47 protein-coding genes (1 of these 47 running past the window's edge) are annotated in these 57,149 nt (G+C 71.7%); 31 read left to right on the top strand and 16 right to left on the bottom strand.

Annotated features, from left to right (window positions below):
• From ACIBU0_RS31625 to glgB, 4 genes are all read left to right on the top strand, one after another.
• On the top strand, window positions 1-447 hold a 447-nt coding region (locus tag ACIBU0_RS31625; protein ID WP_398825258.1), incomplete at its 5' end, for a DUF3459 domain-containing protein.
• Window positions 444-2,168, top strand: coding sequence for a maltose alpha-D-glucosyltransferase (gene treS, locus ACIBU0_RS31630; protein WP_398825260.1), 1,725 nt, complete (start codon window positions 444-446; stop codon window positions 2,166-2,168). The genes ACIBU0_RS31625 and treS, both read left to right, overlap by 4 nt.
• Window positions 2,169-2,201: 33 nt before the next feature.
• Window positions 2,202-3,563, top strand: a complete 1,362-nt coding sequence (locus ACIBU0_RS31635) for a maltokinase (RefSeq protein WP_398825262.1) — start codon at window positions 2,202-2,204, stop codon at window positions 3,561-3,563.
• Between the two features lie 4 nt (window positions 3,564-3,567).
• Entirely contained in the window at window positions 3,568-5,781 is a 2,214-nt protein-coding gene (glgB, locus tag ACIBU0_RS31640; protein WP_398825264.1) for a 1,4-alpha-glucan branching enzyme, read from the top strand.
• A gap of 15 nt (window positions 5,782-5,796) precedes the next feature.
• On the opposite strand, the gene ACIBU0_RS31645 is transcribed toward glgB, so the two are convergent.
• Entirely contained in the window at window positions 5,797-6,066 is a 270-nt protein-coding gene (locus ACIBU0_RS31645) for a DUF6480 family protein (RefSeq protein ID WP_398825266.1), read from the bottom strand.
• A gap of 151 nt (window positions 6,067-6,217) precedes the next feature.
• On the opposite strand from ACIBU0_RS31645, the gene ACIBU0_RS31650 reads away from it, so the two are divergent.
• From ACIBU0_RS31650 to ACIBU0_RS31675, 6 genes are all read left to right on the top strand, one after another.
• Window positions 6,218-8,125 carry an AMP-dependent synthetase/ligase gene (locus ACIBU0_RS31650; RefSeq protein ID WP_398825268.1) on the top strand — a complete coding sequence of 636 codons (1,908 nt, stop codon included), beginning with the start codon at window positions 6,218-6,220 and terminating at the stop codon, window positions 8,123-8,125.
• 260 nt (window positions 8,126-8,385) lie between these two features.
• A complete protein-coding gene (locus ACIBU0_RS31655) occupies window positions 8,386-9,771 on the top strand; it encodes an NAD(P)/FAD-dependent oxidoreductase (protein WP_398825270.1) in 1,386 nt (461 codons plus the stop codon).
• 68 nt (window positions 9,772-9,839) lie between these two features.
• Complete coding sequence (locus ACIBU0_RS31660) at window positions 9,840-12,083, top strand: FUSC family protein (RefSeq protein WP_398825272.1); 2,244 nt, start codon at window positions 9,840-9,842, stop codon at window positions 12,081-12,083.
• Between the two features lie 62 nt (window positions 12,084-12,145).
• Window positions 12,146-12,367, top strand: a complete 222-nt coding sequence (locus tag ACIBU0_RS31665) for a hypothetical protein (protein WP_398825274.1) — start codon at window positions 12,146-12,148, stop codon at window positions 12,365-12,367.
• Window positions 12,368-12,413: 46 nt separating this feature from the next.
• Entirely contained in the window at window positions 12,414-13,892 is a 1,479-nt protein-coding gene (locus tag ACIBU0_RS31670; protein ID WP_398825276.1) for an aminotransferase class I/II-fold pyridoxal phosphate-dependent enzyme, read from the top strand.
• Window positions 13,893-14,212: 320 nt separating this feature from the next.
• Window positions 14,213-14,668, top strand: coding sequence for a cyclic nucleotide-binding domain-containing protein (locus tag ACIBU0_RS31675; protein WP_398825278.1), 456 nt, complete (start codon window positions 14,213-14,215; stop codon window positions 14,666-14,668).
• A gap of 51 nt (window positions 14,669-14,719) precedes the next feature.
• Here ACIBU0_RS31675 and ACIBU0_RS31680 read toward each other — a convergent pair whose 3' ends face one another.
• The gene (locus ACIBU0_RS31680) at window positions 14,720-16,030 is read right to left on the bottom strand and encodes an MFS transporter (protein ID WP_398825279.1); all 1,311 of its coding nucleotides are present in this window, start codon (window positions 16,028-16,030) and stop codon (window positions 14,720-14,722) included.
• 117 nt (window positions 16,031-16,147) lie between these two features.
• Window positions 16,148-16,762, bottom strand: coding sequence for a LysE/ArgO family amino acid transporter (locus tag ACIBU0_RS31685; protein ID WP_398825281.1), 615 nt, complete (start codon window positions 16,760-16,762; stop codon window positions 16,148-16,150).
• Between the two features lie 65 nt (window positions 16,763-16,827).
• Here ACIBU0_RS31685 and ACIBU0_RS31690 point away from each other — a divergent pair, with 65 nt between their 5' ends.
• Window positions 16,828-17,736 (top strand): LysR family transcriptional regulator ArgP, encoded by a 909-nt coding sequence (locus ACIBU0_RS31690; protein WP_398825283.1) that lies wholly within the window; start codon window positions 16,828-16,830, stop codon window positions 17,734-17,736.
• A 79-nt stretch (window positions 17,737-17,815) separates the two neighbouring features.
• Here ACIBU0_RS31690 and ACIBU0_RS31695 read toward each other — a convergent pair whose 3' ends face one another.
• Entirely contained in the window at window positions 17,816-18,517 is a 702-nt protein-coding gene (locus ACIBU0_RS31695) for a TetR/AcrR family transcriptional regulator (RefSeq protein WP_398825285.1), read from the bottom strand.
• Window positions 18,518-18,627: 110 nt separating this feature from the next.
• On the opposite strand from ACIBU0_RS31695, the gene ACIBU0_RS31700 reads away from it, so the two are divergent.
• Window positions 18,628-19,845, top strand: a complete 1,218-nt coding sequence (locus tag ACIBU0_RS31700) for a saccharopine dehydrogenase family protein (protein WP_398825287.1) — start codon at window positions 18,628-18,630, stop codon at window positions 19,843-19,845.
• Window positions 19,846-19,951: 106 nt separating this feature from the next.
• A complete protein-coding gene (locus ACIBU0_RS31705) occupies window positions 19,952-20,185 on the top strand; it encodes a WhiB family transcriptional regulator (RefSeq protein ID WP_398825289.1) in 234 nt (77 codons plus the stop codon).
• Window positions 20,186-20,223: 38 nt separating this feature from the next.
• On the opposite strand, the gene ACIBU0_RS31710 is transcribed toward ACIBU0_RS31705, so the two are convergent.
• The 3 genes from ACIBU0_RS31710 to ACIBU0_RS31720 are packed head-to-tail and all read right to left on the bottom strand — an operon-like array spanning window position 20,224 to window position 23,516.
• A complete protein-coding gene (locus ACIBU0_RS31710) occupies window positions 20,224-22,044 on the bottom strand; it encodes a sensor histidine kinase (protein ID WP_398825291.1) in 1,821 nt (606 codons plus the stop codon).
• Window positions 22,041-22,748 carry a response regulator transcription factor gene (locus tag ACIBU0_RS31715; protein WP_398825293.1) on the bottom strand — a complete coding sequence of 236 codons (708 nt, stop codon included), beginning with the start codon at window positions 22,746-22,748 and terminating at the stop codon, window positions 22,041-22,043. The genes ACIBU0_RS31710 and ACIBU0_RS31715 overlap by 4 nt, the downstream gene beginning before the upstream one ends.
• Before the next feature lie 27 nt (window positions 22,749-22,775).
• On the bottom strand, window positions 22,776-23,516 hold the full coding sequence (locus ACIBU0_RS31720) for a hypothetical protein (protein ID WP_398825295.1): 741 nt from the start codon (window positions 23,514-23,516) through the stop codon (window positions 22,776-22,778).
• 59 nt (window positions 23,517-23,575) lie between these two features.
• On the opposite strand from ACIBU0_RS31720, the gene ACIBU0_RS31725 reads away from it, so the two are divergent.
• Window positions 23,576-23,926 carry a DUF488 domain-containing protein gene (locus ACIBU0_RS31725; RefSeq protein ID WP_398825297.1) on the top strand — a complete coding sequence of 117 codons (351 nt, stop codon included), beginning with the start codon at window positions 23,576-23,578 and terminating at the stop codon, window positions 23,924-23,926.
• A gap of 22 nt (window positions 23,927-23,948) precedes the next feature.
• Here ACIBU0_RS31725 and ACIBU0_RS31730 read toward each other — a convergent pair whose 3' ends face one another.
• Together ACIBU0_RS31730 and ACIBU0_RS31735 are read right to left on the bottom strand one after the other, a co-directional pair.
• Window positions 23,949-25,622 (bottom strand): FAD-binding dehydrogenase, encoded by a 1,674-nt coding sequence (locus ACIBU0_RS31730; protein ID WP_398825299.1) that lies wholly within the window; start codon window positions 25,620-25,622, stop codon window positions 23,949-23,951.
• A 64-nt stretch (window positions 25,623-25,686) separates the two neighbouring features.
• Window positions 25,687-26,313 (bottom strand): TetR/AcrR family transcriptional regulator, encoded by a 627-nt coding sequence (locus ACIBU0_RS31735; protein WP_398825301.1) that lies wholly within the window; start codon window positions 26,311-26,313, stop codon window positions 25,687-25,689.
• 125 nt (window positions 26,314-26,438) lie between these two features.
• Here ACIBU0_RS31735 and ACIBU0_RS31740 point away from each other — a divergent pair, with 125 nt between their 5' ends.
• From ACIBU0_RS31740 to ACIBU0_RS31755, 4 genes are all read left to right on the top strand, one after another.
• Window positions 26,439-27,068 (top strand): alpha-ketoglutarate-dependent dioxygenase AlkB, encoded by a 630-nt coding sequence (locus ACIBU0_RS31740; RefSeq protein WP_398825303.1) that lies wholly within the window; start codon window positions 26,439-26,441, stop codon window positions 27,066-27,068.
• 110 nt (window positions 27,069-27,178) lie between these two features.
• Window positions 27,179-28,366: an acyltransferase gene (locus ACIBU0_RS31745; RefSeq protein ID WP_398825305.1), complete on the top strand. Its 1,188-nt coding sequence runs from the start codon at window positions 27,179-27,181 to the stop codon at window positions 28,364-28,366.
• A 49-nt stretch (window positions 28,367-28,415) separates the two neighbouring features.
• Window positions 28,416-29,162 (top strand): MBL fold metallo-hydrolase, encoded by a 747-nt coding sequence (locus ACIBU0_RS31750; RefSeq protein WP_398825307.1) that lies wholly within the window; start codon window positions 28,416-28,418, stop codon window positions 29,160-29,162.
• Between the two features lie 41 nt (window positions 29,163-29,203).
• Window positions 29,204-30,439, top strand: coding sequence for a DUF4032 domain-containing protein (locus ACIBU0_RS31755; protein ID WP_398825309.1), 1,236 nt, complete (start codon window positions 29,204-29,206; stop codon window positions 30,437-30,439).
• A 16-nt stretch (window positions 30,440-30,455) separates the two neighbouring features.
• Here the strand turns inward: ACIBU0_RS31755 and ACIBU0_RS31760 are convergent, their stop codons facing one another.
• Window positions 30,456-31,337, bottom strand: a complete 882-nt coding sequence (locus tag ACIBU0_RS31760; RefSeq protein ID WP_398825311.1) for a universal stress protein — start codon at window positions 31,335-31,337, stop codon at window positions 30,456-30,458.
• 442 nt (window positions 31,338-31,779) lie between these two features.
• Here ACIBU0_RS31760 and ACIBU0_RS31765 point away from each other — a divergent pair, with 442 nt between their 5' ends.
• From ACIBU0_RS31765 to ACIBU0_RS31780, 4 genes are all read left to right on the top strand, one after another.
• Complete coding sequence (locus ACIBU0_RS31765; RefSeq protein WP_398825313.1) at window positions 31,780-33,456, top strand: FAD-dependent oxidoreductase; 1,677 nt, start codon at window positions 31,780-31,782, stop codon at window positions 33,454-33,456.
• Complete coding sequence (locus tag ACIBU0_RS31770) at window positions 33,453-34,898, top strand: ATP-binding protein (protein WP_398825314.1); 1,446 nt, start codon at window positions 33,453-33,455, stop codon at window positions 34,896-34,898. The genes ACIBU0_RS31765 and ACIBU0_RS31770 overlap by 4 nt, the downstream gene beginning before the upstream one ends.
• A complete protein-coding gene (locus tag ACIBU0_RS31775; RefSeq protein WP_398825316.1) occupies window positions 34,895-35,245 on the top strand; it encodes a UBP-type zinc finger domain-containing protein in 351 nt (116 codons plus the stop codon). Before ACIBU0_RS31770 ends, ACIBU0_RS31775 begins: the two co-directional genes overlap by 4 nt.
• Window positions 35,246-35,319: 74 nt before the next feature.
• Window positions 35,320-38,262 (top strand): AAA family ATPase, encoded by a 2,943-nt coding sequence (locus tag ACIBU0_RS31780; protein ID WP_398825318.1) that lies wholly within the window; start codon window positions 35,320-35,322, stop codon window positions 38,260-38,262.
• A gap of 90 nt (window positions 38,263-38,352) precedes the next feature.
• Here the strand turns inward: ACIBU0_RS31780 and ACIBU0_RS31785 are convergent, their stop codons facing one another.
• The 4 genes from ACIBU0_RS31785 to ACIBU0_RS31800 are packed head-to-tail and all read right to left on the bottom strand — an operon-like array spanning window position 38,353 to window position 45,008.
• Complete coding sequence (locus ACIBU0_RS31785; protein ID WP_398825320.1) at window positions 38,353-39,549, bottom strand: SGNH/GDSL hydrolase family protein; 1,197 nt, start codon at window positions 39,547-39,549, stop codon at window positions 38,353-38,355.
• Window positions 39,546-41,909: a glycosyl hydrolase family 95 catalytic domain-containing protein gene (locus tag ACIBU0_RS31790; protein WP_398825922.1), complete on the bottom strand. Its 2,364-nt coding sequence runs from the start codon at window positions 41,907-41,909 to the stop codon at window positions 39,546-39,548. The genes ACIBU0_RS31785 and ACIBU0_RS31790 overlap by 4 nt, the downstream gene beginning before the upstream one ends.
• A 46-nt stretch (window positions 41,910-41,955) precedes the next feature.
• A complete protein-coding gene (locus tag ACIBU0_RS31795) occupies window positions 41,956-43,797 on the bottom strand; it encodes an alpha-galactosidase D (RefSeq protein ID WP_398825322.1) in 1,842 nt (613 codons plus the stop codon).
• Between the two features lie 32 nt (window positions 43,798-43,829).
• Window positions 43,830-45,008 (bottom strand): ROK family protein, encoded by a 1,179-nt coding sequence (locus tag ACIBU0_RS31800; RefSeq protein WP_398825324.1) that lies wholly within the window; start codon window positions 45,006-45,008, stop codon window positions 43,830-43,832.
• A 211-nt stretch (window positions 45,009-45,219) separates the two neighbouring features.
• Between ACIBU0_RS31800 and ACIBU0_RS31805 the strand changes: the two genes are divergently transcribed.
• From ACIBU0_RS31805 to ACIBU0_RS31840, 8 genes are all read left to right on the top strand, one after another.
• Window positions 45,220-46,467 (top strand): serine hydrolase domain-containing protein, encoded by a 1,248-nt coding sequence (locus ACIBU0_RS31805; RefSeq protein ID WP_398825327.1) that lies wholly within the window; start codon window positions 45,220-45,222, stop codon window positions 46,465-46,467.
• 210 nt (window positions 46,468-46,677) lie between these two features.
• Entirely contained in the window at window positions 46,678-47,355 is a 678-nt protein-coding gene (locus ACIBU0_RS31810; RefSeq protein WP_398825329.1) for an AIM24 family protein, read from the top strand.
• A 198-nt stretch (window positions 47,356-47,553) separates the two neighbouring features.
• The gene (locus ACIBU0_RS31815; RefSeq protein WP_398825331.1) at window positions 47,554-48,618 is read left to right on the top strand and encodes a tetratricopeptide repeat protein; all 1,065 of its coding nucleotides are present in this window, start codon (window positions 47,554-47,556) and stop codon (window positions 48,616-48,618) included.
• Entirely contained in the window at window positions 48,615-49,685 is a 1,071-nt protein-coding gene (locus tag ACIBU0_RS31820; RefSeq protein WP_398825333.1) for a polyprenyl synthetase family protein, read from the top strand. The genes ACIBU0_RS31815 and ACIBU0_RS31820 overlap by 4 nt, the downstream gene beginning before the upstream one ends.
• Window positions 49,686-49,724: 39 nt before the next feature.
• Window positions 49,725-50,684 (top strand): threonine/serine dehydratase, encoded by a 960-nt coding sequence (locus ACIBU0_RS31825; RefSeq protein ID WP_398825335.1) that lies wholly within the window; start codon window positions 49,725-49,727, stop codon window positions 50,682-50,684.
• Between the two features lie 156 nt (window positions 50,685-50,840).
• Window positions 50,841-52,451, top strand: a complete 1,611-nt coding sequence (locus ACIBU0_RS31830) for a serine/threonine protein kinase (RefSeq protein ID WP_398825337.1) — start codon at window positions 50,841-50,843, stop codon at window positions 52,449-52,451.
• 58 nt (window positions 52,452-52,509) lie between these two features.
• On the top strand, window positions 52,510-53,481 hold the full coding sequence (locus ACIBU0_RS31835) for an LLM class F420-dependent oxidoreductase (protein WP_398825925.1): 972 nt from the start codon (window positions 52,510-52,512) through the stop codon (window positions 53,479-53,481).
• A gap of 146 nt (window positions 53,482-53,627) precedes the next feature.
• The gene (locus ACIBU0_RS31840) at window positions 53,628-54,647 is read left to right on the top strand and encodes a hypothetical protein (RefSeq protein WP_398825339.1); all 1,020 of its coding nucleotides are present in this window, start codon (window positions 53,628-53,630) and stop codon (window positions 54,645-54,647) included.
• Here ACIBU0_RS31840 and ACIBU0_RS31845 read toward each other — a convergent pair.
• Window positions 54,635-55,117 carry a DUF6328 family protein gene (locus tag ACIBU0_RS31845; RefSeq protein WP_398825341.1) on the bottom strand — a complete coding sequence of 161 codons (483 nt, stop codon included), beginning with the start codon at window positions 55,115-55,117 and terminating at the stop codon, window positions 54,635-54,637. The two genes, ACIBU0_RS31840 and ACIBU0_RS31845, sit on opposite strands and share 13 nt — an antisense overlap.
• 85 nt (window positions 55,118-55,202) lie before the next feature.
• The gene (locus tag ACIBU0_RS31850; RefSeq protein ID WP_398825343.1) at window positions 55,203-56,186 is read right to left on the bottom strand and encodes an aldo/keto reductase; all 984 of its coding nucleotides are present in this window, start codon (window positions 56,184-56,186) and stop codon (window positions 55,203-55,205) included.
• 137 nt (window positions 56,187-56,323) lie between these two features.
• Between ACIBU0_RS31850 and ACIBU0_RS31855 the strand changes: the two genes are divergently transcribed.
• Window positions 56,324-57,149, top strand: the start of a protein-coding gene (locus ACIBU0_RS31855) for a cholesterol oxidase substrate-binding domain-containing protein (RefSeq protein ID WP_398825345.1). The gene runs 866 nt beyond the window's last position; only the first 826 of its 1,692 coding nucleotides appear in the window; the start codon lies at window positions 56,324-56,326; its stop codon lies off the right edge, out of view.

A 57,149-nucleotide genomic window follows, 5' to 3' on the forward strand; every position in this document is an offset into this window, starting at 1 on the left:
GAGGAATACCTCGACTCGGAGAAGTACCAACTGCGCCCCCGCGACTGGGAGACCGCCGAACGCGAAGGCCGCACCATCACCCCCCTGATCACCAGTCTCAACGCCATCCGGAGGAGCCATCCGGCCCTCCACCGGCTCCGGAACCTCCGTTTCCACCACACCGACAACGACGCGCTCATCGCGTACAGCAAACGCACGGGCCCGGACACGGTCGTGGTGGTCGCCAACCTTGATCCCCACCACACCCAGGAGGGCACGGTCTCGTTGGACATGCCGCACCTCGGCCTGGACTGGGATGCCTCCCTGTCCGTGCTCGACGAACTGACGGGTGAGACCTACCGCTGGGGCAGGACCAACTACGTACGTCTGGAGCCCGGCAGGGCGCCCGCGCACGTGCTCCACGTCCAGGCATCACCACCCCAGATCGGAGGGCCTCCCGCGTCATGACCGTCAACGAGCCCGTGCTGGACACCTTCGAGGACACGCCTGCCAAGGACCGTGACCCGGACTGGTTCAAGCGCGCCGTCTTCTACGAGGTCCTGGTCCGCTCCTTCCAGGACTCCAACGGCGACGGCGTCGGCGACCTCAAAGGCCTGACCGCCAAACTCGACTACCTGCAATGGCTCGGCGTCGACTGCCTGTGGCTGCCGCCCTTCTTCAAATCACCCCTGCGCGACGGCGGCTACGACGTCTCCGACTACACCTCCGTCCTGCCGGAATTCGGCGACCTCGCCGACTTCGTGGAATTCGTCGACTCCGCCCACCAGCGCGGCATGCGCGTCATCATCGACTTCGTCATGAACCACACCAGCGACCAGCACCCGTGGTTCCAGGAGTCCCGCAGGGACCCCGACGGCCCGTACGGCGACTACTACATGTGGGCTGACGACGACAAAGCCTACGGCGACGCCCGCATCATCTTCGTCGACACCGAACCCTCCAACTGGACGTACGATCCGGTCCGGGGCCAGTACTTCTTCCACCGCTTCTTCTCCCACCAGCCCGACCTGAACTACGAGAACCCGGCCGTGCAGGAGGAGATCCTGGCCGCCCTCCGCTTCTGGCTGGACCTGGGAATCGACGGCTTCCGGCTCGATGCCGTGCCCTATCTGTACGCGGAGGAGGGCACGAACTGCGAGAACCTGCCGGCGACCCATGAGTTCCTCAAGCGCGTGCGCCGAGAGATCGACGCGATGTATCCGGACACGGTGCTGCTGGCGGAGGCCAACCAGTGGCCGGAGGACGTCGTCGACTACTTCGGCGATTTCCAGTCCGGCGGCGACGAGTGCCACATGGCCTTCCACTTCCCCGTCATGCCGCGGATCTTCATGGCCGTACGCCGGGAATCGCGCTACCCGGTCTCGGAAATCCTCGCCAAGACCCCGGCCATTCCCTCCGGCTGCCAATGGGGCATCTTCCTGCGCAACCACGACGAGCTGACCCTCGAAATGGTCACCGACGAGGAACGCGACTACATGTGGGCGGAATACGCCAAGGACCCCCGCATGCGCGCCAACATCGGCATCCGCAGGCGCCTCGCCCCACTCCTCGACAACGACCGTCATTCGATCGAGCTCTTCACCGCCCTGCTGCTCTCCCTCCCGGGCAGCCCGATCCTCTACTACGGCGACGAGATCGGCATGGGCGACAACATCTGGCTCGGCGACCGCGACGCCGTCCGCACGCCGATGCAGTGGACCCCGGACCGCAACGCCGGCTTCTCCACCTGCGACCCCGGCCGGCTCTGTCTGCCGACCATCATGGACCCGGTCTACGGCTACCAGGTCACCAACGTCGAGGCGTCCATGGCCTCCCCGTCCTCTCTCCTGCACTGGACCCGCCGCATGATCGAGATCCGCAAGCAGAACCCGGCCTTCGGACTCGGCTCCTACACCGAGCTGCACTCGTCCAATCCGGCGGTTCTCGCCTTCCTGCGCGAATACGAGGACGACCTCGTCCTGTGCGTGAACAATTTCGCGCGCTTCGCGCAGCCCACCGAGCTCGACCTGCGCGAATTCAGCGGACGCCACCCGGTCGAACTGTTCGGCGGGGTCCGTTTCCCGGCCATCGGCGAACTGCCGTATCTGCTGACCCTCGGGGGCCACGGCTTCTACTGGTTCCGGCTCACCCGAGTCGCATCCCGCATCGGCCGACGCCTTTCGGCGTGAGCTTCGAGCGTGCCGAGGAAAGGACGCGTCACCATGCAGAAGACCGCATCTCCCCGACCGAGCCGTACGGTCGACGCCGGCCCGATGGCCTCGCTCTCCGGGCTGCTGCGCGAGTGGCTGCCACGGCAGCGCTGGTTCGCGGGCAAGGACAGGCCCGTCACCGACCTCGCGCTGCTGTCGATGACGGAGCTGTTCCCCGGCTGTCTGCATCTGCTGGTGCACGCCGGCCACTCGGCGGTGCCTTCGCCGGGCGGCGCTCCCCCGGCCGGTGACTGCTACCAGCTGCTGCTCGGCGTACGGCAGCATCTGTCGCCACGGCTCGGCCGGGCGCTCATCGGCCGTGCGGAGGAGGGGCCGCTGGCCGGCCTGACGGTTTTCGACGCCCTGCAGGACCCCCGCTCGGCCCAGCTGCTGCTGGAGCGGCTGCGGCATCCCGGCGCGGCGGGCCCGCTGCGCTTCGAGGCGGACCCTGCCGTGACGGTGCCGGCCGGGCTGGTGCCGCGGCTGCTGGACGCCGAGCAGTCCAACTCCTCGCTGGTGTACGGCGACGCGTTCATCCTGAAGCTGTTCCGGCGCATCCAGCCCGGCGTCAATCCCGACCTGGAGCTGTCCGGCGCGCTGGCCGGGCAGGGCTGCCGCCGGGTACCGGCCCCGGTGGCCTGGTTCCGCACGACGCACCCCTGGGAGGCGACCCTCGGTGTGCTGCAGCCGTTCCTGCGGGACGCCTCCGACGGCTGGACGCTGGCGCTGGGGGCGCTGGCCTCGGGTGACGACTTCACGGCGGAGGCCCATCAGCTGGGCCGGGCGACGGCGGAGGTACACCTGGCGCTGGCGTCTGCGTTCCCGTCCCGGGCGCACGGCGAGAACGGCCGCATGGCGGCGGCGATGACCGAGCGCCTGGAACTCGCCGCCCACTTCGTGCCCGCGCTGCAGCCCTATGTCCCGGGCCTGCGCACCGCCTTCGGCGCCCTCGCCGGCTGCGATCCCGGCCCGCCCGCCCAGCGCATCCACGGCGACCTGCACCTGGGTCAGGTACTGCGGGCCGGCCGTGAGTGGTTCGTCATCGACTTCGAGGGCGAACCGTCCCGCCCGCTCGCCGAGCGGCGCGGCGTCCACTCGCCGGTGCGGGACATCGCCGGCATGCTGCGCTCCTTCGACTACGCCGCCCGGCAGCGCCGTCCGTGGCGTCCGGAGTGGGCGCGCCGCTGCCGGGAGGCCTACTGCGCGGGCTATGCCGCCCTCGCCGGGTGGGACCCACGCAAGAAGCACGGACTGCTGCGTGCTTATGAGACCGACCGCGCCGTGTACGAGGTCCTGTACGAGGCCCGGCACCGACCCGACTGGTTGCCCGTACCGATGGCGGCGATCGAACGCCTCGCCGTGAGAGGAGCCTGACCGCATGGCCCTGCACGAGACCTCGCCCCCCGAGTCGGCCGGACCCGGGCGGTGCGCCGCCGCGCCCGTCCTCCACCCGGCCGACCGTGATCGCCTGCTGTCGGGCGCCCACCACGATCCGCACGCGCTGCTCGGCGCCCGTCCCGTCCCCGGCGGGATCGCCTTCCGGGCGCTGCGCCCGTTCGCGCGTGCCGTGAGCGTGGTGGTCGACGGCGAGCGCACCAGGCTGGTCTCCGAGGGGGGCGGCCTCTTCTCCGGCGTCCTGCCGCTGACCGCGATCCCCGCCTACACGCTCCTGGTGGCGTACGCCGAGGACGAGTCGGACGAGCGCGAGGTCCACGACCCGTACCGCTTCCTGCCCGCCCTCGGCGAGCTCGACCTGCACCTCATCCGCGAGGGCCGGCACGAGGAGCTGTGGAAGGCGCTCGGTGCCGAGCCGATGACCCACCAGGGTGTGAGCGGCACCCGGTTCACCGTGTGGGCGCCGAACGCCCAGGGGGTGCGGGTCGCCGGGGACTTCTGCTGCTGGGACGGGACGGCGTTCCCGATGCGGTCCCTCGGAGCGTCCGGCGTGTGGGAGCTGTTCCTGCCGGGCATCGGCGAGGGCACCCGGTACAAGTTCGAGATCACCTCGCGCTACGGCGGCCGGTTCCTCAAGGCCGACCCGATGGCACGCCGCGCGGAGGTCCCGCCGGACACGGCGTCGATCGTGCACGCCTCGCACTACGCGTGGGGCGACGAGCAGTGGATGGCGCACCGGGGCGACGTCCCGGTGCACCAGGCCCCGTTCTCCGTCTACGAGGTTCATCTGCCGTCCTGGCGTCCGGGACTCGGCTACCGCGAGCTCGCCGAGGAACTGCCCGCGTACGTGAGGGACCTCGGTTTCACCCATGTCGAGTTCATGCCGGTCGCCCAGCATCCCTTCGCCGGTTCCTGGGGTTATCAGGTCACCGGCTTCTACGCGCCCACCGCACGCCTCGGCACGCCCGACGACTTCAAGTACCTGGTCGACTCCCTGCACCGGGCGGGCATCGGGGTGATCATGGACTGGGTGCCCGCGCACTTCCCCAAGGACGACTGGGCGCTCAGCCGGTTCGACGGGGACCCGCTGTACGAACCCGGGGACGCGCGGCGGGCCGAGCATCCGGACTGGGGGACGTTCGAGTTCGACTACGGCCGCACGGAGGTACGCAACTTCCTCGTCGCCAACGCGACGTACTGGTGCGAGGAGTTCCACATCGACGGGCTGCGGGTGGACGCCGTCGCCTCCATGCTCTACCTCGACTACTCGCGGGAGTCGGGTGAGTGGGCGCCGAACGCCTACGGCGGGCGGGAGGACCTGGCCGCCATGGCGTTCCTGCAGGAGATGAACGCGACCGTGTACCGGCGCAACCCCGGGGTCGTCACGATCGCGGAGGAGTCGACGGCCTGGGGCGGGGTGACCCGGCCGACCGACAGCGGCGGGCTGGGGTTCGGGCTGAAGTGGAACATGGGCTGGATGCACGACTCGCTGCAGTACATCGCCAAGGAACCGGTGCACCGCAAGTACCACCACAACGAGATGACCTTCTCGATGGTGTACGCCTACAGCGAGAACTACGTGCTCCCGATCTCCCACGACGAGGTCGTGCACGGCAAGCAGGCGCTGGTGTCGAAGATGCCCGGCGACTGGTGGCAGCGACGCGCCAACCACCGCGCCTACCTGGGCTTCATGTGGGCCCACCCCGGCAAGCAGCTGCTCTTCATGGGCCAGGAGTTCGCGCAGGGCGCCGAGTGGTCGGAGGCGCACGGGCCCGAGTGGTGGCTGCTCGATCCCGGGTACGCGTCCGCGGGCGATCACCGGGGCGTGCAGGACCTGGTTCGTGATCTCAATGTGCTGTACCGGGCGACTCCGGCCCTGTGGGAGCGGGACACCGACCCGGGCGGCTTCCAGTGGTCCCTCGGTGATGCCGCGGACGACAACGTCTTCGCGTTCCTGCGGTACGGCGCCGAGGGCGACGCCCTGCTGTGCGTCTCCAACTTCTCCCCGGTGGTCCGTCACGACTACCGCCTCTGGGTGCCGGACCACATCACCGCCTGGCAGGAGACCCTCAACACCGACGCCGCGCGCTACGGCGGCAGCGACGTCACCCACCCCGATCCGGTCAAGCCGGAGGACGGCCGCATCAGCCTGACCTTGCCTCCTTTGGCCACGGTCTACCTGCTGCCCTGCCCCTGACGAGCCGGGCCGGGCTCACACGATCAGGATGATGGCGTAGATCAGGAAGAACGCGGCGATCACGGCCACGAGGAGGAGGATCAGGGTCAGGGGCGCCTTGGCCCAGCCGGTGGGCGGGTTGTGCGTCTCGCGGGGGCCCGCGCCGGGCATGCTGCTCTCCGCGGGCGGGGTCTCGCCCGGGGGCACGCCGCCACCCGGTTCGAGGCCGGTGCTGCGCTCGGGCTCCGGGTCGGGGTTCGGGCGGCGGTTCGGATCGGAGTTCGGTTGAGGGTTCGGGTACGTCATGCCGCCCGAGTTCCCCGATGCGGCCCAGATCACCAAACGAGGTCAATTGTCAGTTCCCGGCACCAGGCGCTCTCAGCTGGGCTAGATTCGGGCACCGCCGATAACGGAACTCATCGGCGATGTCACACCCGGTACACATCTGGAGCAGCGCATGCGCGACCTCGGCCTCGCTCCCCCGACCGTCACGTCCCTGACCGGTGGGCTCGCCGACAGCGTCTTCGAGACGGCGGCCCGCAACCCCGTGCTGCCGATGCTCGCGCGCCGCCCCGCCCCCTCCTCCACCGTCTGGGAGGAGGTGACCGCCGTGGAACTGCGCGACGAGGTGACCGATCTGGCCAAGGGGCTGATCGCCTCCGGGATCTCCCCGGGCCACCGCGTGGCCATCATGGCGCGCACCCGGTACGAGTGGACGGTGTTCAGCTACGCCCTGTGGGCGGTGGGCGCCGAGGTGGTCCCGATCTATCCGACGGCGTCGCGCGACCAGGTCGAGTGGATCCTGCGGGACGCCGAATGCGTGGCCGTGCTGGTCGAGGACGAGCAGGCGATCATGACGGTGGGCTCGGTGTGCGGATCGCTGCCGCGGCTGCGCCACGTCTGGCAGCTGGACGCGGGCGGGCTCGGGCAGCTCGTGGAGCGCGGCGAGTTCATCCCGCTCGCCACGGTGGAGTCGCTGCGCCGCATCGTGCTGCCGGACTCCACCGCTGCCGTCATGTACACCTCTGGCACAACGGGCCGCCCCCTGGGCTGCGCGCTGAGCCACCGCGGTCTGGCGAGCCCCTGCGACACGCTCCTGGCGGGCTGGGGCCACATGGTGATCCCACCCGGCGAGCAGCAGGGCTCGGTACTGGCCTTCCTGCCCTTCTCGCACGTGTACGGCCTGCTGATCCAGGCCCTGTGCATCCGCGGCGGCATTCTGATGGGCCACGAGCCCGAGCTGAACGAGACGGCGCTGTCGTCGGCCCTGCGCACCTTCCGGCCCACCTACTTCTGCGCCGTACCGTCGCTCTTCGAGAAGATCTACAAGAACTTCCTGCGCGCTTCCCAACAGGCGGGCCGGGGCGCACTGTTCGAGCGGGCCGCCGACACGGCGCGGGACTTCGCGGCGGCTCTGGAGCGGCAGCGGCTGGGCGGCGGGCCCGGGCCCGGGTTCGATCTGCGGCTGCAACACGCCCTGTACGAGCGGACGGTGTACCGCAAGCTGCGGGCCGCGCTGGGCGGCAGGGTGATGTACGCGACGTCCGGCGGCTCGTCCCTCAACCGTGAACTCTCCCTGTTCTACGAGGGCATCGGCGTCTACGTGAACGACGGCTACGGCCTCACCGAGACCTGCGGCGGGGTCACGGCACAGCCGGTCGGCCGCGAGATGTCGGGGACGGTCGGGCGGGCGCTGCCGGGTACGGACATCCGGGTCGCCGACGACGGGGAGATCCTGGTGCGCGGGCCGTCGGTGTTCCAGGGCTACGTCAACGACGAGGCCGCCACGCGGGCCGCGCTGCGCGGCGGCTGGCTGGCGACCGGGGACCTCGGGCGACTGGACTCCGACGGCTATCTGACGATCACGGGGCGCAAGAAGGACGTCATCATCACGAGCAGCGGCAAGAGCGTCTCCCCGGCGGTGCTGGAGCAGCGGCTCAGGATGCATCCGCTGGTCCATCAGGCGGTGGTCGTCGGCGACAACCGCCCCTGCGTCGGCGCGCTGATCACCCTGGACCCCGACTTCCTGGCGTACTGGCGCGAGGGCCTCGCGGTGCGCAGCGACGCGCGGATGCGGGAGGCGCGGGAGGAGAACGCGCTGCGGGAGGAGATCGCGCGGGCCGTGGCCGCCGCCAACAGTGCGGTGTCCCGCTCGGAGTCCATCCGCGTCTTCCGTGTGCTGCCGGAGCCCTTCGACGTGGCCAGCGGGCTGCTGACGCCGTCGATGAAGCTGCGCCGGGACGCGATAGTGCAGCGTTACGCGCTCCAGATCGACGCGATGTACCAGGCCCGCTCCCGCGCGCCCCGGGAGAACGTGTCGGAGGAGCTGGCGTACTGGGACGACGGGGACAACGTCTTCGGCTGAGCCCGGTCGCTTCGGCGACGGGCGACACGAAGGCCAGGTCCAGACCAATCAACCGTCAAAAGATCACACGTACACGTCTTTCACCTCCGAACCGGTGTGCCCCCGCGCACGTTGGGGCAGGGTGGCTGTCGACGGGTTCATCTGCCTGCTGCTCCCGGCTGGCGGAACGACCGGTGGCGCGGTGGGATCGAGGCGTGCGAAGCCGCGGTCCAGGGGCAGGCGAACGACGTCGATGCAGACCGCCTGGAGCCGCAGAAGGGATGATCACCGTGACACGACCCAGGATCCTGGTGGTTGGGGCAGGCTTCGCCGGAGTCGGCTGCGTTCGCCGGCTCGAACGCAAACTCTCGCCCGACGAGGCCGAGATCACTTTGGTGACGCCGTCCTCCTACCAGCTCTACCTGCCGCTTCTGCCTCAGGTCGCCTCCGGCGTCCTGACACCCCAGTCGATCGCCCTGTCCTTGCGCCGCAGTCGCAGGTACCGCACCCGGATCATCCCGGGCGGAGCCATCGGCGTGGACCTCGCCGCCAAGGTCTGCGTGGTGCGCACCATCACCGACCGGATCGTCAACGAGCCGTACGACTACATCGTGCTGGCCCCGGGCAGCATCACCCGCACCTTCGACATCCCGGGACTGGTCGACAACGCGTACGGCATGAAGACACTCGCGGAGGCCGCCTACCTCCGCGACCACGTCATCTCCCAGCTGGACCTCGCCGACGCCAGCCAGGACCCGCACGAGCGCGCCGCACGGCTGCAGTTCGTGGTGGTCGGCGGCGGGTACGCCGGCACCGAGACGGCGGCCTGTCTGCAGCAGCTGACCCACAACGCGGTCAAGCGCTATCCGCGGCTCGACCCGGGCCTGATCAAGTGGCATCTGATCGACATCGCACCCAGGCTGATGCCCGAGCTCGGCGAGAAGCTCGGCACTGACGCCCAGGAGATCCTGCGCAGGCGCGGCATCGAGATCTCCCTGGGCGTGTCCATCGCGAAGGCGGGGCCCGAGGAGGTCACCTTCACCGACGGCCGGGTGATCCCCACCCGCACGCTGATCTGGACCGCCGGTGTCGTCGCCAGCCCGCTGATCGGCACGCTGGGCGCCGAGACGGTCCGGGGGCGGCTCGCGGTCAGCGCCGAGATGAACCTGCCCGGCCACGACGGTGTGTTCGCGCTCGGCGACGCCGCCGCCGTGCCCGACCTGGCCAAGGACGAGGAGGGCGCCATCTGCCCGCCCACGGCCCAGCACGCCATGCGCCAGGCCAAGGTCGTCGCCGACAACGTCATCGCGACCCTGCGCAACCAGTCGCTGCGGCCGTACGAGCACAAGGACCTCGGCCTGGTCGTCGACCTCGGCGGCCGCGACGCCGTCTCCAAGCCGCTCGGCATCGAGCTCAAGGGCCTGCCCGCCCTGGCCGTCGCCCGCGGCTACCACTGGGGAGCGCTGCGCACCAACGTCGCCAAGACCCGCGTCATGACGAACTGGCTGCTCAACGCCGTCGCCGGCGACGACTTCGTGCGCACCGGGTTCCAGTCCCGCACTCCGGCCAAGCTGAAGGACTTCGAGTTCGTCCACGCGTACCTGACCCCTGAACAGCTGCGGGCACAGGTCGCGGGGAAGGACGGAGCCGAGGGCACGGACGAGTGACGTGACGGCCTCGGCCGGTCCGTGGCACATGGCATGCACGGGGAGAGCGCGGGAGAGAGTACGGCGGCGTGAAGGCAGCGGGACGGCCGGTCCGGGCGCGACTGCGTGACCGTGTCGCGGCGTCGGACCCCGGTCTGCTGCGGCTGACCGCCGGGCTGCGCACGGCGGGCGCGATCGCCCTCGCGATCGCCGTGCTGGCCCTGCTGGGCACCGATGTCACCCACCTGGTGGCGGGCGCCCTGGCGGCGATGGTCGCCACCTTCGCCATCCGGGAGAAGCAGCGCGGGCAGCAGGCGGGCACGCTCGCCCTGGGCCTTCCGGTGGCGCTGGCCTCCATGACGCTGGCGGCCCTGCTGCACCGCCATGTCGTGGCCGGCGACCTGGTCTTCGTCGCGCTCATCTTCTGTGCCGTCTACGGCCGCAGATTCGGCGACCGCGGCACCGCGCTCGGTCTGATCGGCTTCCAGATCTACTTCGTGTCCCTTTTCGTCGGCGCCACCGTCTCCGCCCTGCCCGAGCTGTACGGCGCGGTCGCCGTGGCCTTCGTGTGCAGCGCGCTGGTGCGCTTCGCACTCGTCCCCGAGACGCCGGCGGCAGTGCTCCGGCGGCTGCGTGAGGCCTTCCGGGCCCGCCTGGCCCAGCTGCTGTCGGCGCAGCTCGACCTGCTCGACGCCGGGCCCGAGGAGGCGGACCGGGCCCTGGAGGAGGTGCGCGAGGGCACCGCCCGCCTGCACGAGACGGCTCTGCTGATCCAGGGGCGGCTGGCCGAGGGGACCGCCGACGAGGCCGTGGCCCGGCTCGTCCAGCGGCGTGTCGCGGATGCCGAGATCGCCGCCGAGCGCCTGGGGCTGGCGCTATTGCGCGCACGCGGGGCCGAGCGGGTGGACACGCTGGCCCTGCATCTGCCGGGCGCCCCGGTGCCCTCGGGCGGGCGGCAGCCCGTGCGGGACGAGTCCACCGCCCTGCTGCGTCGCGACCTCCAGGCTCTGAGCCTGCTCGTCCTGCGCCCCGTCGACCGGGCCGCGGGAACCTCCGTCTCCCACGTCCGCAACCGGCTCCTCGGCTACCGCGACGACGAGAACCTGCCCGACGCGCCGCCCGCCGTGCAGGACGTCTTCCGCGCCGTCGGCGAGGCCGCCCGCGCGGTCCTCGGACTGCGGATCGCCCTAGGTGCGGCCCAGGACGAATCGGACGACACCCCGGCCACGGCCCGCTCGCGCGAGGAGCTCGACGCCGAGGACGCCGTACTCGACGCCGACGACTCGGCGCCCCAGGAGGAGCCGACCGGGCTGCGGCGGCCCACGACGCGTGCCGCCGTGCAGGTGGCCGTGGGGTCGTCGCTGGCCATGGCCGGTGGCGAGCTGCTGTCCCGGGACCGCTGGTACTGGGCGGTGCTGACCTGCTGGATCGTGTTCCTCAACACCGCCTCCACGGGCGAGATCCTGGTCAAGGGCTACCGCCGGCTGCTGGGCACCGTGCTCGGCGTCCTGGCCGGCATCGTGCTGGCGGGCGCGGTCGGACGGCACACCTGGACGGCGTTCGCGCTGGTGCTGCTGTTCGTCTTCGCGATGTTCTACTCGGCACCGCTGTCGTACACGCTGGTGTCCTTCTTCGTCACGGCGGCACTGGGGCTGCTCTACACCCTGCTGCACACCTACAGCCTCTCGGTGCTCGTGCTGCGCATCGAGGAGACGGCGCTGGGCGCGGCCTGCGGGGTGATCGCCGCCGCGTTCGTGCTGCCGGTGCAGACGGACCGCCGTACGAACGAACTCCTCGCCACCGTGCTGGAGCGGCTCGGCGACGTCACCCGCAGCGCCGTGGACCAGCTCAGCGGCGGCCCGCCCGACGAGCTGCTCGACCGGGCGCGCGACCTGGACCAGGCGCTGGCCGATCTGCGGGCGGCCACCCGGCCCCTCACGCATCCGGTGACCCCGCTGCGCGCCCGCCGGGAGACCGCCCGCTATCTCGTCGCGCTGCTGGAGACGTGCGCGTATCACGCGCGTTCGCTGGCCGCGACCGCCGAGTTGCTGCCCACCCATCCCTCGATCGCGGCGGATCCCCGGCTGCGCCGGGCCGCGGGGCGGATCGCGCACAACCTGGAGGCGATCTCCGCGCACGTCACCGACGACCACGCCACGGACCGGATCGAGACCGGTCCGAGCATCGCCTCCCTGCTGGGACCGGCCGGCGCCGGGGCACCGCGCTACGGCCGGGTCACCGACCGCGTCCTGCGGCATCTGCAGCGCCTGGACGAGGGCGTGGCGGGTCTGGCCCGGCCGCTGGGCGTCCCCGTGACGGCGCCGGACAGCTGACCACGGGGCGGCGATCTGTCGGGGGCCTGGTCATGGGGGTGGATACGGGGTACGCGGATGTCATGACCGATGTCGTGGACTCAGACGAACTGTTGCGGCGCATGCAGCGCGCCAGGGCCTACGCACGACGGGAGGAGCGGACATGGCGGGCCCGCAGCGACGAGCTGGGGCCGGCCGACCCCGCCGGGGCCCGTGACGCCGTGGTGCGGACGCTGGCTTACGAGACCGTGATCAGGGTGCTGGACGAGTTCCTGACCCCGGGCGCGCACGACGAGGAGGACTGACCGGGCGGGCCGATTGGCGGCGCCCCCGGCGGGAACACGGGTGTGCATGACAGTCGATCACACCCGAGCACCGATCCTGGAGGCGCTGGCCGACTACCACCGCCGGGGGCGGATGTCATTCACGCCGCCCGGTCACAAGCAGGCGCGCGGCGCCGATCCCGCGGTGCGGGAGGTGCTGGGCGACGCGGTGTTCCTCGGTGACGTGCTGGCGTCGGGTGGTCTGGACGACCGGCTCCACCACGGCGGCGTCCTGGAACACGCCGAGTCGCTGATGGCGGACGCGGTGCACGCACAGCACACGTATTTCACCACGTGCGGCAGCTCGCTGTCCGTCAAGGCGGCGATGCTGGCCGTCGCGGGCCCGCACGAGAAGCTGCTGGTGGGCCGGGACGCGCACAAGTCGGTCGTGTCGGGGCTCGTCCTGTCCGGGATCGAGCCGGTCTGGGTGGAGCCGCAATGGGACGCCGATCGGCATCTGGCCCACCCGCCGTCCGCGGAGGCGTTCGCCAGGGCCTTCGAGGACCATCCGGATGCCAAGGGCGCGCTGGTCACCAGCCCGACACCGTACGGCAGTTGCGCGGACCTGGCGGCGTTCGCCGAGGTCTGCCACGGCCGTTCCCGCCCGCTGATCGTCGACGAGGCCTGGGGCGCCCATCTGCCGTTCCATCCCGGTCTTCCGTCCTGGGCGATGGACGCGGGAGCCGACATCTGTGTGACCAGCATCCACAAGATGGGCAGCGGGCTGGAGCAGGGTTCCGTCTTCCATCAGCAGGGTGACCTCGTCCCGGCCCAGCTGTTGCAGATGCGCGCCGACCTGCTGGGTACGACCAGTCCTTCGGTGCTGATCTTCGCCGGTATGGACGGCTGGCGCCGGCAGATGGCCTTGCGCGGCAAGGAGATCATGGGGGGTGCGCTCGATCTCGCGGCAGAAGTGCGGGCCGCCGTGGAGCAGGTCGACGGGATGCACGTCAACGACCGTGACGATTTCTGCGGCGCCGGACTCGCCGCCGACTTCGACCCGCTGCCCGTCGTCATCGACCTCGACGGCCTCGGCATCTGCGGGTACCAGGCCGCGGACTGGCTGCGGGACCACCGCAACATCGACGCCCACCTGACCGACCACCGCCGCATCGGCACCCAGGTCACCCACGGCGACGACCACGAGACGACCGGCGAACTGCTCGCCGCGCTCAAGGCCCTCGCCCAGGCGGCGCCCGAGCTGCGCCCGGCACCGCGGATCGAGGTGCCGGCGCCGGCCGACCTGCGCATGGAACAGGCCGACACGCCGCGGGACGCGTTCTTCGCCACCACCGAGGACGTCCCGGTGGAGAAGGCCGCCGGACGCGTCGCCGCCGAGATGATCACTCCGTATCCGCCCGGAATCCCGGTCGTGCTCCCCGGCGAGCGGCTGACCGAACCGGTCCTGCGCTACCTCGTCACCGGTCTGGCCGCGGGCATGAACCTGCCCGACGCGAGCGACTCCCGGCTGGAGCGGATCAGGGTCGTCGCCCGGAACGGACGGTGACGCCGGACGGCGCACCAAACCTCTCGGAGGGTGAAACCGGTCACTTACCCCGGTCTGGGTTACGCGGAACCCCTGGAGATGGTTTACGGTTCATCCATAAGTGGTCACGGGGTTGACCCCACTCGTCCCCCGCGCACCACCACCTACGGCCCTGGCTGGCCTCCCCCGTCCAGCCAGGGCTTTTTCATGCCCTCGGCGACCCGCCCCACGAGAATCACGGCCGAAACCGCGCTCCGCCGAGGTGCTCACCGCGCCCGCAGCGGCTGAAATGGACGCAGGCAAGCACCGGAAGCTCAGTCCTCGGCGAGGAGCCCCGTGTCATGACCAAAGCGATCAAACTGCTCACCGCCCTTCCCCCGCCTCAGCGTGAGCGTCTGATGTCGCTCGCCCGGGAGGTCGCTTTCCCGGAAGACGCCCGGATCTTCGAGGCGGGCGGCACGGCCGACCGCTTCTGGGTCATCCGCTCGGGCGCCGTCTCCCTCGACCAGCGTGTGACGGCGATCCAGCGGGTCACCGTGGCCAGCCTCGGCTCGGGCGACCTGCTCGGCTGGTCGTGGTTGTTCCCGCCGTACCAGTGGGACTTCGGCGCGGAGGCCTTCAGCCCGGTACGCGCGTACGAGTTCGACGCGGCCGCGGTGCGCCGGCTGTGCGAGGAGGATCCGGCGCTCGGGCTGTCAGTGGTGCGGCACGTCGCCGAAATCCTCGCGCACCGGCTGGAGATGACCCGGGGCAAGCTGATGGAGCAGTACGGGCAGCACCGGCGCAGCGTGCTCTGAGCATCGGACGCGGCCGGCTCTGCCGCATCGAACGTGCTGCGCTCCGCCGCGTCAGACCCGGTAGCGGCGCAGGGCCGGCACGGCGGCGGCCAGGCCCAGCATGAGGACGACGACCAGCAGCCCGCCGCCCACGGTCGCCGTCCGGGCACCGAAGGCCGAGCCCGCCGTGCCGTGCAGGACGTCGGCGAGGCGCGGGCCGCCCGCGACGACGACCGTGAACACGCCCTGCATCCGGCCACGCATCTCGTCGCTGGCGGCGGACAGCAGGATGGCCCCGCGGAAGACCATCGAGACCATGTCGGCCACCCCCGCGAGGGCCAGGAACACCACCGCGAGCCACAGGCTGCCGCTCAGCCCGAAGCCGGTGATGGCGGCGCCCCAGGCGACCACCGCGCCGATCACCATCCAGCCGTGCCGGCGGGCCCGGGAGAACGTGCCGGAGAACAGCCCGCCGGCCACCGCCCCGATCGGGATCGCCGCGAACAGCAGCCCCAGAGCGAGTCCTTCGCCGTACGACGCGTAGGTCTCGCCGGCGAGTTGCGGGAACAGGGCGCGGGGCATGCCGAAGACCATCGCGATGACGTCGGCCAGGAAGGACAGCAACAGCACCTTGTGCAGGGCGATGTAGCGGAACCCCTCCGCGATCTCGCGCACGCCCGCGCGTCGCTTCGTCGTGCTGTCCGGGCCCGTCAGGGGCGGCAGCGCGGGCAGCCGTACGACCGCCCAGACGGTGACGCACAGGGCGAGCGCGTCGATGAGGTAGAGCTCGGCCAGGCCGATGACCGGGATGAGGACACCGGCCAGCAGCGGGCCGACCACCTGGCCGGTCTGCATGACGGTGGAGCCGAGGGCGTTCGCGGCGGGCAGTTCGCCGGCCGGGACGAGGCGGGCGATGGAGGCGTTGCGGGCCGGGGCGTTGAGGCCCCAGAACGCCTGCTGTACGGCGAGCAGCACCATGAGCGCGGCCACCGAGTCCAGGCCGGTGAGGGCCTGGAGCCAGAACAGCACCGAGGTGACCGCGATACCGCTGTTGGTGATCAGCAGCAGCGTGCGCCGGTCCATGCTGTCGGCGATCGCCCCGCCCCACAGCGCGAACACCGCCAGCGGCAGCAGTCCGGCGAGGCTCGCGGCGCCGACCCAGGCCGAGGAGCCGGTGATGTCGTAGATCTGCTTGGGTACGGCGACCGCGGTGAGCTGGCTGCCGACGGCCGTGACGACGGTCGAGGACCACAGACGGCGATAGGCCGGGCGGCGCAGGGGCCGGGTGTCCATGGCCCATCGGCGCCAGCCGCGCCGGGCGGGTATCGGCGCCTGGCCGGTCGGTGCCGGCTGCTCTTCGGTGCTGGTCTCGCTCGTGTCCACGCGCTTCCTGGTTGCTCGTTACACCCATCCGGAACCAGGCTTCACTATGGCACCAGGTGTCGACATACGGGATGCGATATCTCAACAACCGGACAGGGGCAGGGTTTTCGGACACGGTCAGGCGCCCGCGACGAGCGTGAGGCCGAGCACGATCATCGTCGCGGCGACGAGTCCGTCCAGGACGCGCCAGGCCACGGGCTTGGCGAGATGGCGGCTCAGCAGCCGCGCCCCGAAGCCCAGTGCGGCGAACCAGCACAGGCTGGCGAGCGCGGCACCGAGACCGAACGTCCAGCGCAGCGGGCCGCGGTCGGCGGCGACCGTGCCGAGCAGGAAGACGGTGTCCAGGTAGACATGCGGGTTGAGCCAGGTCATCGCGAGGCAGGTCAGCACGGCCCGCCGCCGTGAACCCGCCGCATCCCCGTCCGTCAGCAGGGCACCGGCCGGCCTGAAGACACGACGGGCGGCGAGAGCGCCGTAGCAGAGCAGGAACGCCCCGCCCACCCAGGCGACCGCCGTCAGCACCCCGGGCCAGGCCACGACCACCGCGCCGACACCGGCCACCCCCAGGGCGATGAGGAGCGCGTCGGACAGGGCGCAGATGCCGACGACGGCGAGGACGGCGTCGCGGCGGATCCCCTGGCGCAGGACGAAGGCGTTCTGGGCGCCGATGGCGACGATGAGGGAGAGGCCGGTGCCGAATCCGGCGGCCGCGGTGGTCAGGGCGTTTGTCATGCCTTCACGCTAGGGAAGTGATCTCTGCGCGTACAGCTAAAGATTCTTAGGTACCTTTAGCTACTGTGAAGACCGAGCTGACCGAGCTTCCCCTCGACCAGGTGCGCACCCTGCTCGCGGTGGTGGACGAGGGCACCTTCGACGCGGCCGCCGCCGCCCTGCATGTGACGCCGTCGGCGGTGAGCCAGCGGGTGAAGGCGCTGGAGCAGCGCACGGGGCGGGTGCTGCTGGTTCGGACGAAACCGGTGCGGCCCACCGAGTCGGGCGAGGTCGTCGTCCGGTTCGCCCGCCAGCTGGCGCGGCTGGAGCGGGACGCGCGGGCGGAGCTGGGCGTGAGCGGGACCGGGGACGCGACCCGGGTGTCGATCGCGGTCAACGCGGACTCCCTGGCGACCTGGTTCCTGACGGCGCTCACGCACGTGCCGGAGGAGCCACGGCTCTGCTTCGAGCTGCGGCGGGAGGACGAGAGCCGTACGGCGACGCTGCTGCGGGAGGGGCAGGTGATGGCCGCGGTGACCTCGTCGCCCGAGCCCGTGGCGGGATGTTCGGTACGCCCGCTGGGCCGGATGCGCTATCTCGCCGCGGCGAGCCCGGAGTTCGCCGAGCGGCACATCGGCGGCCCACTGGGGGACGCACTGGTGCGGGCGCCGGTGATGACGTTCGACCGGAGCGACGACCTCCAGGACGCGTTCGTCCGCAAGGTGCGGCGCAGCCGGACCGGTGCGAGTGCGGTACGGCACCACGTCCCCACCTCGGAGGGCTTCCTGTCGGCCGTGGCCGCCGGACTGGGGTGGGGCATGGTCCCGGAGGTGCAGGCGGCACCGCTCTTGGAGGACGGCCGCCTCGTGGAGCTGGCGCCGGAGCGCCCGCTCGACGTGCCGCTGTACTGGCAGCAGTGGAAGCTGGACTCGCCGGCGCTGGCGGCGGTGACGGAGGCGGTGGCCGCAACCGCCACGGAGGCGCTCCGCGCGTAGTGCCGCGTCTTGTTGTCTTTCGGCTGACGGCGCCGTCGTGGCTGGTCGCGCAGTTCCCCGCGCCCCTTGGGGCGGAGCACTACTGCCGCTCCAGCTGCGCCGCGGCGCTGTCCAGGAGCATCTCCAGCGCCGTCGGATAAGCACTGGTCACCATCCGGTTCGCCAGCAGAGGGGCCGCCTCGGCGATCCTGGGATGGGTGGTGCGGGGCAGCCGCGCGTAAATCGACCGCCACATGCCCTCATCGGCGCGCAGTGAGTCGCTGGGCAGCGTCAACGCCGCCGCGTCGAGCGCGGCGAAGGCCAGCGTCTGGTCGATGAAGGCGTGGTAGATGCGCACGGTGTCCGGCAGCGGGAATCCGGCCGTGCGCAGGATGTCCAGCACGGCCTCGTCGGCGGCGAGTTCGTTGGCCCGGCCGGTGACGCGGCTCGTCGTCAGTACGGCGGCCTGCGGATGGGCGACGTAGGCGCCGTGGATGCGCAGCCCGACGGCGCGCAGGTCGGCCCGCCACTCCCCCGTCGGCTCCCAGCCCCGCAGGGCCTCGCCGATGAGGGCGTCGCCGATGGCGAGGGTCAGGTCGTCCATGCCGCGGAAGTACCGGTACAGCGTGCTCGGGTCGGCATCCAGGGCGAGGCCGAGGCGGCGCGCGGTGAGACCGGCGCTGCCGTGTTCGCGCAGCATGCGCAGGGCCGTCTCGACGATCAGCTGCTCCGACAGGACGGTGCCGCTCTTCGTGGGACGCCGTCGACGCCGCTTCTCCTCCGGGACGACCGGCTTCGGCACGATGACCTCCGACGCTTATGCCAACGCCATTGACCTTACGTGAAGGCACGGCGTTGTATCTCCAGCGGGGCCCCACCACGTCGTAGATCTTCAGTCGAGGGAGTCTTGTCATGCGTGTCCTGCTCGTGGGAGCCGGCGGGGTGGGTACCGCCGTCACCCGGATCGCGGCCCGGCGTCCGTTCTTCACGGCGATGGTGGTCGCGGACTACGACCTCGCCCGCGCCGAGGCGGCCGTGGCGGCCCTCGGCGGTGACGCCCGCTTCCGGGCCGAGCGCGTCGACGCCGGCGACGAGGCGGCGGTGGCCGCGCTGCTGGAGCGGCACGCCTGTGACGTGCTCCTCAACGCCACCGACCCGCGGTTCGTGATGCCGCTGTTCCGGGCCGCGCGCACGGCCGGGGCCACCTATGTCGACATGGCGATGTCGTTGTCGCGGCCGCACGCGGAGCGCCCGTACGAGGAGTGCGGGGTCAAGCTGGGCGACGCCCAGTTCGCGGAGGCGCCCGACTGGGAGAAGGCCGGGGCGCTGGCCGTCGTCGGCATGGGTGTGGAGCCGGGTCTGTCGGACGTGTTCGCCCGGTACGCGGCCGACGAACTCTTCGACGAGATCGAGGAGATCGGCGTGCGCGACGGCGCGAACCTGACCGTCGACGGCTACGACTTCGCGCCGTCCTTCAGCATCTGGACCACGATCGAGGAGTGCCTCAACCCGCCGGTCGTCTACGAGGCCGGGCGCGGCTGGTTCACCACCGAGCCCTTCAGCGAGCCCGAGGTGTTCGACTTCCCCGAGGGCATCGGGCCGGTCGAGTGCGTGAACGTGGAGCACGAGGAGGTGCTCCTGGTGCCGCGCTGGGTCGACGCGCGCCGGGTCACCTTCAAGTACGGCCTGGGCGAGGAGTTCGTCCGCACGCTGAAGACGCTGCACCTGCTGGGCCTGGACCGCACCGAGCCGGTGACCGTGCCGAGCCCGGCGGGACCGGTGCGGGTGTCCCCACGGGACGTGGTCGCCGCGTGTCTGCCGGACCCGGCGACGCTGGGCGAGCGGATGCACGGCAAGACCTGCGCGGGCACCTGGGTGCGGGGCGTCAAGGACGGGGCGCCGCGGGAGGTGTACCTGTACCACGTGGTCGACAACCAGTGGTCCATGGCGGAGTACGGCTGCCAGGCGGTGGTGTGGCAGACGGCGGTCAACCCGGTCGTCACACTCGAACTCCTCGCCACGGGCGCCTGGTCGGGCGCGGGCGTGCTCGGCCCGGAGGCGTTCCCGGCCCGTCCGTTCCTGGATCTGCTGACGGCGTACGGCTCTCCGTGGGGCATGCGCGAACAGTGACCGAATTCGCCGGGCTCGCCCGGGGTTTCACTTGCGCATCGACAGGCGACTCGAAAACGAGTAATGCATCCACCGAGGGCACGTACGACGATCGCAGGTGACTTTGATGGACGACTGGCGAGACCACGCCGCCTGCCGCCATGAGGACCCCGACCTCTTCTACCCGATCGGCACGTCCGGACCGACCGTGTTGCAGACGGAGCAGGCCAAGGCCGTCTGCCGGCGCTGCTCGGTCCGGGAACAGTGCCTGCGCTGGGCGCTGGACATGGACCAGTACATCGGGATCTGGGGCGGCACGAGCGAGGCGGAGCGACGCGCGCTGCGGCAGCGGGCCGGATAACCCGCGGATCGAAGCATCCGCACCCGGACCTGCCCGGCTCAGGCGGGCGCCGGGACTGCCGGCAACCGCAGGGTGAACACGGAACCGGCACGGGGTTCGCTCACCGCGTCGGCCGTACCGCCGTGGGCGGCGACCAGGTGCCGGACGATGGGCAGGCCCAGCCCGCTGCCTCCGGTACGCCGGCTGCGGGACTTCTCCGCCCGCCAGAACCGGTCGAAGACGTGCGGCAGGTCCTCGGGGTCGATGCCGGTCCCCGTGTCGGCGACGTCGAGGACGACGTCGTCGCCGTCGCGCCGTGCGGCGAGCGTGACGGTGCCGCCGGCCGGTGTGTGGCGCAGGGCGTTGGAGACGAGGTTGCCGAGCGCCTGCCGCAGGCGGACGGGATCGGCGTCCAGCCAGGGGGTGCCGTCCACGGCCGTGCGCAGGGTGACGCCGGCCGTGTCCGCGGCGACGCGGTGGGCGGCGGCGACCTGGTCGAGGAGTTCGTCGGCCCGGACGGGCTCGCGGTGCAGGCGCAGGGCTCCGGCGTCGGCGGCGGCGAGGTCCTGGAGGTCGTCGATGACGCGCTGGAGGACGAGTGCCTCCTCGTGGAGGGAGGCGAGCAGGGCGGGGGCGGGGTCGACGACGCCGTCGCGGGTGACTTCCAGCCAGCCGCGGATGTTGGTGAGCGGGCTGCGCAGTTCGTGCGCGATATCGCTGACCATGGCCTTGCGCTGGGCCTCCAACCGCTCGCGTCGCTCGGTGAGGTTGTTGAACGCGGCGGCGAGGATGCCGGTCTCGTCGCGGGTGGTGACGGGGACGCGCACATGCAGTTCGGGCGGCTGCTGGGCCGCCTCGGTCAGCGCCCGCAGCGGCCGCACGAGCCGGGTGGCGACGACGGCGGTCACGGCCACCGTGACGGCCAGCACGAGGCCGGCGGCCCCGATGACCTTGGCCTTGTTGGCCGGGGACATGTCGAACCGGACGGCGGTGGTGTCCCCGACCCCCAGGAGGAGTTCGGCCACGGGGGCGACATAGGGGTCGAGTTGGGCGCGGCGGGCGGCGTCGACGCAGCTCTGCGCCTCGCGCACGGATCCGCTGTCGCCCGGCCGGAACTTGCCCAGGGGGTACCGGGTGCCGAGGCGCTGCTCGGTCACGTCGACCGCGGCGAAGGGCGTCACGCCGGTGCTCAGGCCGTGCCGGTCCAGACAGGGGCGGGAGCGCTCGGCCAGTTCGGCCAGGGCCTTCTCCTCGGTGGGTGTCGGGGTGTTGAGGAGCCCGTCGGCGCACTCGTCGGGGACCTGCCCCGCCGAGACGGGGCCGTCGTGGTCCGTGACGACGGGGCGGCCGCTCGGGGTCTGGACGACGTCGGCCTCGTAGCCGTTGCGGGCGAAGCATTTCTGCCGGATCAGGGCGAGCTTGTCCAGCCGGGCCCGCTCCGCGCCCGTCACCCGGTACGGGCCGACCACGCGCGGGTCGATGCCGCTGCGCTGTGCGCCGCGTTCGGTGTAGGTGTCGGTGCGCAGGGGGTCCACCGTGGCGGCGGCGCGGGGCGGCAGGGCGGTTCCGGACGGTGCGGAGTCGGCGATGATCCTGCGGTCGGGGGTCGCGAGGGCGATACGCCGCCCGGTCCGCTCGGACAGCGTACGGACGGTCTCCTCGACTCCCGTCCAGTCGGAGTGGGTCGCGGCGTAGCCGCTGAGCCGGGCGAGGACGTCCATGTCCTCCGCGAGGACCTGCCCCTGTTCCTCCCGCAGCGCCCGGGTGGTGGTCTCCACGGCCAGCCAGGCCGTCGCCGCCACCGAGCACACGGCGATCAGCACCGTCGCGATCAGCAGCCGGACCAGGAGTCGCTTGCGCAGGGGGATGCGCCCGCTCATCCGCGGCCGCCGCTGAGCTTGTAGCCGACGCCGAACACGGTGAGCAGCCGCACGGGCCTGCGCGGGTCGGCCTCGATCTTCTTGCGCAGGTTCATGATGTGCACGTCGACGGCCCGTTCGGTGGAGGCCCGGTCGGTACCTCGGGTGCATTCCAGCAACTGCCGCCGGGAGAAGACCCGTTCGGGCTCGGCGGCCATGGCCAGCAGGATCTCGAACTCGGCCGGCGTGCACTCCACGGGCGCTCCCTCGCACCGCACCTCGTGCCGCACGGGGTCGACGGCGATCCCCGCGGCACGTACGACCGGGTCCTCCCGCCGGTCGGCGGCTGCGCGCCCGCTGCGCCGCAGCACCGTGCGAATGCGGGCCATCAGCTCGCGCGGGCTGTACGGCTTGGTCATGTAGTCGTCGGCGCCGAGTTCGAGGCCGAGCAGGACGTCGTCCTCCGTCGACCGGGCCGTCAGCATCAGCACGGGGATGTCCGGATCCCCGGTGTTCCGGCGCAGTACCCGGCACACCCCGAAGCCGTCGATCACCGGAAGCATCAGGTCCAGCACGACGAGGTCGGGCCGTTGCCGCCGGACCGCGTCGAGGGCGGCCGACCCGTCGTGGACGACGGTGGCGGTGTGGCCCTCCGACAGCAGGGAGCGGCGTATGAGTTCGGCCTGCATCTCGTCGTCCTCGGCGACCAGCACATGTGCGCACACGCGGCGGATCCTAAGCGCTCGGGATGGTCAGCGGGCCAGCGATTCGGCGTCGCCCATGACGACGACGGGATGCCGGTCGGGGTCCAGTGCCAGCAGCAGCTCCTTCATGTGCTCCCGCGCGATGCTGACGCAGCCCTGTGTCGGCCCGTCGTGGTCGACGTGCAGCCATATGCCGCCGCCACGTCCGGCGCCGAGCGGGCGGGTCCAGTCGAGGGGTGTGGTGCCGGGCCTGCGATTGTAGTTGACGGCGATCACGTACTCGAACGAGCCCGCGAGGGACTCGCCCTCGAAGCCGGTGCCGGTGGCGGTGAAACCGGAGCCGTGGTCGTACGGCAGCTTGGTACCGGGGTCCCCGAGCAGACCTCCGGCGTCGGTGAGCGTGAAGACCCCGATGGGCGAGCGCAGATCGCCGGCCCGGTGGTGGTCGGTCCAGCCGCGCAGGGCGTTGTGGGCGGGCCAGCTGTCGCCGGCTTCCCAGCCGACGTCGCTGCGCTGGTACAGGACGACGGTCGACTGTGCGGAGTTCCTGCCGCGCCCGGTCACGACGACGGCCTGACGCGCTTCGGAGGGCACCTTCGCCCCGGTCTCGGGCCCCAGACCGGGCAGCTGCTGCGGGGCCACCTCAAGGGCGACCCCCGGCAGCGGCGTGCTGGTCGTGGGCCGCGTGGCAGCGGGATCGTGATCCGGTACCGCCACGGCACCGCCGCCGCAACCGGTGAGCAGCAGGGAGGCGGCGAGCAGGGCGACACGGGGCTTGTGCGTGATCATGGGTCGACCTTGGCCGACACTTGTGAGGAACTCGTCAGGTCCACGAGAAAGGCCCGGCCATGAGCGTTCGCATCCGGCGCGTCTATGAAGCACCCGAACCCGAGGACGGCGTGCGCGTCTTGGTCGACCGGCTGTGGCCGCGCGGTCTGTCGAAGGACGCGGCGCACGTGGACGAGTGGCCCAAGGGGCTCACCCCGTCCACCGAGCTGCGGCGCTGGTACCACGCGGGCGAGAGGTCGTACGAGGAGTTCGCGGGCCGCTACGAGGCCGAGCTGGCCGATCCCGAGGCGGCGGAACTCCTCGACCGGGTGAGGGAGTTGACCAGGCAGGGCGATGTGACCCTGCTCACCGCGTCCAAGTCACCCGAGCAGAGCCACGCCGCCGTGCTGGCCCGTCTCCTGCAGGAGTGAGGAGACGGGCCCCGCGCCGCCGTCAGGCCGTCTGCCGCGCCGAGGCACGGCCCGCCGCCCGGCCCGAGAAGAGACAGCCGCCGAGGAAGGTGCCCTCCAGGGCGTTGTAGCCGTGCACGCCGCCGCCGCCGAAGCCGGCGACCTCGCCCGCCGCGTACAGGCCGTCGATCGGCGTCCCGTCGGCGCCCAGGGCGCGGGAGTCCAGGTCGGTCTGGATGCCGCCGAGGGTCTTGCGGGTCAGGACGTGGAGCTTGACGCCGATCAGGGGGCCGGCGGCAGGGTCGAGGATGCGGTGCGGGGTGGCGACGCGGCCGAGGCGGTCGCCGATGTAGCGGCGGGCGTTGCGGATGCCCTGCACCTGGGCGTCCTTGCTGTAGGGGTTGGCGATCTGCAGGTCGCGGGCCTCGATCTGGCGCCGGACGGTCCCGGCGTCGAGGAGCGGCTTGTCCGTCAACCGGTTCATCTTCTCGACCAGTTGCTCCAGGGTCGGGGCGGTCACGAAGTCCGCGCCGTTGCGCTGGAACGCCGCCACCGGGCCCGGGGCGCCCTTGCCCAGCACCCGCTCCTTGAGGAAGCCCGCCCGGTCCTTGGCGGTGATGTCGGGGTTCTGCTCGGAGCCCGACAGCGCGAACTCCTTCTCGATGATCTTCTGGGTGAGGATGAACCAGGAGTGGTCGTACCCGGCGATGTCCTCGGTCGTGCGCAGGTGCTTGAGGGTGCTGAGGGTGTCGTAGCCCGGCAGGCACGGGTCGGGCAGACGGCGGCCCAGGGCGTCCAGCCACATCGACGACGGCCCGGGCAGGATGCGGATGCCGTGGCCGGGCCAGATCGGGTCCCAGTTCTGCAGGCCCTCGGTGTAGTGCCACATGCGGTCGCGGTTGACGAGCCGTACGCCCGCTTGCGCGCTGATGTCGAGCATCCGGCCGTCGACGTAGGCCGGGACGCCGGTGACCATCTCGGTGGGCGGTGTGCCGAGGCGTTCGGGCCAGTAGCGGCGGACGATGTCGTGGTTGGCGCCGATGCCGCCGGTGGTGACGACGACGGCCTGGGCGGTCAGCTCGAACTCGCCGGCGCGGTCGCGGCTGGAGGCGACGCCGCGGGGCGAGTTGTCGTCGGCGAGGACCGTGCCGCGCACCCCGCGCGCCGCGCCCTCCTCGATGACCAGCTCGTCGACCTGGTGCCGGTGGTGGAAGGTGAGCAGCCCGTCGCGCGCGGCCTGCTTGGCGTACCGGACGAACGGCTCCACGACACCCGTACCGGTGCCCCAGGCGATGTGGAACCGGGGCACCGAGTTGCCGTGGCCGTGGGCGCGCAGGTCGCCGCGCTCCGCCCACCCCACCGTCGGCAGGAACGTGATGCCATGGCCGTCCAGCCAGGCCCGCTTCTCGCCGGCCGCGAACTCGACGTAGGCGCGTGCCCAGCGCACCGCCCAGGAGTCCTCGTCGTCGGTCCGGTCGAACTGGGCGCTGCCCTGCCAGTCGTTCCAGGCCAGGTCGAAGGAGTCCTTGATGCCCAGGCGGCGCTGCTCCGGGGAGTCGACGAGGAACAGCCCGCCGAAGGACCAGAAGGCCTGCCCGCCGAGGTTGGCGGCGTTCTCCTGGTCCACCAGCGCGACCCTGCGGCCCCGGCTGGTCAGTTCGTGCGCGGCGACCAGGCCCGCGAGTCCCGCTCCGACGACGATGACGTCGGCATCCATGGCGACCGTCCCTTCCTCATTCGGTGGTGGCACAATCCGGTGGTGTCGCTATCCGGTGGTGTCGCTATCGGGTGGTGTCGCTGCCGTCGGTGAGCAGCGCGGTGAGCAGTTGCTTCAGCCAGGCGCGGGCGTGTTCGACGTCCCTGTCCAGCAGTAGTTGGGTGGTGACTCCGTCGTAGGCGGCGACCACGGCGTGGGCGGCGCCCTCGATGTCGCCGAGCACGGCGGGCAGTGCGGTGTGTCCCCGCGCGCGGGCGAGCCGGTCGGCGATCGCCCCGCGCAGCCGCGCGCGGTGTGCCAGCAGGTTCTGCGCGACGGCCGGGTCGCGGGCGGCGTGCACCAGGAAGTCCGTCTTCACCAGCAGCCAGTCCCGGTCCAGGAGCAGCACCTCGCTCACCCGGTCCACGGCGGCGGGCACGTCCAGGTCCGGCCCGTCGAGGGCGAGGGCCCCGGACACCTGCTCCGCGATCAGGTCCGCGCGCTGCTGGTAGAGGGCGAAGAACAGTTCGTCCAGGCTGTCGAAGTTGGAGTAGAACGCGCCCCTGCTGTACCCGGCGGCATCGCAGACCTCCTCGATGGAGACGCGGCCGAACCCCTTGGCGGCGAACACGGCGAAGGCGGCGTCGAGGAGATTGGCGCGCGTACGGACCCGGCGCTTGGTGACACGCCTGGTCGTTTCCTGCACCGCCATGGCCGGACCTCCGTTCGATACAGGAATGTATCCGATACGTGAGTGTATCCAAAGGCGCGTTCGAGAATTCGAAGGCCGGGAAATCCATGGGAACATACTTTCGATTCCGGGGTTACGCTGGAAGCATGGCCATGCACCTCCAGGGCTCCCTGTTCGACCAGACCGACGAGCTGCGGCTCGGATCCCTCGCGGGGATCCGCCGTACCCGGCTCGGCCACGGCGCCTGGATCGACGTCCTGCCCGGCTGGCTCAGCGGGGCCGACGCGCTGTTCGAGCAGCTGGCCGCCGAGGTGCCGTGGCGTGCGGAGCGCCGCAAGATGTACGACAACGTGGTCGACGTACCTCGGCTGCTCGCCTTCTACGGCGCGGACGACGTCCTCCCGCACCCCGTGCTGGCGGAGGCCCGTAACGCGCTGTCGGCGCACTACGCCGAGGAGCTCGGCGAGCCGTTCACCACGGCGGGGCTCTGCTACTACCGCGACGGGCGGGACAGCGTCGCCTGGCACGGGGACCGGATCGGACGGGGGGCGCGCGAGGACACGATGGTGGCGATCCTCTCCGTCGGCGCCCCCCGGGATCTGCTGCTGCGCCCCGCCCGGGGCGGCGGCGGGACGGTGCGCCGTCCGCTGGGGCACGGCGACCTCATCGTGATGGGCGGCTCCTGCCAGCGGACCTGGGAGCACTCGATACCGAAGACCACGCGCGCGACGGGGCCCCGCATCAGCATCCAGTTCCGGCCGCACGGCGTGCACTGAGGCTTCAGAGGCGGCCGCTTCGGGTGCGCGCGGGGGCTGCCTCCGGCGGACGGTGCCGGAGGCAGCCCTTCCTCTGGGCGAAGCCCTGTCGTGCCCGCACACTGGGGCGGATGAGCGCGCAAACGCGGGCACCGGACATCGCTCCCCGACGCGGCGAGCTGGACGCGCTGCGGGTCTTCGTCGTCCTCGGGCTGGTCTTCTTCCACTCCGGCCTCGTCTTCTCCCCGGACGACGACTTCTACGTCAAGAACGCACAGACCACCGACGCCGTGACCGTGCTCGCCGGGTTCGGGGTCGTGTGGGCGATGCCCATGCTGTTTCTCGTCTCCGGGCTCGGCTCCCGGTACTCGATCCGCCGCCGCGGACCCGCGCGCTTCACCCGTGAGCGCTCATTGCGCCTGGGGGTTCCGCTGGTCTTCGCGACGCTCGTGCTGTGCCCGCTCCCCCAGTGGCTGCGCCTGCGGGCCGCCGACCCCGGCTACGACGAGTCGTACGGGCGTTTCTGGCGCCGCTTCCTCACTGTCCGCCTGGATGCGGCGGACTTCCCCTTCGTCCTCGAAGGGGAGCACTTCGAGACCGGCCACCTGTGGTTCGTGGTCCTCCTGCTCACCTTCAGCCTGCTGCTCGCCCCGGTCGCGGCGCCGCTCGCGGCCCGGTCGGAGCGTGTGGCCCAGGCGGTGGGCCGACGCCCGGTCCTGCTCCTGCTCCTGCTGCCCGCTCTGCCGCTCGCCGCGATCAACGCGTTCCTCGGCATGGAGGAGGGCTTCGCGGGCTGGAACCGCTGGGCCTACCTGGTGTTCTTCCTCTTCGGTTACGCCCTCGCCGACGACGGCCACGTCCGTGCCGCGCTGCGCCGACTCGCCCTGCCGGTGGGTGTGTTCGGACTGGTGCTGTTCGCGGGGACCGCGCCCGGCTTTGTCTCCCTGGACGACCCGTTCACCGAGGGGAGCCCGTTCGCGCTGGTGACCCGGGCGGTGTTCGGGGCGGCGGGCTGGTGCTGGGTGGTCGCGATCCTCGGGCTGCTGGACCGGCCTCGGGAGGCCCGGGCTCCCTCGCGCGCGATGGTGTATCTCGGGCTCGCCGCCCTGCCGTTGTACGTGCTGCACCAGCCGGTCGTGGTCGCCCTCGCATACGGCGTGGTGGGCTGGTCCGCGCCGATCCTGATCAAGTACGTGGTGATCGTGACGGGTTCGCTCGCGGTGATCCTCGTGCTGTACGAGGTCGTGGTGCGCAGAACGCGGGTGACGCGATTCCTGTTCGGAATGCGTCCGGACCCGGCGGTCACACCGTCCTCCTGATCTGCTTTGCTGTGTCCGTCGGGCACGGACCTCACCACGCGGGACGATCATGCGGGCAGATGTGCAGCAAGTCGCGGACGGCACCTACCTGGTGCACGGCAGCAACACGAACTGGGTGATCCTGACCGAGGGGGACGAGGTCACGCTGATCGACACCGGCTACCCCGGGGACCGGGCGAAGCTCCTCGCCTCGCTCACGGAGGTGGGCAGTGCGCCGGAGGCGGTCAGCGCCGTACTGATCACGCACGCGCACACGGACCACCTGGGCAACGCCGAGTATCTGCGCACCACCTACGGTACGCCGATATACCTCCACGCGGCCGAAGTGCCGCACGCCCGGCGGGAGTTCCTGCACCAGGTGAACGTGGGGACGGTCCTCAGGAACGGCTGGCGGCCGGGTGTCCTGCCCTGGGCGCTCCACGCGATCCGCTCCGGCGGCACCGCGCACGTGCCCGTCACCGCCCCCGAGCCGTTCCCGTCGGAAGGGCCGCTCGACCTGCCGGGCCGCCCCGTCCCGGTGCACACGCCCGGCCACACCGACGGCCACTGCGCCTACCACCTGCCGGAGGCCGGCGTGCTGATCGCGGGCGACGCCCTGGTCAGCGGGCACCCCACCTCGCGGATCAAGGGGCCGCAGCTGCTGCCGGACATGTTCCACCGCGAGCGGACCCAGGCCCTCGCCTCGTTGGCCGTGCTCGAAGGCCTCAAGGGCGAGGTCCTGCTGCCCGGGCACGGGCCGCTGCACCGCGGCTCGGTGCGAGAAGCTGCTCTTCAGGCCCGGGAGCGCGCACTTTAGGGTGAGGTGACGATCACCGGCGAGGCAAGGACGAACCGCCCATGGCACTGCAGATCAGCGCGACGAACCCGGAGCACCCCGCGCTTTTGCTGGAACTGCCCTGGCATCTGCCCTTGGAGGAGTGGCCGGAAGAGGTCCTGGTCCCGCTCCCGCGCGGTATCTCACGGCACATCGTGCGCTACGCCCGGGCCGGCGACGAGGTGATCGCCGTCAAGGAGCTCGCCCAGCGCCCGGCGCTGCGCGAGTACGAGCTGCTGCGGGACCTCGACCGGCTCGGCATCCCCGCGGTCGATCCGCTGGCCGTGGTCACCGGCCGCACCGACTCCGCCGGCGGCCCCCTGGAGTCGGTGCTGGTCACCCGGCACCTGACGGGCTCGCAGCCGTACCGTTCGATGTTCGAGACGACGATGCGCCCGGCGACCATGCACCGCCTCATGGACGCCCTGGCCGTCCTCCTGGTCCGCCTCCACCTCGCCGGGTTCGCGTGGGGCGACTGCTCGCTGTCCAACACGCTGTTCCGGCGTGACGCGGGCGCCTACGCCGCGTATCTGGTGGACGCCGAGACGGGCGATCTGCACCCGCAGCTCAGCACGGGCCAGCGCGACTACGACCTGGAGCTCGCCCGGGTCAACATCAGCGGCGAGCTGCTGGACCTGGAGGCGTCCGGGGCGCTGCACCCGTCGGTCGATCCGATCGAGTTCGGCATGGAGATCTGCGCGCGCTACGGCGGTCTGTGGGAGGAGCTGACCCGCACCTCGGTCTATCCGGCGGGCAAGTACCACTACATAGAGCGCCGGATACGCCGCCTGAACGACCTCGGTTTCGACGTGGCCGAGATGCAGATCGAGCACGCGGCCAACGGCGACACGGTCACCTTCGTGCCCAAGGTCGTCGACGCCGGGCACCACCAGCGTCAGCTGCTGCGCCTGACGGGACTGGACACCGAGGAGAACCAGGCCCGCCGGCTCCTGAACGACCTGGAGAGCTGGATGGCCACCCAGGACGACTACGCCCCGGGCGACCCTCTCGGCGCCCGCCCCGAGGTCCTCGCCCACCGGTGGGTGCGCGACGTGTTCCGGCCCACCGTGCGGGCCGTACCGCTGGAGCTGCGCGGCTCCATGGACCCCGCCGAGATCTACCACGAGCTGCTCGAACACCGCTGGTACCTGTCCGAGCGCGCGCAGCACGACATCGGTCTGGACACGGTGGTCGAGGACTACATCAAGAACATCCTGCCCAAGGCGCGGGAGACGCTGCAGCCGACGACGTCCGACTGACTCCCGTGCGACTGGCTCAGTCGTGCGGCACGACGGCCACCGGGCAGTCCGCGTGGTGCAGGACACCGTGCGCCACCGAACCGATGCGGGCGCCCACGGCCGTACGGTGGGCGCGGCGCCCGACGACCATCAGCTGGGCCCGGCCCGCGACCGACAGCAGTACCTGCCCGGCGCTGCCCATCTCGACGTGCTCGACCACCCGGACGTCCGGGAAGCGCTCCCGCCACGGCTTCAGCGCCTCGTCCAGGGCCTTCCTCTCGTACGGCTCCAAGCCCCCGGCGTCGTCGAGGAGCTTCAGGGAGGCCGGGCTGTAGGCGAACAGCGGCGGCAGGGTCCAGGCCCGTACGGCACGCACGGTCGCCCCGCGCGCCGCCGCCGTCTCGAACGCGAACCGCAGCGCGGCGGCACTGTCCTCGGGGTCGCCCTGCTGGCCGACGACGATCTCGCGCCCGGCGGCCTCGGCCGACGCCTGGTCCCCGGCGCGTACGAGGACGACGGGCCGCGTCGCCCCGGCGATCACCTGCTGCCCGACGGAACCCAGCAGGAACCCGACGACCGCACCGTGGCCCCGTGAGCCCAGCACCAGCATCTCGGCGTCCGCCGCGGCGGCTACCAGTGTCTCGACGGGCCCGCCGTCGACGACATCGGTGGTGACCTCGAGGCCCGTGTGCCGCTCGCCGACCGAGCGCGCGGCCTCCGCCAGCCCCTCGCGCACCCACTGGGCCTGAGCGTCGGCGTCGTTGGCGTACTCCGCGTCGAGCGCCTCGTGCGGCTGGAACCGCCAGGCGTGCACCACGCGCAGGGCGAGCCCCCGGCGGACCGCCTCCCGGGCGGCCCAGTCCAGCGCGGCGAGGCCCTCCTCGGAGCCGTCCACCCCTGCCGTGATCGGGCGCGTCATTCCGGCTGCCTCCTCGTGTAGTGGTCATGCCGTCGGACCCAGTCTTCACTACCCCGCGCCCATAGAACCGGGAGTAAAGGCCAGCCAAAGCCAACAGCCACGGCCCACCAACTTGCACTGGGCCGACGACACCGGCCGCGAGGGAGCCGTAGGGGCGCGCCGGTGTCGAGACGGCGAACGCGCGCAGGCCCGAAGGGTCGAGCACGATCGCCGTCTCGACACCGGCATGTGGCGCCCCGTAGGCGACCGAGCCAGACATTCGGCACCCCAGCTGCAGAACAGCAGCAGACAGCCGACCCCGTTCGGCCCGGCAGCACGGCCGAAAACCGCCGCCTCCTCCATACCCGAGCGAAGCGGGCGGATCGAACATACGATGGGCCGGAGTCGGCGCGGCGGTCGTGAGGACGCCGTGCCCTGGTTCCGATCCCGGGGTGGGAGACGTATGGCACAGGCGTCCGACGCAGCGCGGACCGTCATCCTGACCGTGGACGACGACCCGGGGGTCTCCCGGGCGGTCGCCCGGGACCTGCGGCGGCGCTACGGCGAGTCGCACCGGATCGTGCGCGCGGAGTCCGGCGAGTCGGCGCTGGAGGCGCTGCGGGAACTGAAGCTGCGCGGCGACCTGGTGGCCGTGATCCTGGCCGATTACCGCATGCCGCAGATGAACGGCATCGAGTTCCTCGAACAGGCCCTGGACGTGTATCCCGGCGCCCGCCGCGTGCTGCTGACCGCGTACGCGGACACGAACGCGGCGATCGACGCGATCAACGTCGTCGACCTCGACCACTACCTCCTCAAGCCGTGGGACCCGCCCGAGGAGAAGCTCTACCCGGTTCTGGACGACCTGCTGGAGGCGTGGCGGCGCAGCGACTACCGGCCGGTGCCCAGCACCAAGGTGGTCGGCCACCGCTGGTCGGCGCGCTCCTCGGAGGTGCGGGAGTTCCTGGCCCGCAACCAGGTGCCGTACCGCTGGTACTCGGCCGACGAGCCGGAGGGGCAGCGCCTGCTGGCCGCGGCCGGGCAGGACGGGCAGCGGCTGCCGCTGGTGATCACGCCGGAGGGGACGCCGCTCGTGGCGCCCGAGGCACCGGAGCTGGCCGCTCAGGTGGGGCTGGCCACGACACCGACGGCCGACTTCTACGACCTCGTCGTCATCGGCGGCGGACCCGCCGGGCTGGGCGCGGCCGTGTACGGGGCGTCGGAGGGGCTGCGGACCGTGCTGGTGGAGCGGTCGGCGACCGGCGGGCAGGCCGGGCAGAGCTCCCGGATCGAGAACTACCTCGGCTTCCCGGACGGTGTGTCGGGGGCGCAGCTCACCGACCGGGCCCGGCGGCAGGCGGCGAAGTTCGGCGCCGAGATCCTCACCGCGCGCGAGGTGACGGGGCTGGAGGTCAGCGGGGCCGCCCGGATCGTCCGGTTCTCGGACGGCTCGGCGGTCGCCGCGCACAGCGTGATCCTGGCGACCGGCGTGTCGTACCGGCAGCTGGCGGCGCCCGGCTGCGAGGACCTGACCGGCTGCGGGGTGTTCTACGGGTCGGCGCTGACGGAGGCGCCCGCCTGCCTCGGCCAGGACGTGTACATCGTGGGCGGCGCCAACTCGGCCGGGCAGGCGGCGATGTACCTGTCGCGGGGCGCCAAGTCGGTCACCCTGCTGGTGCGCGGTTCGTCGCTGTCGGCGTCCATGTCGCACTACCTGATCCAGCAGATCGACGAGGCGCCGAACATCTCGGTGCGCACGGGCACGGTCGTCGAGGCCGCGCACGGCTCCGACCACCTGGAGCAGCTGACCCTGCGGGACGTGGAGAGCGGGAAGACCGAACGGGTCGACGCCCAGTGGATGTTCGTGTTCATCGGCGCGGCGCCGCTGACCGACTGGCTGGACGACACGGTGCTGCGCGACGAGCGCGGGTTCATCCTGGCCGGGCCCGACCTGACCGTCGACGGGCGGCCGCCGGCGGGCTGGGAGCTGGACCGGCCGCCGTACCACCTGGAGACCAACGTGCCCGGCGTGTTCGTCGCGGGCGACGCGCGCGCCGAGTCCGCGAAGCGGGTCGCGTCCGCCGTCGGAGAGGGAGCCATGGCCGTGATGCTCGTCCACCGGTATCTGGAGCAGTCATGAGCGGGCAGTTGATGCCGTGCAGCCCGCAGGAGATCGGGTCGCTGTTCCTGTTCGAGAAGCTCACCCCGGAGCAGCTCGGCAGGCTGTGCAGCGCGGGCAGGGTGGAGAAGTTCGAGCCCGGCCCCGTCTACACCGAGGGTGAACCGGCCACCTGCTTCTACGTGATGGTCGAGGGCACGGTCGTCCTCTATCGCCGGGTCGGCAGCGATGACGTGGAGGTGACGCGGACCTCCCAGCGCGGGGTGTACGCGGGGTCCATGCAGGCGTATCTGGGTGACCGGGTGCGGCAGGTCTACAACAACTCCATGCGCGTCACCGAGCCGACGCGGTTCTTCGTGCTGCCCGCCGACACGTTCGCGGAGATCATGCAGGAATGGTTCCCGATGGCGGTCCATCTGCTGGAGGGGCTGTTCTTCGGCTCGAAGAGCACCCAGCGGGCCATCGGACAGCGCGAACGGCTGCTGGCGCTGGGCTCGTTGTCGGCCGGGCTCACGCACGAGCTCAACAACCCCGCCGCGGCGGCCGTACGGGCGACGGCGACGCTGCGGGAGCGGGTGGGCAAGATGCGGCACAAGCTCGCCGTCATCGCGCAGGGCTCGTACTCCCCCGAGGTCATGGCGAACCTCATCGACCTCCAGGAACGCACCGCCGAGCGGGTCGCCAAAGCGCCCATGCTCAGTCCGCTGGAGGCCTCCGACCGGGAGGACGCGGTCACGGACTGGCTCGACGACCACGGCATCCAGGAGGGCTGGCGCATCGCGCCCACCTTCGTCCAGGCCGGGATCGACGAGGACTGGCTGGACCAGGTCGCGGCGGCGGTGGACGAGGAGATCCTGCCGAACGCGATCGGGTGGCTCAACTACACCGTCGAGACCGAGCTGTTGATGGACGAGATCAACGACTCCACCACGCGCATCTCCCATCTCGTCGACGCCGCCAAGCAGTACTCCCAGCTCGACCGCGCGCCCTTCCAGAACGCCGACGTGCACGAACTCCTCGACAGCACCCTGCTGATGCTGTCGGGCAAGATCGGCCCGCAGATCAAGGTCGTCAAGGAGTACGACCGTACGCTGCCGAAGATCCCGGCGTACCCGGCGGAGCTCAACCAGGTGTGGACCAACCTCATCGACAACGCCGTCTCGGCGATGAACAGCGCGGGCGGCGAAGGGACGTTGACCGTGCGGACGGCGCCGGATCACGACCGGCTGCTGGTGGAGTTCCGGGACACGGGGATCGGGATCCCGGCGGAGCACCGGGGGCGGATCTTCGATCCGTTCTTCACGACCAAGCCGGTGGGTGAGGGAACCGGGCTCGGGCTCGACATCTCCTGGCGGATCGTGGTCAACAAGCATCACGGAAGCATCGAGGTGCAGTCCGAGCCGGGTGACACGCGCTTCCAGGTGCTGCTGCCGCTCACATCCGTCGAGGAGGACCCTGCATGACCAGCGACAACGGGATCGACCCGAGTGTTCCGCCGAGTGGGAGCGGGTGTGTCGAGTGCGAGGCGGCGGGTGGGTGGTGGTTCCATCTGCGGCGGTGTGCTCAGTGTGGGCATGTGGGGTGCTGTGACAGCTCGCCCGCCAAGCATGCGACGGGGCACTTCCGGGAGACGGGGCATCCGTTCGTGCAGAGTTTCGAACCGGGTGAGGAGTGGTTCTGGAACTACGACACGGACGAGTTGTACGAGTCGGGGCCTGAGCTGGCGCCTCCGGTGAGTCATCCGGTGGATCAGCCGTCGCCGGGCCCTGCGGGGCGGGTGCCGGCTGACTGGGCCACGTTGCGTGCCTGAGCTCGTCGCGCGGTTTCCCGCGCCCCGAAGAGGTCGGCCCAGGCGCTGTCAGTGGTGAATGACAGGATGGAAGCGTGTCGCAGACCTCTTTCACCACGCCACTGATCGGGCGGGACGACGAGTTCGCCCGGCTCTCCGGTGTGCTGGAGCGTGCCCGCAGTGGTGAGCCCCGTGCCGTTCTCGTCGCCGGAGACGCGGGGGTCGGCAAGACCCGGGTCCTGGACGAGGTCGCGGGGCGTGCCGCTGCGGACGGGATGACCGTGGTCACCGGGCACTGTGTCGATCTCGGTGATGTCGGGCTGCCGTATCTGCCGTTCACCGAGGTGCTGGGAGAGCTCGCCGCTGACGAGCGGTTCGCGGGTGTGCCGGCCGCGTATCCGGTGGTCGAGCGGCTGCTGGGGGGCCGGACCGACGCCGTGAGTGACCGGCTGCGGTTGTTCGAGGGCATCGCGGGGCTGCTGGCCGACCTGGCGGACGTCGCACCGCTGCTGCTCGTCCTCGAAGACCTGCACTGGGCCGACCAGTCGTCCCGGGATCTGCTGCGCTTCCTGCTCAGCCGCGGCATTCTGCAGCGGCCCGCGGGTGGGGCGCCCCGGCACCGGCTGGCGCTGTTCGCGTCGTACCGGGCGGACGATCTGCATCGGCGTCATCCGCTGCGGCCGCTGCTCGCCGAGCTGGTGCGGCTGCCCGCCGTCGAGCGGCTGGAGTTGCGGCCGATGGCCGATGCCGAGGTGGCCCGGCTGGTGCGGGCCGTGCAGGAACGGCCGCTGGCGGAGAGCACCGTCCGGCGGATCGTCGAGCGGGCCGAGGGCAACGCCTTCTACGCCGAGGAGCTGGTGGCGGCCACGGACACGGAGATCGGCGGAGTGCCCAGCGGACTGGCCGATGTCCTGCTGATCCGGTTCGAGCAGCTGTCCGACACCGCACAGCAGGTGCTGCGCACGGCGGCCGTCGCGGGGCGGCGCGTCGAGCACGAGCTGCTGCGGGGTGCCGTGGGCATCCCGGAGGACGAGCTGGAGTCGGCGCTGCGGGAAGCCGTCGGGCGGCAGTTGCTGGTGCCGGGCGAGGGCGACACCTACGCCTTCCGGCACGCGCTCGCGCGCGAGGCGGTGTACGCCGATCTGCTCCCCGGCGAACGGGCCCGGCTGCACGGCACGTTCGCGCGGCTGCTCGCCGGGCGCGGTCGTCCGGCCGAGACGGCGGCGGAGCGCGCCCACCACTACCGGGAGAGCCACGATCTGGCCGAGGCGCTGGCGGCCTCGCTGGAGGCCGCCGACCAGGCGCACGGGGTGGGGGCGCCCGCCGAGGAGCTACGGCATCTGGAGACGGCCCTGGACCTGTGGTCGTCGGTGGAGCCGTCGGCGCGGCCCTCGGGAGAGGGGAACGACCGGGTGACGCTCACGCTGCGCGCGTCGGCGGCGGCCGCTCATGCCGGGGAGTCGCACCGCGCGGTCTCCCTCACCCGCTCCGCGCTCGCGGACGTCGGCCAGGAGACGGACACCGAGCTCGCCGCCCGGGTCCGCTACACACTCGCCGACAATCTGATGAGCGTCGACAATCTGACGGCGGCGTTCGCCTACAGCAGCGAGGCGCTCGCCCTCATCCCCGCCGAGCCTCCCTCGCGGACCTGGGTGTGGGCGGCGGCCACGCATGTCCTCGCGGCACGCCACATCGGGGAGAACGAGACCGCGCTGCGCGTCGCCCGCGAGGCCCTGCGCATCGCCGAGCAACTCCAGGTCACGGACGCCCGGGCGGATCTGCTCATCTCGCTGGCCATTCTTGAGGGCGGCGGCCGCCGCACGCCGGAAGGCCGTGAACGGCTCCGCGAGGCACGGGAGTTGGCGCGGCGTTCCGGCAACGCGCCGGTGGAGATGCGCGCCCTGTTCAACCTCGCCGTCGGCTGCTACGAGTCCGGTGACCTCCAGGCGTGTCTGCCCTGGCTGCGGGAGGGGCTGGACCGGGCCCGTCGTGCGGGGCTGCTGTCCTCTCTGTACCCGCTGGAGATGCGGTATCTGCAACTGCTGGTGCTGTACACGCTGGGGCGCTGGGACGAGTGCCTGAGCGTGGCGGCGGGCGATGCCGACGTGCTCCCGGCGGCCGGCGGTTACACGGCCGGTCCGGCGTTGTACGTCGCTCTCGCGCGCGGCGACTTCACGGCCGCCGAGCAGGCCCGCGCTCTGCTGGCGGGCCCTTTCGACTGGATGGGCACGCTCATCGCGGGCCTCGCGCTCACCGACGCCGCCGCACTGCGCGGTGATCCGGAGGCGGCCGTGGAGCGGATGCGGTCCACGGTGACGGCCCTCACCGACGACGCGGGGACGCCGCCCGATGCCACGGTCCGGCTCGCGGCCCTGGCGCTGTCGGCGGTCGCCAACCGGGCGGCCGAGCGGCGCCTGGCGGGTGACGAGGCGGGGGTGCGCCGCTGGGCGGAGACGGCGACCGAGCTCGTCGAGTCGGCGCGGACGACGGCCGTACGGGGCGGGGGCGGCCCGCCGCAGGGTCCGGAGGGCCTGGCGTGGCTGGCCCGCGCCGAGGCGGAGTGGGTGCGGGCGGTGTCCGGGCCGGATGCGCGGGCCTGGGAGAAGGCGGTGGCCGCGTTCGACTACGGCGACGAGTACGAGCGGGCGCGGTGCCGGCTGCGCCATGCCGAGGCCCTGTTGGCGGAGGGCGACCGTGAGGGGGCGGCCGGCGAGGCGCGTGCCGCCCGGGAGACGGCGGCCCGGCTCGGCGCGACGCTCCTGCTGGAGCAGCTGGACGCCTTGGTCCGCCGCGGCCGCCTCGCGGAGACCGCAGCCGACCGCTCCTCCCCGCTCACCGCCCGCGAGCAGGACGTCCTGCGCCTCCTCGCGCTCGGCCGCAGCAACCGGCAGATAGGCGAGGAGCTGTACATCACGGGCAAGACGGCGAGCGTGCACGTCTCCAACATCCTCGCGAAGCTGGGCGCGGCGAGCCGCACGGAGGCGGTGGCGATCGCCTATCGGGAGGGGTTGATCACGCGCGAGGAGACGGTGGGCTGACGCCTCGTCAGCACGCCTCGGTCTGCACGCCTCGGTCTGCACGCCTCGGTCTGCACGCCTCGGTCTGCACGCCTCGGTCTGCACGCCCCGTCACCCGCCGGTGTCGCAGTCGAGGGCGGTCGGGTCGACGGCGTCGGCCATCGCCTGCATGCCCTTGTCGTTGGGATGGATGTGGTCGCCGCCGTCGAGGGCGGGAAGCATGCGCTGGGGGTCGTAGGGGCTGCGGAGGATGCGGTCGAAGTCGGTCACGGCGTCGAACTCGCCGCCGGTGCGGATGAACGCGTTGACCTCCTGCCGTACGGCCTCGGCGGCCGGGTCCCATTCGTGCCAGCCCTTGAACGGGCCGACGGTCGCACCGACGACACACTTGCCGGCCGCGTGCGCCCGGTCGATGACCTCGCGGTAGCCCTCGATCAGGTCCGCGGCCGTGACGCCGGTGTGGGCCTTGATGTCGTTCACGCCCTGGAAGAGGAACACGGTCCGCACGCCCGGCTGGGACAGCACGTCCCGCTCCAGCCGGTTCAGCGCGCTCTGACCGGGACCGTCGGCGAGGACCTTGTTCCCGGACATCCCTTCGTTGGCCACGCCCTTGACCGCCGTGTCCGCCCGTTGCAGGCGGCGGGCGAGGTAGTCGGGCCATCGGCGGTCGAGGCCGGTGCTGGACTGCCAGCCGTCGGTGATGGAGTCGCCGAGGGCGGCCACGGCTCCGGTGCCCGCCGAGGCGTGGACGGAGACGGCGTCGAGGTAGAACCAGGAGCCGGTCGGGATGGTCCAGGCGGCGCCGCTCTCCTCGGCGGTGTGGTCACCCTGCGTCGCGTACGACGTCTGCAGGGCCATCCAGTGGCCGCTCGCCGGGCCGCCCGCGTCCGGGCTGTGGAGACTGACGACGAGGTCGGTCGCGGCGGGCAGCCTCCCGGGCAGCGGGTCGCTCCACACGGTGCCGCCCGCCGGCACGCTGACCGTGCGCTCACCGCCGAAGGTCAGCCGCCGGTTGCTGCCCGGCCGCAGTTCGGCGCCCTGCTTCCGGATGCCCGCGTAGGCGCTGTCGACGGTCAGCGGCCGGTCGCCGAAGGCGTTGGAGAGCCGGATCCGCAGGCCGGTGCCGCCCGCGCTGGTGTGCACGACGAGCCGGTAGCTCCGGTCGGCGACGCCGTCGGCCATGCGGTCGGCGCTCGCCGCCCAGGTGACCACGCCGCTCGCATCGCCGGTCGCCTCGGCCGGCGCGGGCGGGGACTGGCACGCCACCACCGTCAACAGGACGGCGGCGAGCGGCAGTCCGGCCCTCACCGGGCGAAGTACTTCAGCGTGACGGAGGCTCCGCGCCGCAGCGTGACCGTCCGGGACGTGCTGCCGTACGCGACCGTCGTCGTGCGGCCGCCGACGCTGCGGACGGTGGCCTCGGTCGGACTGCCGTCGCGCCAGCGCAGATCGACCTCGAAGCCGCCACGGGCGGCGACGCCCGTGACGAGGCCCGATCCGGCCCAGGCCTCGGGGAGCGCCGGGAGGAGTTCGATGTGTCCGGGCCTGGAGTACAGCAGCATCTCCACCATCGCGGCCGGTGTGCCGAAGTTGGCGTCGATCTGGAAGATGCCCCGGCCGCGTTCCACCTCGTAGATGTCGAAGAGGTTGGGTGCGGTGCCGTTGCCGCCGCCGGTCGACGGGCGGAGGTTGTCGACGATGAGCTGGTAGGCGTTGTCCGCGTGCTTCAGGCGGGCCCAGCACAGGCTGCGCCAGGCGTTGGCCCAGCCGAAGCTCTCCATGCCGCGGGCGGTGAGCAGGGCGGTGGCGCCGGACACGACGTCGGAGGGGGTGGAGCCGTCGGGACGTATGCGGTCGCCGGGGAACAGGCCGACCAGCGGGGACAGGTGCCGGTGCGTGGTCTCGCCGAGATTGTCGGGGGACATCCACTCCTCCAGCCAGCCGGTGGCCGGGCTGACTTGTGGTAGGTACAGCTTTCTGCGCAGTGCCGCGATGGTATCGGCGTAGGCGGTGTCGGTGCGCAACTCGGCCGCCGCGGTGCAGTAGTTCCCGAACAGCGCCCACACCAGTTCCTGAGCGTAGGTGATGCCCTTGGCGTCGAGCGGGCCGTGCTCCGGGGACCAGTCGCTGTCCGCGACGAGAACCTCCCGCGAGGTGCCGGGGAGGGCGGCCGTGAGGAGCCGGGCCTCCCAGAACTCGCAGGCGCCCTTGAGAAGCGGGTAGATCTTCTGCAGGTACTCCCGCGACCCGGTGTACTCGTAGTGCTGCCACAGGGTGGTGCACAGCCAGGCGTTGCCCGCCGGGTGCCACCACCAGCCGCCCCCGCCGTGGGGGTTGGTGGAGATGGCCACCGTCCAGCCGGCGTTCTTCCCGGTGGAGTTCCGGTAGCGGTTGCGCGGGTCGTTGAACAGACGGCGGGTGAGGTCGGTCCAGGACGGGAGCTGGGCGAGGCAGTAGTCGGTGAGGGCGTCGAAGCACGGCGACAGGCCCGTCCGGTCGGCCATCCAGTAGTTCATCTGGATGTTGATGTCGGTGTGGTAGTCGCCCATCCAGTCCGGGTCGTTGCCGTCGAGCCACAGCCCTTGGAGAGCGAGGGGCAGGCTGCCCCGCGAGCCGGAGATCATCAGGTAGCGGCCGAAGTGTGCGTAGACCGCCTCGAGTTCGGGATCGGGGGCGCCGTCCCGGGCGCGGGCGCGGAGCCGTCCCCAGGTGTCCAGGGAGCGCTGCTCCGGCGACGACGTGCCCAGCGACAGGTCCATCCGCCCGAACAGGGCGTGGTGGTCTGCGACATGGGTGTGCAGCAGGGCGTCGGCCGAGTGCGCGGCGGCGGCGCTGACCTTGGTGCGGGCGAGGCCCCGCGGGTCGAGGGCCGGGTCGCGGTAGCCCTTGGCCGCGTCCGGCGCGTAGTTGGTACCGCCGCTCACCACGACGGTCAGCTCCCGGCACCCGGCGAAGTCGATGCGTGAGCCGCCCACGGTGACCCGGCCGCCGCTGCCGTACGCCGTGACGGCCGCCCCGTAGCGCAGGCCGTTCGGGAACGCGGCGCCGAACGACACCGCGGCCTCCTCGCCATGCGTGCCCTCCAGCACGACGGTGCCGGTGTAGCGGCCGCCTCCGCTCTGGGCGAAGTGCAGGACGATCACGTCGTCGGGCCGGCTGGCGAAGATCCGTCTGCGGTACGTCACCCCGGAGCGGGTGTACGACGTGGTCACGAACCCCTGGGCCAGGTCGAGGGTGCGGCGGTAGCCGTCGACGGCGGACAGGTCGTGGTCGGGGAGGTCGACGGTGAGGCGGGCGAGGAGGGTGAAGGAGCCGAAGTTCTCGCGGTCGTAGGGGAATTGGCCGTCGGCGTCGAGGGTGTCGTTGAGACCGCCGGTCCACATCGTGGCGTCGGTGATGAGGAGGAGTTCACGGCCGGGGTCGTTGCCGGCGAGGGCGCCGAGGCGGCCGTTGCCGACGGGCAGGCCCTGTTCGATCATGGAGTGCTCGTCGGCGGGCGCCTGCCACCAGAGCTGGTGGCGTGAACTGCCGGTGCTCACGGGCGAGTCCGTGGGACGTTGCGGTGCGGCCGACGCGGTGTAGGCGGGCAGGGCGGTGAGGGCTCCGGTCGCCGCGGCGAGGGCGAGCAGGGCGCGTCTGGGCAGGCGGTCGGACGGGGAGAGCTCCATGTCCATGGCGGCTCCTGGCGGTCGGTCTTCGGGCTCCTGCGGGTGTTCAGGACGACTTCGGTACGTCGATCCGGTCGATGTCCGGTGCGTAGCCGGTGCCGCTGTCGAAGGTGATCGTGTTGGCGCCCGCCTTGAGGGTCACGGGCACGCCGACCGTTTCGGCGGTCCCCCAGTCGCCGGTGGAGGGGAACTTGTGCCGGGTGGCGCCGCCGCCGTTGGCGGAGACGTCGACGGACCGCGGGTCGCCGCTGACGTAGGCCACCTTGATCAGATACGTGCCGGCCTTGTCGACGACGATGTCGTTGAAGCGGAGCGTGCCGCCTAGGTAGAGGTTGCCGACCTTGCGGCCGGCGGAGCAGGAGGAGCAGTCGGCGACGGAGGCGTTGCCGCCGAGGGTGTTCGCCGGGGACTCGGCCTCGTAAGCGGTCGTGGTGAGGGCGCTGCCGCGCGGGGTGACGGTGAACAGGCGGGAGCCGTGGGCGGGCAGGGCCTGGGTGATCTTGTTGTTGTAGGTGCCGAGGTTCTCGTGGTTCCACAGGTCGCGGACCGCGGCCTTGCCGGTGAAGCCGAGCGAGGCCCAGTGGGCGGTGACGGCGGCGGGGGCGTCGGCGAGGTTGAACAGGGCGACGGTGTAGGTGCCGTCGGGGTTCTTCGCGGCCCACACCTGCTGCGGGTCGGAGGGGGTGACGGGGCGTGCGGGCGGGGCGGCGCCCTGGTCGACGGCGATGACCTCGCGGTTGGTCAGCAAGGACAGGCCGTAGGAGTCGAGGCGGGTGAGGTCGTCGCCGGTGTAGAGCGGGGACTTGGCGATGGCCCACAAGGTGGCGTAGCTCTGGCGCTCGGCCTTGGTGAGGCCGTCCATGGCGCCGTTGCCGACGTCGAGGGAGTCGAGGTCGTTCCAGCCGCCGGGTCCGGCGTGCCGGGTCCAGCCGGGGGCGTCGTCCCAGCGGTCGTCGACGGAGTTCTCCCAGCTGACGAGAGTGTTGCAGTAGCACTCGACGTCGGTGTCGATGCGCCAGCCCTGGGAGTGCTTCTTCCAGTCCGCGACCCTCCCGATGTCGAGGGACCAGGACAGCTCCAGGTGGAGGGGGCGGCCGGTCGCCGTGATGGCCTTCTGCCAGGCGGCCACGTCGGCGACGTTGTCGTACTGGTCCCCGCTCTTGCCGGAGCCGGGGCCGACGCCGTCGAGCTTGAGGAAGTCGTAGCCCCAGTCGGCGAACATCCGGGCCTGGGAGTCGACGTACTTCTGGGCGCAGGGGTCGGAGAAGTCGAGCTTGTAGGCGCTGTCCCAGCCGTTGGTGGTGCGCAGGTCGTCGTACACGATGTCGGCCGTGGTGCAGCCGTCGGCGTTCCAGATCGGTACCTTGCCCTCGCCGTACGCCTCCTTCTCCAGGCCGACCGGCAGATAGATGCCCGCCTTGAGGCCCTTGGCGTGGACGCGGTCGGCGACGGCCTTCATGCCGCCGGGGAAGCGGACGGGGTCGGCCTGCTGGCGGCCGTGCTGGTCGAAGCGGGGCTTCCAGGTGTTGTCGCGCCACCAGCCGGCGTCGATGTTGACGTACTCGTAGCCGTACTTCTTCAGCTTGGCGGCCATGGCGTCGGCCTGCTTCAGGACGTTCGCCTCGGTCAGGTAGCTGTAGTCGCCGTCCAGGTTGAGGCCGGGGTACTTCGAGGACTGCATGCTCCAGCTGGACCAGCCCATGTAGGGCTTGGCCGCGAGTGCGGGGGCGGTGGTCTCGGCCGGAGCGGCGGTCTCCGCCTGCGCGGTGGGGACGGCGGTCTCCGCCTGCGCGGTGGGGACGGCGGTGGTGGCGCCGGCGGTGAGGGCCAGGACCACCGCGGCTCTCAGGGCTCGTGCGGGCATGACGGAGTACGAGGATGACCGCATGGGTCGTACCTCCCGGGGTCGGTCCAGCGGCTCTAGCGCTGGTCGTCGGCTCTGATGAAGGACTGGATCGCGGTGGCCGCGGCCCCGCGCGCCCACTCCTCGAAGGGCAGGGGGCGGGTCTGTACGTCGCACCGGGCGGCGGAGCCGAACGCGGCCGCGGCGAGGGCGTCGCGGATCTGTTCGGCGAACAGGTCGTAGGCGGCGAGGCCCTCACCGGAGATGATCACGCGTTCGGGGCCGAGCAGGTTGGCCACGGTGGCGATGCCGCGGCCGATCGCCTCACCCGCGCGCGCGTAGGCCTCGCGTGCTCCGGCGACGCCGCGGTGGGCGAGGGCCACGGCGTCCGCCGTGTCGGTGACCTCGACACCCGTGGTCTCGCGGATCCGCCGGAGGATGGCGGCGTCCCCCGCGATCGCCTCCACACAGCCGCGGTTGCCGCAGTGGCAGGGCGGTCCGGCCGGGTCGACGGTCACATGCCCGATCTCCCCCGCCACGCCGTGCGCGCCGGCGACCACGCGGCCGTGCACCACGAGGCCGCAGCCGATGCCCGCGCCCACCGTCACCACGGCGAAGTCGGACAGCCCCACGCCCGCGCCGAACCACTGCTCGGCGACGGTGAGGGCGCGTACGTCGTTGTCGACGGTGACCGGCAACCCGGTGATCGTGGCGGCGAGTTCGGCGAGGGGCACGTCCCGCCACTCCAGGAACGGCGAGTAGCGGACGATTCCCGCACCTCGGTCGACGTCCCCGGAGACGGCGATACCGAGACCGAGGACCGGCACGCCCAGCTCGCCTGCGGCCGCGAGCAGTTCGCCCACCAGCTCGGCGACCGAGGCCAGCACGCCCTTCGGTGCACGATCCACGAGCCGTGCGTGGCGGGCGACCCGGATCCGGCAGCACAGGTCGGTGAGCACGCCGATGATCTCGTCGCCGGTCGCCTTGAGGCCGATGAACAGGGCCCGGCCGCCGTCCACCCGCACCGGGTTGGCGGGGCGGCCGAGCGCCGGGCGCGCCTGCTCGTCCACGTCCTCCACCAGGTAACCGGCCTCGATGAGGGGCCGGACCGCCTTGGTGACGGCGGCCGGTGACAGTCCCGCCCGCCGGGCCGCCTCCAGACGGGTCAGCGGTCCGTGGGAGAGGACCGTGGTGAAGATCTGCGAGGCGGCCGGCGTGTTCGCCGGGAACGTCTCGGTGCGGCGGATCGAGGGCATGCCCGGAACCTAGAGCCCTTATTTTCCGCCGTCAATAAAAGAAGCAGGATTCGGTCGGGAGTTCCATGGCGGTGATCGCGACTGCCCAACTGTGCGGCGCCTGTGGGGATGTGACGGTCTGTGGCGATGTGACGGGGTGCGGGAAGTTGCTCCGGTCGAAGCTGATCGTTCTCGTATCAGCAGCACATCGACGCAGATGAGAGGAAACCGGATGGTCTCAGCAACGGTGGTCCGAGGTACGGCGGTGGCGGCGGCTCTCGTGTCGCTCCTGGCGGTTCCCGCACACGCCGCGCCCCCGGCCGCACCCGGCACCACGACGGCCGGCGTCGCGACGGGCGGGCTGCCCGAACCCGACGTCACGGGACTGTGGCAGGTCCTGCGCACGGCACGACGGCAGGGTGCTCCCGGCGCGATCGCACGGCTCGACGACGGCGACACGGTCCGCTGGGCGGCCACCGGTGTCGCCGACCGCCGGACCGGACGGACCATCAGCAACGCCGACCGGTTCCGCATCGGCAGCGTCACCAAGGTCTTCTCGGCCGTCGTCCTGCTGCAACTGGCCGACGAGAAGAAGCTGCAGCTCGACGCCCCCGTCAACCGCTATCTGCCGGGGCTGCTGCCCGACGACCGCATCACGGTGCGGCATGTGCTGAGCCACCGCAGCGGCCTGCACGACTACACCGACGAGATGTTCGCGCGGACGGTTCCCGGCTTCGAGGCGGTCCGCAAGAAGGTCTTCACCTACCGGCAGCTGGTGGACCGCTCCCTGGCCAAGCCCCGGACCACGGAGCCCGGCGGGGCGTACTCCTACTCCAACACCAACTTCGTCGTCGCCGGCATGCTCATCGAGAAGCTGACCGGCCACTTCGTACGGACCGAGTACGAGAACCGGATCATCGAGCCGCTGCACCTGCGCGACACCCTCTATGTGCATCCCGGCACGAAGGTCCCCGGCCGGCACGCCCGCGGCTATCTGACCCCGGACACGGCCGGCGCGACGCTCGTCGACTCCACCGAGCAGACGGTCTCCTGGGCGCAGAGCGCGGGCGCGCTCATCTCCAGCACGCGGGACCTCAACACCTTCCTGTCCGCTCTGCTCGGCGGCCGGCTGACTTCGCGGGCGCAGCTGGCCCAGATGCAGCGGTGGGTACCGGCGGGCGGCTCGCAGGCGTACGGGCTCGGGCTGCGACGCCGCGATCTGTCGTGCGGGATCTCCGTGTACGGCCACACGGGCGCCGTCCAGGGCTACTACACCTACGCGTTCGCGTCGAAGGACGGCGAGCGCAGCCTCGCCGCGCTCGCCAACACCTCCAACAACGGCACGGTCCTCAACTCCATGCTGGGCACGCTGGAGTCCGCGTTCTGTGGCAAGAAGGCGAAGGCGCTCAAGGGTTCGGGGCCCGTCGAACGCCATGAGGACATCGCGCCGGGGAGCCTCGTGCGTCCGAAGGCACCCTGAGCGCACACGTCGGGCGGGAACCCGCGCGATCCGGTGGACGTTTTCCGGACATCCCCACCGGATCCCGAGGCACCCACCAGGACGGCGCGATGAGCGAGTTGGTTCCCGGGGGCCAGGACGGCGGCACGCCCAGTGCGACCGATTCGGATCTCCGGGCGGAGACACGCCGCGATCTGGTCGGAACGGGACCGTCCGGGACAGGATGCCCGCATGAAGGGTGACCTCTTTTCCAGCGAGCACATGGTCCAGCCCGCCACGGCGCCGGGCATGACGATCGAGAACGCCAAGTGCATCAAGTACGCGGTGAACGGCGAGATGCACGCCCGGCAGGGCGCGATGGTGGCCTACCGCGGCAACCTCCAGTTCGAACGCAAGGGCCAGGGCGTGGGCGGCATGCTCAAGCGGGCCATGACCGGCGAGGGGTTGCCGCTGATGGCGGTGCGCGGGCAGGGCGAGGCCTGGTTCGCGCACGAGGCGCAGAACTGCTTCATCGTCGACGTCGACCCCGGCGACGAGTTCACCGTCAACGGCCGCAACGTCCTGTGTTTCGACGCCTCGTTGTCGTACCGGATAGCGACGGTGAAGGGCGCGGGCATCGCCGGCGGCGGCCTGTTCAACAGCGTCTTCACGGGACAGGGGCGGCTGGGCCTGGTGTGTGAGGGCAACCCCCTGGTCATCCCGGTCTCGCCGCAGTACCCGGTGTACGTCGACACCGACGCGGTGGTCGGCTGGACCGCCGGGCTGCAGACGTCGCTGCACCGGTCGCAGTCCCTCGGCTCGATGCTGCGCGGCGGCTCCGGGGAGGCCGTGCAGCTGATGCTGCAGGGTCAGGGCTATGTCGTCGTACGGCCCAGTGAAGCGACCCCGCAGAAGGCCCAGCAGCACTGACCGTCCCCGGAAGTGATCTGCGCCTCACGGGCAACCCTCTCTGTCGTGTCGGCGTCTTGATCGACAACAGGTGACGCCCTGGCCCCTGGGCCAGGGCGGCTTTTCGACGCTCTATACACGCCATGTATACCCAGAGCGTATACACCACGCGTATACGCCACATGTATACACCGCGTGTATATGTACCGAGAGGGATCGATGTACGGCAAGGCATTCGCCCCCGAATACCAGGGCGCCCTGACCACACTGTCCGTCAACTCGTCGCTCACCGACGTGCTGGCCGCGGGCACCGAGCAGTTGCGGGCGGCCGAGCGGGCCGGGGAACACGGTGAGGTGGCGCGCTCGGGCCTCGCGGTCGCCGAGGCGCACCGCCGGCTGGGGCAGGTCGGGGACGCCGACCGGGCGTGGAAGGCGAGCTACCGCGCCGCCCGGGAGGCCGGTGACACCGCGGCGATGGCCTGGGCCCTGTGGAGCGGCGGCACGCTGGCCCGGCAGCGCGGCGCGTTCGCGCTGGCCCGGCGGCTGCTCCAGCTCGCGGCCGACCTCGGCGAGCGCGGCGGCGACATCGTCGTGCGCGGCTACTCGCTGGCTGGTCTCGCGGAGACGGGCCGCATCCAGGGCGACTACGAGGCCGTCCGCCGGCTGCACGAGCAGCTGCTGGCCGAGGCCCGGCGGCGCGGCGAGGCACGGCACACCGTGTGGGCACTGGAGGGCATCGCCCAGATCCACCGCAACACCGGGTCCTACGACACCGCGTACGCCCTGTTCGAGGAGGCCGCCGAGATCGCCGCGCGGGCCGACGACCGGCGTGGCCACGCCTGGGCGCTGCGCGGGCTCGCCGACATCGTCTCCGTGCGCGACGGCGACACCGAGCGGGCACTGGCCCTGCTGTCCGAGGCGGAGACCACGTGCCGGACGATGAAGCTGTCCAGCGCACTGGCCTACAACCACAAGATGCGCGGCAACGTCCTCTACCGCGCGGGACGTTACGCCCAGGCCCGTGCCATGTACGAGCAGGCGCTCGCGGAGTTCCGCGCCATGAGCGAGCCGCGCGGGGAGGCGCTGTCCCGGCTGGGGCTGGTCAAGTCGCGGGCCCGACTGGGACGCGACCGTGCGCAGACCGGGGACGAACTGGCCGAGCTGGCCGTGGAGTTGGAGCGGATAGGGCTGCGGCACGCGCGGGAGATGGTGGCGCGGGCGCAGGAGGAGTTCGGCGTAGCGGACGGTGCTCCGCAGGGCGCCGGGACGGTGGTCGTACGGTGACGGCGTTCCCTTCGGCGGTCCGGACTCCGCACGACGCCCACCGGGACCCCTCGACCACGCCGGCTCCGCCCGACGCCCGCCAAGTCCTCGGCCGCTGCCGCGCCTTGGTGCGGCCCGCGCTGCGGGAAGCCGTGGGGCGCACCCATCCGTGGGTCGGTGAGATGGCCGGGTACTCCTTCGGCTGGTGCGAGGTGGGCGGCGCACCGGCCGACGCCTCCGGCGGCAAGGGCGTACGGCAGGCGCTGGCCGTGCTCGGCGCCGAGGCGGCCGGTGCGCCCGGGCGGGTGGCGGTGCCCGGGGCGGTCGCGGTGGAGCTGGTGCACGCCTTCTCGCTGCTGCACGACGACATCATGGACGGCGACACGGCCCGCCGGCGCCGCCCCACCGTGTGGAAGGCGTACGGCACGGGGCCCGCCGTACTCGCGGGGGACGCGCTGTTCGCGCTGGCCGTCGAGACGCTCGCGGTGGCACCGGCAGGTCCGCAGGCGGTGCGGCTGCTGTCCGTGGCGTTGCAGGACCTGGTGCGCGGACAGGCGGACGACCTGCTGTTCGCCACGCGTCCCTGGACGGGGCCGGAGCGGGTGCGGCCGGACGAGTACCGGACGATGGCCGAGCACAAGACGGGCGCCCTGCTGGGCTGTGCGGCCGCGCTGGGCGCTCTGCTGGGCGGTGCGCCGCCCGCCACCGTCTCCGCCCTCGACCGTGCGGGACGGCATCTGGGCGTCGCCTTCCAGGTCGTGGACGATCTGCTGGGCATCTGGGGTGACCCGGCGATGACCGGGAAACCGGTGTACGGCGATCTGCGGGAGCGGAAGAAGACGTTCCCTGTGCTGGCCGCGCTCGACTCCCCCGCCGCCGGCCGGCTCTCCGCACTGCTGGAGTCGGACGCCGCACCGGGCGAGGTGGCCGCACTGATCGAGGAGTCGGGAGGCCGCTCGGCCGCGCTGGCCGAGGCGCGGCGCCAGGTGACGGCCGCTGAGGGCGCTCTGGCCGGCGTACCGTTGGAGGCGGGGGCCGCCGAGGAGCTGCGGTCGCTGCTGGACTTCCTCGTGCGGCGCGACCTGTGAAAGCGTGGATCACCGCCCCACGCCGGAAAGGTGACTGCCTTGATCGGGATCTCGGACGTCGAAGCCGCGGCCGGCCTCATCGCCGGACACGTCGTGCACACCCCGACCGTCCCCAGCCCCGGCCTGTCGGCCCTGCTCGGCGTGCCGGTCACGGCGAAGCTGGAACTTCTCCAGCGCACCGGCTCGTTCAAGGCCCGCGGGGCGACGGCGAAGCTGCTGTCGCTGAGCGACGCGCAGCGTGCCGCCGGGGTCGTGGCGGTCAGTGGCGGCAACCACGGCATCGCCCTGGCGATGACGGCCGCCGCCCTCGATGTGAAGGCCACCGTGGTGATGCCCCGTTCGGCGCCCGCCCGTGCCGTCGAGATCGCCCGGGACGCCGGAGCCTCGGTGCGGCTGACGGACGACATGGACGGCGCGTTCTCCCTCGTCACGAGGTTGCGCGACGAGGGACTGACGCTCGTCCACCCCTTCGACGACCCCCTGGTCATCGCCGGTCAGGGCACCGTCGGGCTGGAGCTCGCCGAAGACGCCGGTGACCTCACGGACGTCCTGGTCAGCGTCGGGGGCGGCGGGCTCGTGGCCGGTGTCGCGGTGGCGCTGCGGGCGCGCCGGCCGGGCGTGCGGATCTGGGGCGTGGAGACCGAGGGCGCCGAGGCCATGTCCGAGGCGCTCGCCGCGGGCGGCCCGGTGCCGGTGGCGCTGTCGTCGATCGTGTCCACACTGAGCGCACCGAGCGTGTCCCGGCTGACGTACGACCATGTGTCCGCCCTGGTCGACGAGGTGCTCGTGGTTCCGGACCGGGAGGCGGTGCAGGGGGTGCTCGACCTGGCCGAACACGCCAAGGTGTGGACCGAGCCGGCCGCCGGCTGTCTGCTGCCCGCGGCCCGGCGGGTTCTGGAGCGGGTCGGCCCTGGCGCCCGGCTCGGGCTGGTGGTGTGCGGAGGCAACGCGACGACCTCGGACGTGCTGCGCTGGGCGGCGGATTTCGGTCTTCGATGAAGCATTCCGGCCCAATTCCCTTAACTTTTTCCCAGCTTACTCGCGCGTAAGAAGCAAGGGAAAGGAAGCGCGCTTTAGTTGAGGATTTCGTTGAACGCTTCCCGTCTCATCTCTCGTACTTCTTGGGGGAAATGAGAGCCAGCGGTTCAGCGAGGGATGGCCATGGTCAAGGCGCGCGTCTCCACAGCCGAGTTGGTCGCCGGAAGGTATCGGCTCGTCGATGTCGTGCATCGCGAGACGAACCGCGTCAGTTACTACGGCGAGGACACGGAAACCGAACACCCGTGCCTCCTCAGTCAGATCGGCCTTCCCGAGGATCCCGGCCAGGAGGACCGGCGCCGGGCGACCTCACGGATCCTGCGGACGTCGGAACGGATGGGGCTGTTGCGTCCGGGCCGGGTCGCCACCGTCCTGGACGCCGTCGAGGAGTCCGGCAGTCTGTGGATCGTCACCGAGTGGATCGACGGCATCCCCTTGGGTGAACTCCTCACCCAGCAGGGAACCTTCAACTATGTGCGGGCCGCCCGCATCGGCCTCGAACTGCTGGACGTGCTGGAGGCGGCGCATGTCGCGGGCATCACGCACGGCGAGCTGAGCCCTGGCCAGGTGTTCGTGCGCGACGACGGCTCCGTCGTCGTCACCGGCTTCGGGCTGGCCGGCGCGACCCTCGCGCCCCGGGTCGCCGCACCGTCGTACGCGTCCCCGGAACAGGCCCGGGACGAGCGCATCGGGCCGGCGTCCGATCTGTGGGCGCTCGGCGCGATCCTCTACACCATGGTCGAGGGGCGTCCGCCGTACCGCGAACGGGACCGGCCCGAGGCCACGTTGAAGGGGGTGGACCGGCTGCCGCTGCGCGCCCCGGTGCGTGCCGGGCCGCTCACCCAGGCCGTACAGGGGCTGCTGCGCAAGGACTCACGGGAGCGCCTGAGCAGACCCGTGGTCCGCGACGCCTTCGTTCGTGTCCTGAACGAGGACCCCGAGACGTCCGCGCAGGCGACGCCCCACCCCCGCCTGCGCGGTCTGTACGCCGTGGGCCCGGGCTGGAGCAGACGCGCCATGGTCGCCGGCACCGCCCTCGCCGTGGTCACGGTCGCGGCCGCCGTCCTGGTGGTGACCAACGGCCGGCCGGACGACTCGGACGCGTCGGCAGCCGGTACGGCGCCCAGTCCGTCGGCCTCCGCCGAGGCACCGACCGTCCCGTCCCCCACTCCGACTCCCACCTCGTCCCCTTCGCAGAGCGCGACTTCTCGGGAAGCGACGGATTCAGGGACGCCCACCGCTTCCCCCTCGGCCAGGTCCCTGCCTGCGGGCTACCGGACATACACGTCACCCGAGGGCTTCTCCGTCGCCCTGCCCGAGGGCTGGCAGCCGCTGCGCACCCAGCGTGCCTCGGACCTGGCGTACCGCGTCTTCTTCACGGCCGACGACGATCCGCGCACCCTGGCGATCACCTACAGCACGGCCGTGGGTCCGGACCCCGTCGCCGTGTGGCGCGACGACGTCCAGCCCGGTCTGGAGCAGCGGGGCGGGTTCCGGCGGATCGGCGAGATCGAGGCGACCACGTACCAGGGGTACAAGGCCGCCGACATGGAATGGCTCTCGGAGAAGGACGGCACCCGTCTGCGCACCTTCGGCCGCGGCTTCATCATCGGCGATCACCGCGGCTATTCGTTGCGCTGGACGGCCCCGGAGGCCGACTGGGACGCCCCTGAGAACCAACAGGCCCTGGACGTCTTCCTGCGGACTTTCCGGGTGCCGAAGGGGTGATCAGGCGCCGCCCCGTCCGTCCCGTTTCCGTCACCCGGTGTCCGGGGACTCGGCCCGCATGGTGCAGATCGGATACACGATGATGACCGAGCAGGCCGGCCCCCGTGAGCTGGTGGACCACCTGGTCCGCGCCGAGGAGGCGGGCTTCGACTTCTCCGTGACCTCGGACCACTACTTTCCGTGGCTGCGCTCGCAGGGTCACTCGCCGTACGCGTGGAGTGTGCTGGGCGCGGCCGCCCAGGCCACGTCGCGGATTCCGCTGATGACGTACGTGACGTGTCCGACGGTCCGCTACCACCCGGCGGTGGTGGCACAGAAGGCGGCCACGATGCAACTGCTGTCCGAGGGCAGGTTCCGGCTGGGGCTCGGCTCCGGGGAGAACCTCAACGAGCATGTCGTCGGCGGCGGTTGGCCGCCGGTGGATGTGCGGCACGAGATGCTCCAGGAGGCGGTGGAGATCATCCGTGCGCTCTTCAGGGGCGGCCATGTGAACCATCGCGGCACGCACTTCGACGTGGAGTCGGCCCGCCTGTGGGACCTGCCGGACCAGCCGCCGCCCATCGGCATCGCGGTCTCCGGGGAGCAGTCCTGCGAGCTGGCGGGCAGGCTCGGCGACCTGGTGATCGCCACGGAGCCCGAGGCGGGCCTGCTGGAGGCGTTCGACCGGCACGGCGGCGCGGGCAAGCCCCGGGTGGGGCAGCTGCCGGTGTGCCACGACTCCGACCGCGAGACCGCGATCAAGCGCGCCCACTCCCAGTTCCGCTGGTTCGGCGGCGGCTGGAAGGTGAACTCCGAGCTGCCGCACCCGGACTCCTTCGAGGCGGCGACGCAGTTCGTGACCCAGGACGACGTCGCCGACTCCATCCCGTGCGGCGACGACCCGGACGCCTTCGTCGAGGCCGTGCGCCCGTACGCCGAGGCCGGGTTCGACGAGATCGCCCTGGTGCAGATCGGGGGCGAGGCGCAGCTGCCGTATCTCGACTGGGCGGAGAAGACACTGCTGCCCGCGCTGCGGGACGCTTTCGGCTGACCGCACGCGCGCCACCACGGCGCCGGGCGGCACCGGAGTCGCCCCCCCCGGCGGCCCCCGGAGTCCGACCGAAGGCGGTCCCCGGGTGCCATAGGCTGCTGGTCTGCATTTTCGCTGTCCGAGCAGCCCGTACAGGAGAGTCATCCGTGAGCCTGGCGACCGTCCCGTCCGAGACGTCCCCCGTGCCCTTGTCCGACCTCGTCGCGCGTGACGCGCGGGAGTTCGGGGTCTATGCCCGGACCGGCGGATGGGCCTTCGGCCTGATGGTGGCGCGCAGCGTGCGGCCCGGCGGCCAGAGCGCGGGCGAGACGGCGAAGGTGTCGGCGAAGGAGTTCGCCGAACTCGCCGGGTGCTCCCCGGAGCGAGTCATGCGCTACTACAAGGCCTGGGACCGGGCCGCCGACGACGGCCTGGTCCCGCACTTCGAGGCGCTCGCGCCGGGCCAGGAGGTCGAGCTGCCGGACGCCGACGTGTGGCTCAGCTACTACGTCTCCCGCAATAGCGCCACCTCAGAGCGCGGCACCGCCATCGCCGAGGCAGCCGAGGCCGAGGGCATCCGCCCGACGAAGGCCCTGGAGGTCGCCGAGAACCCCACCGCGCTGCGCGCCGCGATCCTCGCCGACCCCTCGACCGCCCGCGCGGCCCGCCAGGCCCTCCTGGACCGGGTTCGCGAGGATCCCGAGCTGCAGGCCGAGTTGGCGCGGGACGTGGTCCGCACCGAGGAGCTGAAGAAGGCCGTGGCCGGCGAGAGCCGGGCGGCCGACCGGATCGGTTACGTCCGCCAGATCGCCGAGTCCGGCCGGATCAGGACCCCGGCCGGGCAGACCGTCGACGCGCCCGTCGACCTGCGTCAGGAGGCCGAGCGGCACCTGTCGCTCATCGAGGAGCTGGACGCCGACGAGGACAGCGGCGAGTGGGCGAGCGAGGCCTACGACACCATGAAGTCCCTCGTCGTCGAGGCCGTGGAGGCCGACCCCGAGCTGCGGGTGCAGGAGCGGCGGACCAAGTTCTACAGCAGCCTGCAGCGGGCGACGAAGGTCTTCGAGGAACTGACCTTCGACGATGTGCAGGAGTTCGTCGAGGACGACATGGTCGAGCAGCTGGAGGAGCTCCAGCAGGCCATCGCCACCTGCATCGCGGCGCTGCGCTCCACTCACTCTGTGTAGCGGCGGCGGGTCCACAGCGGCAGGACGAACCAGCACAGGAGGTACCAGGCGACCACGCCCGCGACCAGCCAGGGGACATAGCCGTCGCCGGTGGCGACCCGAAGGATCAGCAGGAGCGAGGACGTCATCGTGACGAGGAGCAGGACCAGACCGACGAAGGTCAGCCGGGAGGCCCACTCCACGGCTTGTGGTTTGATGCGCCGCCCGGACACCAGGCGGTGCAGGGACACGGGACCGATCAGGGCGCCGGTGGCGGCGGCGCCCAGGACGACCGTCACCAGGTAGATGGTCTGCTCCGTGGAGTCCAGGCGGTCGTATTTCGGCGTGAACACGACGGTGAGCAGGAATCCGAACAGGATCTGCACGCCCATCTGGGCCACGCGTACCTCCTGGAGGAGCTCACCCCACATCCGGTCCGCTCGCTCGTCCTCGGTCTCGTCGCGTCCCCTCCGCCTGACTGCCTCCACCATGCGGTCCGGGTAACCGGCCGGTGATCGTTCAAACAGGCAGGGCGGCCAGGAGCGGCCGCTCGGCCGCTCCTGGAGCCGGGTGGATCTACCAGCGGCCCTCGACCTGCTTCTTGATCCGCCGGTCGTAGAGGTCCCGGATCGCGGTGAGCGTGGCCTCGGACAGCTCCGGCAGCGTGGCGGCGGCCGCGTTCGCGCGGGCCTGCTCCGGCGAGCGGGCGCCCGGGATCACCGTGGTCACACCCGGCTGCTGGATGATCCAGCGCAGCGCGAGCTGGGCCGGGGTGAACCCCTCGGGGGCGAGGGCGGTGAACTCGGCGGCGGCCTCGACGCCGGTCGTGTAGTCCACACCGGAGAAGGTCTCCCCCACGTCGAAGGACTCGCCGTGCCGGTTGTAGGTGCGGTGGTCGTTCGCGGGGAAGACGGTGTCCTTGGTGTACTTGCCCGACAGCAGGCCGGAGGCCAGCGGCACGCGGGCGATGATGCCGACGCCCGCCTCCCGGGCGGCGGGCAGCACCTCGCGCAGCGGCTTCATGCGGAACGGGTTGAGGATGATCTGCACGCTGGCCACACCCGGCCGGGCGATCGCGGTCAGCGCCTCCTCGCAGGTCTCCACGCTGACGCCGTACGCCGCGATGCGCTCCTCCTCGACCAGGGTGTCGAGGGCGTCGAACACCTCGTCCGTGGAGTAGACGGGCGTCGGCGGGCAGTGCAGCTGGACCAGGTCGAGGCGGTCCACGCCGAGGTTGCGCCGGGACCGGTCGTTCCAGGAGCGGAAGTTGTCGAGAACGTAGTTCTCGGGGATCTGGTCGACGCGGCGGCCCATCTTGGTCGCCACGAAGATGTCCAGCTCGGGCCTGCCGCGCAGGAAGGTGGCGATGGTCTGCTCACTGCGTCCGTCGCCGTAGACGTCGGCGGTGTCGAAGAAGGTCACCCCCGACTCGACGGCCGCGTCCAGTACCGCCAGGGCTTCCTTTTCGTCGACGTCTCCCCAGTCGGCGCCCAGCTGCCACGTCCCGAGACCGACGACGGATGCCTGCCGGCCCGACCTACCGATTACACGCTCGTCCATGGCGTCAGTGTGTCATTCGTCATGCGCGTGCGCGGAGCCAGCCCCTCCGCCCGGCTGTCTGTGAATCCATCACTCACATAAGTGAATCATTTCGACAGACCGGCGGAACATGTCAAACCGGTCCCTAGCGTGACCCCATGACCGACGCCTTCAGCCGCAGGGGCTTCCTGCGCACCGCTTCCGCCCTCGCCGCCGTACCGACCCTTCTGCCCGCGGATCCGGCCGTCGCGGCACAGGAGTTACCGGACTTCCCGCCCGAAGTGGCCCTGTACCGTTCGGCCTACCGGAACTGGGTCGGCGAGATCACCGCCGACGGACTGTGGGCCTGCGCACCGGCCACCCCGAGCCAGGTGGTCGCCGTCGTCAACTGGGCCCGGCGGCACAGCTGGCGAGTCCGCGCCCGTGGTTCCTCGCACGGCTGGTCACCACTGACCATCACCCAGGGCACACCGCCTGACACACCGGTCCTCCTCGTCGACACCGCCCCTCACCTCACCGGCCTGTCCCTGGAGTCGCCCACCTCCGTACGCGCCGGCACGGGCGTCACCTTGGAGGCCCTCCTCACCTACCTGGAGGAACAGGGTCTCGGCGTCACCGCCGCGCCCGCGCCCGGCAACCTCACCCTCGGCGGCGCCCTGGCCATCGACGCGCACGGCACCGCCGTACCGGCGCGCGACGAACAACGGTTGCCCGGGCACACGTACGGCTCGCTCAGCAATCTCGTGCTGTCCCTGACGGCCGTCGTCTGGGACGAGGCCAGTGGCGCGTACGTGCTGCGGACCTACGACCGCGACGAGGCGGACTGCGCCGCGCTGCTCACCCACCTCGGCCGGTCCCTGATCACCGAGGTCGTGCTGCGTGTGGGCGCCAACAGCAACCTGCGATGCGTCAGCCGTACGGACATCCCGGCCGGTGAGCTCTTCGCCGCGCCGGGCACCGGCGGACGCACACTCGCGAGCTTCC

This window comes from Streptomyces sp. NPDC049627 (assembly GCF_044465645.1).
Taxonomy (GTDB): domain Bacteria; phylum Actinomycetota; class Actinomycetes; order Streptomycetales; family Streptomycetaceae; genus Streptomyces.

Excerpts from the sequence above, each read along its gene's own strand:
- treS (WP_398825260.1), top strand. The coding sequence starts at position 444 with ATGACCGTCAACGAGCCCGTGCTGGACACCTTCGAGGACACGCCTGCC.
- ACIBU0_RS31635 (WP_398825262.1), top strand. The coding sequence starts at position 2,202 with ATGCAGAAGACCGCATCTCCCCGACCGAGCCGTACGGTCGACGCCGGC.
- glgB (WP_398825264.1), top strand. The coding sequence starts at position 3,568 with ATGGCCCTGCACGAGACCTCGCCCCCCGAGTCGGCCGGACCCGGGCGG.
- ACIBU0_RS31645 (WP_398825266.1), bottom strand. The coding sequence starts at position 6,066 with ATGACGTACCCGAACCCTCAACCGAACTCCGATCCGAACCGCCGCCCG.
- ACIBU0_RS31650 (WP_398825268.1), top strand. The coding sequence starts at position 6,218 with ATGCGCGACCTCGGCCTCGCTCCCCCGACCGTCACGTCCCTGACCGGT.
- ACIBU0_RS31655 (WP_398825270.1), top strand. The coding sequence starts at position 8,386 with ATGATCACCGTGACACGACCCAGGATCCTGGTGGTTGGGGCAGGCTTC.
- ACIBU0_RS31665 (WP_398825274.1), top strand. The coding sequence starts at position 12,146 with ATGACCGATGTCGTGGACTCAGACGAACTGTTGCGGCGCATGCAGCGC.
- ACIBU0_RS31670 (WP_398825276.1), top strand. The coding sequence starts at position 12,414 with ATGACAGTCGATCACACCCGAGCACCGATCCTGGAGGCGCTGGCCGAC.
- ACIBU0_RS31675 (WP_398825278.1), top strand. The coding sequence starts at position 14,213 with ATGACCAAAGCGATCAAACTGCTCACCGCCCTTCCCCCGCCTCAGCGT.
- ACIBU0_RS31685 (WP_398825281.1), bottom strand. The coding sequence starts at position 16,762 with ATGACAAACGCCCTGACCACCGCGGCCGCCGGATTCGGCACCGGCCTC.
- ACIBU0_RS31700 (WP_398825287.1), top strand. The coding sequence starts at position 18,628 with ATGCGTGTCCTGCTCGTGGGAGCCGGCGGGGTGGGTACCGCCGTCACC.
- ACIBU0_RS31705 (WP_398825289.1), top strand. The coding sequence starts at position 19,952 with ATGGACGACTGGCGAGACCACGCCGCCTGCCGCCATGAGGACCCCGAC.
- ACIBU0_RS31710 (WP_398825291.1), bottom strand. The coding sequence starts at position 22,044 with ATGAGCGGGCGCATCCCCCTGCGCAAGCGACTCCTGGTCCGGCTGCTG.
- ACIBU0_RS31720 (WP_398825295.1), bottom strand. The coding sequence starts at position 23,516 with ATGATCACGCACAAGCCCCGTGTCGCCCTGCTCGCCGCCTCCCTGCTG.
- ACIBU0_RS31725 (WP_398825297.1), top strand. The coding sequence starts at position 23,576 with ATGAGCGTTCGCATCCGGCGCGTCTATGAAGCACCCGAACCCGAGGAC.
- ACIBU0_RS31730 (WP_398825299.1), bottom strand. The coding sequence starts at position 25,622 with ATGGATGCCGACGTCATCGTCGTCGGAGCGGGACTCGCGGGCCTGGTC.
- ACIBU0_RS31735 (WP_398825301.1), bottom strand. The coding sequence starts at position 26,313 with ATGGCGGTGCAGGAAACGACCAGGCGTGTCACCAAGCGCCGGGTCCGT.
- ACIBU0_RS31740 (WP_398825303.1), top strand. The coding sequence starts at position 26,439 with ATGGCCATGCACCTCCAGGGCTCCCTGTTCGACCAGACCGACGAGCTG.
- ACIBU0_RS31745 (WP_398825305.1), top strand. The coding sequence starts at position 27,179 with ATGAGCGCGCAAACGCGGGCACCGGACATCGCTCCCCGACGCGGCGAG.
- ACIBU0_RS31750 (WP_398825307.1), top strand. The coding sequence starts at position 28,416 with ATGCGGGCAGATGTGCAGCAAGTCGCGGACGGCACCTACCTGGTGCAC.
- ACIBU0_RS31755 (WP_398825309.1), top strand. The coding sequence starts at position 29,204 with ATGGCACTGCAGATCAGCGCGACGAACCCGGAGCACCCCGCGCTTTTG.
- ACIBU0_RS31760 (WP_398825311.1), bottom strand. The coding sequence starts at position 31,337 with ATGACGCGCCCGATCACGGCAGGGGTGGACGGCTCCGAGGAGGGCCTC.
- ACIBU0_RS31765 (WP_398825313.1), top strand. The coding sequence starts at position 31,780 with ATGGCACAGGCGTCCGACGCAGCGCGGACCGTCATCCTGACCGTGGAC.
- ACIBU0_RS31770 (WP_398825314.1), top strand. The coding sequence starts at position 33,453 with ATGAGCGGGCAGTTGATGCCGTGCAGCCCGCAGGAGATCGGGTCGCTG.
- ACIBU0_RS31775 (WP_398825316.1), top strand. The coding sequence starts at position 34,895 with ATGACCAGCGACAACGGGATCGACCCGAGTGTTCCGCCGAGTGGGAGC.
- ACIBU0_RS31790 (WP_398825922.1), bottom strand. The coding sequence starts at position 41,909 with ATGGAGCTCTCCCCGTCCGACCGCCTGCCCAGACGCGCCCTGCTCGCC.
- ACIBU0_RS31795 (WP_398825322.1), bottom strand. The coding sequence starts at position 43,797 with ATGCGGTCATCCTCGTACTCCGTCATGCCCGCACGAGCCCTGAGAGCC.
- ACIBU0_RS31800 (WP_398825324.1), bottom strand. The coding sequence starts at position 45,008 with ATGCCCTCGATCCGCCGCACCGAGACGTTCCCGGCGAACACGCCGGCC.
- ACIBU0_RS31805 (WP_398825327.1), top strand. The coding sequence starts at position 45,220 with ATGGTCTCAGCAACGGTGGTCCGAGGTACGGCGGTGGCGGCGGCTCTC.
- ACIBU0_RS31810 (WP_398825329.1), top strand. The coding sequence starts at position 46,678 with ATGAAGGGTGACCTCTTTTCCAGCGAGCACATGGTCCAGCCCGCCACG.
- ACIBU0_RS31815 (WP_398825331.1), top strand. The coding sequence starts at position 47,554 with ATGTACGGCAAGGCATTCGCCCCCGAATACCAGGGCGCCCTGACCACA.
- ACIBU0_RS31830 (WP_398825337.1), top strand. The coding sequence starts at position 50,841 with ATGGCCATGGTCAAGGCGCGCGTCTCCACAGCCGAGTTGGTCGCCGGA.
- ACIBU0_RS31835 (WP_398825925.1), top strand. The coding sequence starts at position 52,510 with ATGGTGCAGATCGGATACACGATGATGACCGAGCAGGCCGGCCCCCGT.
- ACIBU0_RS31845 (WP_398825341.1), bottom strand. The coding sequence starts at position 55,117 with ATGGTGGAGGCAGTCAGGCGGAGGGGACGCGACGAGACCGAGGACGAG.
- ACIBU0_RS31850 (WP_398825343.1), bottom strand. The coding sequence starts at position 56,186 with ATGGACGAGCGTGTAATCGGTAGGTCGGGCCGGCAGGCATCCGTCGTC.